This is a genomic window from Alloacidobacterium dinghuense, from assembly GCF_014274465.1.
Taxonomy (GTDB): Bacteria; Acidobacteriota; Terriglobia; order Terriglobales; family Acidobacteriaceae; genus Alloacidobacterium; species Alloacidobacterium dinghuense.
The window spans coordinates 4,089,669-4,147,339 of the sequence record NZ_CP060394.1 but is presented as its reverse complement, the minus strand read 5'-3'; the positions used below and the strand labels follow the sequence as shown (position 1 = coordinate 4,147,339).

Genomic DNA, 57,671 nt, shown 5'->3' with positions numbered 1-57,671 from the left:
AGGAACAGGTTTCGCGCATGGAGAAGCGGACGGACTTGCATATCTCAACCCTCCGGCGGCATGTCGAAGCTCTGGGTGGCGAACTCATAATCTGTGCCACATTTCCCAAGGGCGCGACGATCAAAATCACCGGCCTTGGCGAACTGTAGGCCTAGAATTTCGTACCGAATAAGAGCCCCCTTTGGGGGCTCTTTATTTTGCCTTTCTCTCCATTTCCTACTGCCCTATCACTCGCTTGAGAATGTGCCGCGCCAGCGTCACGCTGTCACTTACGATACTTAACAGGCGGCGACGGTTTATTTATGCCTGGTTCCCGCGCCAGCCGCAGAGCGACGATAATGCTTTGCAGGTGTCGCCAGCAATTCGCACAAGATGGTGCTGCGAATATATCGATGAATCAGTAACTCGCTCTGCTTCCCTCGAAGACCCAGGCGCAAACTCGATTGTCAGTCAGAGGTCTCCCAGCAACGGGTGAACAAGCGTGGGACGCGGAATCGGGGTACTAGTAAATCGCCCTCTTTGACAATCGTGCGCGCCAGAAATCCAAGCCGCTCCAGCCGCTCCAATTGAAGTACTACGGAGCCCTCGTCTTCGTCGAAGAGAGTCTGAACGTCCTCGAGCTTAAACTCCATAATCTTGCCAGCCCGACAGTTTCGTACAAACGCGGTCGCAGCTCGAAAATCGCTGATCACCTCTTGATAGCTAAGCTCGGATAGCCTTGTCATGGCCTGAGCGACTTCCTTCTCAGTGAACAATGGAATGCGCCGTCGGCTTGCGTCCTTGGCGTTTTCTTTGGCGAGGTTCAAGAACAAAATGATTTGGCGGGGCGCGATATGATTCTTGCCGTTTTTCAGACTCTCAAACAGCCACTCCTCAAACGGTTTGCCCTCGACTTCTGTCGGAAATACGATCCGAAACTGTATCTGGGCAAGAATGCTTGACTCAATTGCGGCTACGTTCAGCGATTCCATGATGGCGCGAAGGCCGACGTTCGAAAACAGTCTTTGGAGAAGCTGTTTCCTTAGCTCCTCGCGTGTCCAGTCGAGACGCACGGTCCGCGAGACAAACTTGTTTTTCTCTTGAATATCGTAAAGCTCGAAGAGATCAGTCCGAAGAAGTACGACCAATCGTATGGCCTGTCGCAACGATAGGAAGGATTCGGCGAGAAAAAGTCCCTGCACGAGCGCTTCCTGTCTGTCTCTTTGATATTTAAACGCCTCATCAATTTGATCAAAGACAATCAACAGCCGTCGATCCGTGGCTTGTAAAAGCCGATCGGTGCGATCAATGAATTCGTCAATTTTGATATCGCTTCCGAGCCATCCGCGCCCGCGGCGGCTCAGATTAGGCTCAACCGTGATGGGTCCGAGCTTTAAGGATACTTTCTCGGGCATGATGGATCGTAGGGCCGCCGTCCATCGTGACGCTCGACTCTCACCCTTAATCGAGGCGGCCCAGCCGACGCGCCGCAAAATCGTTCGCGAATCCTTGACGAATGCTTTGGTATGCTGGTCATCGCTAGTCGTTGGGACATCAACGTCGCGGGCCGCCAGAGCCGCGGAGTACAACAGCCAAACTGCCTTGAACCCATCCGCCGATGACGTAACTGAATCGTCCGGAGTCATTTGCTGCACGAATGAAGCAGGATTTTGCGATGCAGAGGTTATGGTGCCGGGCTTCGCAGCGGCAGGCGCCGACGCGGCCCCATTTAACCCTTGCAATGCGCGAAACATCGCGCTCTTTCCCGCGCCGCGGTCGCCCAGGACGATCGTTTTGGCGCCCGATGTAACAGAATTCAGGTCACGCGGCGGCATGAAATTTTTTTTCAGAAGGGCGTCTCGTTCCGCAGCTTCGTCGCCGAACTTGAACTCGTTAATGTCGATATCATTTGTGATGAGGTTGTTTTCGAGATGATATTCAGCAAGCGAGGCGTGCGCGAACATCACCTGCCTGTTGCTTGAGCTGATCAGCATCGATCCCCAGAGTTTCCCCAGAGCAGCCTGTGCCCGTTCGACGGGCAACCCTGAGATTTCGGTCAGATAATCTGTTGAAACGGGCTGGAGAAAGACCAAGAGGCTCAAGAGCAGCCGCGCATCCACCCCCGTCTGGTCAGACCCGAGGAGTTCATAGTAGAGACGGTCGAGGACGGCGCGGATCGTGTCAGTCTTTTCGAAAGTCGCAAGGTCGCCATACTTCAGGAAATAGCTCGCGAATAGGTTCAAGAGCAAAGGGTTCCCATTGGCTCTCAAAACCAGCTGCTCAAGAGCGGGCCCCGTAAGGAAGGGGTCGGGAAGCAACCGACGGATGAATTGCACCGCTTCAGCCTGAGTCAGAGGCGTCAGAGTGAAGGCGTCGAATGCTGTGCGCTTACCGAGGCGATTGACTTTAGAGGACGGGTCGGATGTCACCACCATGCTGGCCGAACTCAGACGCTCCGCTAAGCTTTCCACCGCGACGACGATGTCTCCAGCCTCGTACACTTCGTCGAGGCCATCTAGAAAGATGTATGCACGACTTTTAATGCCGGTGCGCTCTATTACTAGTTGAATGATCCGTTCAAGCAACTCCGCCGCCCGGGATAAATCTTGCAACACTGTGAATTGGTTAGCGAACTGAACCCGGATTTGATCTAACGGATCAGACTCTAGAGGCTTGTCTTGTGCCTGCGTCTGATCCAAAAAGGCACGCGCGATCTGCACGAAAAGCTGGTTGCTGGTGTCGATGTCGCGAAGTCGCACCATTACCACGAGACAATTTTCGGCGCGAAAGCTGTTAGCAAGAAATTGGAGAACCGCCGTTTTGCCGGTCCCAGGAGCTCCGATCAGAAAGGCGTGTCTCGCTCCGGGCCGCGAGAGAAAGTCGCGGAGAGCGGCAACAGTCGGTGTGACTATGAACTCTTTGGAGAAGTCGAACTCTTTGGAGAGGTCCATTGCGAATTCGAGTGTAGCTTGTTGCGGAACTTCTGGGGAGACTGTCGCAGATCAGGCGCACCAATCACTTCCATTGACGTCAGTGTTGTCACGCGCTGTGCTGTCAGAGCAGAGGTCGACCGGACAATCGGATTAGTAACGCTAAACGCAGTTGTGGCGTACACGCCACTCGATCTAGAGAGCAATTGACCTGAAATCCGTGTGGAAATCAAATTTAAGAGACAGCATTGGGGCGTCGATTGACATTGGGCCGTTTCCAGTTTTGCAATCAATTGCAATCTCTCGCGACCGCAACTCATTGTGAGGGACATCGCCCCGTCTCGAGCCTGAGTTCAGATCGTCACTTCGCCTAGCCTGACTAGACGGAGTTTCTGCTCCCTGATGCCTTGCCGAACTCGTCTTGGTTAAATCTCACTTCTTCCGAAAGGATGAAGGGGTAATCTTGCGACCAAAACGCCTGGTTGTTAACTGCAGGAGAGAAAAAAATTGCAATCAATTGCAATTCCCGATGCAAGACCTTCTTTGTAGATCGAGCCGTGCCTATCTGGTTCGAATCTGTCTTCAAGAAGTGTCAGCTCTAACTCTTCCACGACTCCGCGCTAACGCCAACCGGCACACAAATATTGAGCTTGCCTCTAAGGGAGAAGCTCTTCTCTCGTTCCTCCGAGCACAGCGGTGATCCCGATCCGCGACAGGTACGATACGTCTCCCAGAAAATGGCCCGATTGAGACCCAACAGCAGCCCTCGACTTAGGCCATCTTTGTAAGCAGCGCGACTAGCTAGATTTCTTGGGCTGCTCAATCGGAGCTGACTGAACAGCTAGTTATCTACGAATCTCGATTAGAAATAATCAACTTTCATGACTAGATGTAAGGAGGAATAAGTTCGACAAGATCAAATGCTTAGATGGCGTATTTAGCATTGATAACATCTGATAGCTTAGCTATATTATGGCGATTACATAGAACATAGACTACTATCCCGTAACGATGTCTTTTACTGATCAAGATAGTTTGGCGGTGTTTTATGCGACATACTCGATGGCTAGCAACTTAGCTTCGCCTGGTAAGGGTGAGCATAAGAAATGAGAAGGACTCTGATCTATGAATGTTGAACATCTGAAATCCCAGCCCCAGTTCGAGCCTCTCGTGAGTGCGGAGGTCGCGGGGAAATACCTTGGTTTCTCCGGTGAGAAGGTACGCCAGATGGCGCGTGAGGGTACAATCCCTTGCGTTCCATTTCCTGGCCGTAAGCGCACAGTCTGGAGGTTCCGCATCTCCGACCTACAGGAATACGTCACGAAAATCAGCAATGGAGTGAGATATGCAGAGGAACCGGTTTCAGAACGGGTACATTGAGCGCAAGAAGCGCAAGACGCTGCCCGACCTTTGGCTGCTGCGCTACAACGATGGTGCGAAGTACGCAACGCTTGAAATTGGCACGGTGGAGAAGTACCCGACTGAAGCTGCCGCTAGAAAAGCAGCACTGTCCCGGCTCTCTGAGATCAACGAGCGCGTTGAGATATTCACGTTCGGGCATCTGGCCGACCGCTACGTGCAGGACATGGATGATCGCCATAGCACAGTGGTGAGCGACATGTCGAACATACGCCGACTCCGCGAACGCTGGGGAGACGAGCGGCTCGACACCATGCTCAAAAACGCCTACGCCATCGAGAAGTGGCTGGCCGAGCTGAAGACGCTTCCAGGGCATGGGCCGATACGACCGATGGCCAGCAAGAGCCGGAACAACATCAAGTGGCTGCTGCACCGGATGTTCGATCGGGCTATGATTTGGGGCTTTCTGGAGCCGACCGAGAATATCATTGCCAAGCTGAAGGTGAAGGCCAAGCCGGGCGAGATCACCCGCGAACGCGACCTCATCGAGCCCGAGCAGTTCGAGTTCATGATGAACGACACGACGCTGCCGGTGATCCTGCGCGTGATGATCGCGGTCGCCATGTGTACCGGAGCCCGTATCAGTGAGATTCTGGCGCTCCGGTGGGAAGTGATCGACATGGAAGCCGGGTTCATCTCTATCGAAAGAGCCTCGGTGGGCAAGCATGTGGCTGGCACGAAGACCGTTTCCTCCGAAGAAGCCGTCCCGATGAACGAGAGTCTGTGGGTGATCCTACGGAGATGGAGGGATCAGTTCCCAAGCGTGAACGGCTGGGTGTTCGGCAACCCGGTGACAGGCCGCCCCTACTGGCGCGATTCGATGCAGGAGTATCTGGTGGAGCTGGGCAAGCGCATGGGGATCGCCAACCTGGGATTCCACAGCTTCCGGCACACGTACCGTAGTCTGCTGCGAGACCTGAAGACGCCGCTGAAAGTGCAGCAGTACCTGATGCGCCATTCGACCGAGCAGATGACTGAGAAGTACGGGAAGAAGAAGGGCGGCAACATTCCGCTGGTACGCCCGGCGAACGACGAGCTGGTGAAGGTGCTGGCCCTTCCAGCCGAGATTCCCACAGCCTTGAGTACCGAGAAGTCCACGAGCAAGAGCGGCTACTTCGGTGTGTATCCACAGGGGAACCACTTCGCCGCCAAAATGTCGGTCAACGGGCAGAAGGTGTACCTCGGCATCTTCGACAACGCTGAAGACGCCGCCAGGTGCTACGACGCGGAGGCGTACAAGCGGAACGGAGTGAACGCCAAGCTGAATTTCCCGGCTGAGTATGCTGACAAGATGATGCCAGCAGGAGAGATTTCCACAGAAATTTCTGAAGGTCAGGAAGAGCGAGATTCGAGCTCGTCCCCGCTTAACTCACTCTTATCTCACTCTGATGTCTTGTAATTGGTTGCGGGGGCTGGATTTGAACCAGCGACCTTTGGGTTATGAGCCCAACGAGCTACCAGGCTGCTCCACCCCGCAGTTCAATATTAACAAGCATTAAAGACGCGGGTCAAACAGCTGACTGTTGCTCTCGGCGACAGGGGCGGATATGACAGTGAAATATGTCAGCTATCCGCCGCTACTCCGCCGGCTTGGAGCTTCAAAACAGTAACTTCAAGCCAAACTGAATCTGGCGTGACGTCGTTGCCGTCGTCGTGATCACACCTGCGGTTGGCGAGGGAGTAGTCGATACGGATGAGTACACGACAGTATTCGGCGTACCGAAATTCGTGTGATTCAGAATGTTGAAAAACTCGCTGCGGAACTGCAGATTCACTCTTTCCGAGATCGCCGTATTCTTGCGCAGCGAAAGATCCAACTCCGACAGTCCCGGCCCATTCAGCGTATTCCGTCCAAGATTGCCGTAGGTTCCGGCAAAAGGTACAACGAATGCCTCCGGATTAAAGTACTGCGCCGGTCCCCCCTGGATTACGTTGCCGCGAAAATCAGGATTCACCGAAGGCCGCACAGGATTGCGACTGTCTCCATTGTTTGACGGATTGAAGCCAAGTTGCGGAGTGAAGGGAAGACCCGATTGCACATTGAAAATGGCACTCGTACTCCAACCGCTCACCAGCCTTTCGTTCCATGTGGACAGGCCTTTGAGCCACGTCTTGCCATTGCCGAAGGGCAGTTCGTAAGTGCCGTTGATTACGGCAAGATGGCGCACGTCGGTATTCGCTGGTCCGTAATCGAGTTGCGGCTCAGCTGGATACATTACAAATCCAGGCGCATTCGCTCCCACGCTGCTGTTCCATGCCGTTCCATTGTCGAGATTTTTCGAGAACGTGTAGACGCCGCGGAACTGCAGCCCATTGTTGAAGCGTCGATTCACATCGACAATCAACCCGTTGTAAGAACTCACGCCTTCAGAAATCCACGTGGTGCTGTTCGCCAATTTGGGATTCGCATATGGTGCGCCCTTCGGGTAGTAGACCGTCCCCGCCGCCAGATTTGACGGGCACGGCGACGCCGGGCAGATCGTCGGAATTGGCTCATTCACATCTTCGGAAAGAATTTGATGGTATCCGTGCGAGCCGATATACCCAAGCGTCAGCGATGTGGCAGGAGCAATCTGCTGTTCGATGTTCAACGACCACGAAAGCAGCGTCGGCGTGTACGCGTCTGGCTGAATGCCGCTTGGTGAAATCAGGGTGCCTGCTGGCGGAGGCGTGCCTGGAACAAAATTCAATTTCGACACAGCGATGTTTTTGACGCTCTGTGTTGTATTGAACGGAGCGTTCTGGTCCAGCCGGTAATCGAGGCTGTCGAGCAACGCGCGATAGATCCCGAATCCTGCATGGACCACCGTTCCGCTTTTCTGCGACGGAGTCCATGCAAGGCCGATGCGAGGCTCGGGCAGGAATTTCGCACGATTGTCGGTGAGCGCTGAATTGCCAATGTGAGGTTGCGTCTCGAGCGCACCGTTCTCATCAAAGATGAAATTCGAGGCTCTGCCTTGCGCTTCGTTCCAGCCGTCTGTCGATTCAAAGCGGAACCCAAGCCGCAATTCGAGATTGGGCCATAGGCGCAGCGTATCCTGGACAAATCCAGCAGCTTCGAGCGAGCGCCAGCCAAGCTCAGTAGGCGACGGGATAACGGTGAAGGTGGAAACAGTGCCTTGCAGAAACGCGCTTAAGCTTCCAAACGAGGCCTGTCCATTTTGATACTGTGCGAGATTGCTGTTCGACTGTAGTCTCTGCAGCCAGACTCCTGCTTCCAGTTGATTCCGCCCATGGGAGACATAAACGTGATCATCCCAGGTAAACAAATTGCGCGCAGCGGTCAAATTGCTGCCTGCGTTGGTGCCGGCAAGGCTGATCTGCGACGCACCATTCAAAGCCGTTCCGCCACCAATCACAATCGCGCCGATCGGTTTGCCTTGAACCCATCCGGGAAGATCAACCGGCGTCTGGCCGGTAAAAAAATATCCACCACGCGAGAAGCCAAATCGGAATGTGTTGAGAACGCGCGGCGAGAAAATATGCTGCTCCTGCGCGCTCAACACCTGCTCGCGCAGAGCCGTGTCCACCGTGCTGAGAGGATTGATCGTGGGCGTATCCGCGGAGCTGTCGTCGATGGTGTAGACAGCAAAAGCCGAATCTTTGGCGGAGATGTTGTCGTCGAGGCGCGTCGTCCCAAAGTCCTCGCGAATGCGCTGCAAAGGATGATTGAAGGCCTCGGCAATTCCGCCACCCAACTCCGGGCCATTTTGCAAGGGCCACAGGGCAAGCAACGGCTGCACGCTGGCCACAGCCTGCGCTCGCGCAGCGTTGTCCGGAACCAGCGTTACATTTGAGAGGCCGAGATTCTGCCGGAAGCCTTCGTAGTTCCCGAAGAGCAGAAGCTTGCTCTTCACCAAAGGGCCGCCGAGAGCTCCGCCAAACTGATTGCGCTGAAATATCGGAATGTCGCTCTGGTCAAAATAATTACGCGCATCCAGCGCGCTGTTACGCAGAAACTCGAACGCGCTGCCATGTAGTTTATTTGTGCCTGACGCAGTTACAATACTGACCTGCGCTCCAGTTCGCTTCCCATATTCTGCGCCATACGTATCAGAGACGACATTGAACTCGCGCACCGCATCCACGCCGAGTAGCTGGCCGCTCACGCCACCGGGAGTCACATTGATCTCTGACGCTCCGGTGTATTCGACGCCATTGAGCAGAAACAGATTGTCTTGTGGACGCCTCCCGGCAACAGCGAACATATTTCCCGGCGAGGAATTTGAAGTACCAATCGAACCCGACCGCTGCCCCGTATAGTTCACCACCGCCGGATTCAAGGTGATCAGTTCATCGAAGCTGCGGCCATTGAGCGGAAGCTCCTTCACTTGTCGCTCGCTCACCAGGCCGGAGATCTGCTGGGTCGTTGGATTCAGTGTCTGTGGCGCATCCGTTACCGCAACCTGTTCGTGCACCTCGCCAACGGCAAGCGAAAGATCGACGACCGCACTCTGACCGATCACAAGATTCACGCCGCTGCGAGTGGCTGTATTGAAACCTTCTTTCTCAGCCGTCACCTCATAGCGACCCACTGGAACCGACGGCGCAGCATAGTGGCCCTCGCCATCGCTTTCAACTTTGCGTACAGCGCCTGTTTCGAGGTTCCTGACCGTGATCGCCGCCTGAGGAACACTGGCTCCCGAAGCATCCCGAACCGTACCTGTGATCGATGCGCCGACAATCTGCCCATTCGCTGTCAGCGTGAAACTGACGCTCGCAAAGATCGCAACCCATATAGTGATTGCGAGGGAAAGTGCGCGTAGACGTCCGCGTCTCATAACAACTCCTTACAAATCATTCAAATCGTGCTGGATAGGGATGAACTGCGAGACGGGCGGGATCAACAACAGCGCAGAGGCAGCATCGCTGGCTGCAATGTGGGACCGGGTTGGAGAAATATTGGCCGCATCGTTTACCGGAAATTAAAAAGCCGCTCGGGAGATGCCCGGCGGCTGCGATGTAAAAGCTCTGTGAAGATAGCTAATTCACGTGCATGCACATGCCGGCGCAACAGTTGGATGCGCAACAACAATTTGCAATATGCCAAACGCGAATCATCGTGCACGTAGTCTAGGGGGAATCCTCCTCGAAGTCAACTCTCTGTTTGACATATCCGCCCATATGCGCGATTCTGAATACCACATGGCTTCCACGCTTTGTACCTTCGCCTGTCGAATCGAGTGTCGCTGTTGTTGCAGCATCAGCGCATGTCGGCGAGGGTGTAAGCGCTGTCGATAGACTACCTATCCACAAAGCTTAATCAGAAATCAACCCACGTCAGACTATTCTGAGCGTGGGTTTTCTATTTCTCGCTCAATCTCAAGAATCGACTCAAGAGATTTCCAGCCATGGCCAAAGCAGTCTACAGTTCGTCTACCTCTGATACGGCGTTGCCTACGCGCCTCACGCATCTCCAGATGCTTGAGGCCGAGAGCATCCACATCATTCGCGAAGTAGCGTCAGAATTCCAGAAGCCGGTGATGCTCTATTCCATCGGCAAAGACTCATCGGTGATGCTGCGCCTCGCGCAGAAGGCATTTCATCCTGCGCCGATTCCGTTTCCGCTTCTCCATGTCGACACGGGATACAAATTCCGCGAGATGCTTGAGTTCCGCGATGCCTATACGCGCCAGCTTGGTTTGAACCTCATCGTCTGGCGCAATGAAGATGCGTTGGAGAAGGGCGCAAACCCGGTCGCACTCGGCACGCAACGTTGCTGCGGACTCCTGAAGACACAAGCGCTGCTCGACGGCCTGCGCACGCACGGCTTTGATGCAGCATTTGGAGGAGCACGTCGCGACGAAGAACGCTCGCGCGCGAAAGAGCGCATCTTCTCCTTCCGCGACAGCGCCGGACAGTGGGACCCGAAAAATCAGCGCCCCGAACTGTGGAATCTCTACAACGGCCGCATCGGCCCCGGCGAGAGCATCCGCGTTTTCCCGCTGTCGAACTGGACGGAACTCGACATCTGGCACTATATCCATCTCGAGAACATCCCGATCGTGCCGCTCTATTTTGCAAAAGAGCGACGCATGCTCGTGCGCGGCGACAGCCTCATCCCGATCGAGCAGCCTTTCGTCAAAGGCCTGCCAGGCGAAGAGCAGTGGGTGCGCTGCCGCCTGCGCTCGCTTGGATGCAGCCCGTGCACCGGAGCGATCCGCTCCGATGCCGACACGTTGCCGAAGATCATCGCCGAGTTGATTTCATTCCGTTCATCCGAGCGCGCGAATCGCATCATCGACCACGATCAGGACGGCTCCATGGAAATCAAGAAACGCGAGGGCTACTTCTGATGTCGCATGAATTGCCAGTGATCGACGACATTCGCGAGATCGTGGAAGAGCGCTTCGACATCGAGGACTTCCTCGCAGCCGAGCAGCAAAAGGATCTGCTGCGCTTTACCACGGCAGGTAGTGTCGATGACGGCAAATCCACGCTTATCGGCCGTCTGCTCTACGATTCGCGCAGCGTCTACGAAGATCAGATCAAAGCCGTTACACGCAGCCACTCAGGCGAAGCTTCGTCGATTGACTTCGCGCAACTCACCGACGGCCTTCGCGCGGAGCGCGAGCAAGGAATCACCATCGACGTTGCGTATCGTTTTTTCGCGACGCCGAAGCGAAAGTTCATCATCGCCGACACGCCCGGCCACGAGCAGTACACGCGCAACATGGTCACCGGCGCGTCCACTGCGGAGCTGGCAATTGTCCTTGTCGACGCGCGTAAGGGCATCCTCACGCAATCACGGCGCCATGCTTTTATCGCGTCGTTGTTGGGTATTCGTCATGTTGTCGCTGCCATTAACAAGATGGATCTCGTCGACTTCTCGGAAGAAATCTTCGCGCAGCATCAACGCGACCTGCTCGCCCTGGCCGATAAACTCGACATCCCGGATCTCCTCTGCATCCCCATCAGCGCGCTCGACGGAGACAACGTCGTCACGCCCAGTGAGCGCACGCCCTGGTACTACGGTCCAACGCTCCTCGAACATCTCGAGTCTGTGCCCATCGCTGAGCACCTGCCAAAAGCGCCGTTTCGTCTCCCAGTGCAGCGCGTCATCCGCCCGCACCAGCATTTTCGCGGCTTCGCCGGGCAGATCGCATCCGGCACCATTAAGCCGGGAGACACGATCATTGCTCTGCCATCAGGACAAACCAGTCGCGTTCAGGCCATCCACACCTTCGATGGCGAACTCGAATCGGCATTCGCGCCGCAGTCCATCACTCTCACGCTCGAAGACGAGATTGACATCAGCCGCGGCGACCTCATCGCGCATCAGCCAGATGCACCCACCGCCACCGCCGATTTTGAAGCATCATTGGTCTGGCTGCATGCCGAACCATTCGCAGCCAACAAAACGTATCTTCTAAAACATGCGTCGCAAGTCGTAAAAGCACAACTAGAAACCACGCACCGGCTCGACATCGAAACGCTGGAGCCACAGCACGCACAGTCGTTCGTTTTGAACGAGATCGGCGAAGCCAGAGTTCAGACCAGCCGGCCCCTCATCGTCGACACCTACCGCGACAACCGCACGACCGGAAGCTTCATCCTCATTGATCCTGCAAATAACGCAACGGTCGGCTCCGGAATGGTCCGTCGCGCCACGCACGAGGTATCGAAGCAGCCCACATCGAATGGCGGTGTTTTGCTCACGCTGCCGCATGCGGAGCTCACCGCAGGGCTGGAAGAATCCTTGCTCGCATCCGGAGAGGACGTAGTCATCACGGGCGTACAGAAACCGGAAGTCTGGCGCGCACTTCTCCACGCTGGCTTGATCGTCCTCGTGCACGCGCCGAACACAGTGCAGATAGAAATTGTGACTCTCAATCGGCAAGACGAATTCACCAAGCGGCCGCTATCGTCACAAATCGACAACGAAACAATCCTGCGCGAGTTGAAACTGGAGAAGGGAACTGGCCACGATGACGATAAGCTCTGAACCGGTCACCGGTCTCCTATCGGAGCTGGAAGAAAAGGTTGCCGCTGCTCGCGCGCTCGTTGCGGCGCACGTGAAAGGCGCCGCGACAGAATGCGTCACCTGCAGTTTCCAGGCCGAAGACATGATCGTGCTGCACATGGTGCGCGCCATTCATCCCAGCGTGCCCGTGCTTTTCCTCGACACCGGTTACCACTTTGCCGAGACATACACGTACCGCGACCAGATGGCCGCAGCGTGGAACCTGAACTTGATCAACCTCACGCCACGCCAGACCGTGCCCGAGCAGGAAGCCCAATTCGGCATCCTGCATCAAAGCGCGCCAGATCAGTGCTGCAAACTGCGCAAAGTAGAGCCACTCTTTGCAGCGCTCGCCAAATACGAAACATGGTTCACAGGCATGCGTCGCGAGCAGGCAAAGAGCCGCGCACAGCTGGAGGCGCTCGACTACTTCACTCTGCCCGGCGGAAAGCAGTTGCTGAAGCTCAGCCCGCTGGCCGAGTGGACCACACGCGACGTCTGGTATTACGCGCAGGAGCAAGGCATTCCGCTCCTGCCGCTTTATGACAAGGGCTATTCAAGCATCGGCTGTGAGCCGTGCACAAGCTTGCCATCGGACCCGAATGATCCTCGCTCGGGACGCTGGTCGGGCCGCAAACAGGAGTGCGGCATTCACATTCAGGCGCAGTAGCAAGTCAGGATTTTTATGGAACTGGCCATCGGTTTCCTCATCGCGTTCGCCATCGCAGTCACTGGAGTTGGCGCAGGCACCATTACCGCGCCGATTCTCGTGATCTTTCTGCATGTGCCGCTGCCGCTTGCCGTTGGAACAGCCCTGGTCTATTCCGCCATCGTCAAACTCATCGTCGTTCCTATCCAGATGTGGCGCAAACAGGTGAATTACCGCGCCGTAGGATACATGCTCCTCGGTGGCCTGCCCGGCGTCATCATCGGAGTGTGGCTCTTTCGGAGCGTGGTTCAGCGAGGCCACGAGAGCATTCTTTACGCAGCGCTCGGCAGCATCATCGTCATCACATCCGGTTGGCACCTTTACAGAACCTTCCGCAAGAACAAAGCGCTCCACGCAGAACGCAATCATCCCAAATGGCTCGGCGTGCTCATGCTTCCTATCGGAGCCGAAGTAGGATTCTCATCCTCCGGCGCAGGCGCACTCGGCACCATCGCGTTGCTCGGCCTTACCACTCTGAGTGCTTCGCAAATCGTCGGAACCGATCTCGCTTTCGGCCTCTGCCTCTCACTTGTCGGCGGGGGACTGCACCTCCTCAGCCAGAATCTCGACGCTGTATTGTTGGCAAAGCTTCTCGCCGGTGGCTTCTTCGGAGCCATCGCCGGGAGCGCACTTGCGCCGAAGTTACCGAATCAAAAACTCCGTCTTGTCCTCACAGCCTGGCTGCTTATGATCGGCATGCAATTTTGCTATCAGGCCGTGCATTCCCATACAGACGCGCAGTCAAAGGAAAAGCATCTCGCCTCAACCGCAGTCGTGCAGCCAGCCCTGCTGCAGCCCTTGAAAATTACGAAACAATAGCCCGTTCATCGCTTTCTTCTGCATACTGAATTCAGAAACGGAGAAAGCCAACATTGAAGAAGCAGACCGCCTATCGCCTTCTCGCCATACTGCTGCTTTCACTCGGAATCTCCGCGGCAGCCCAGAACTTCTCCGACATTAAACCTTCTCCGCAGCAAACCGCATGGCAGGATCTGGAATTTGGTGTCATCATCCATTTCGGCACGAATACATTCCTCGATCGCGAATGGGGTGACGGCACCGCAGACCCAAAAGTCTTCAACCCCTCCAGCGTTGATACCGATCAGTGGATGAAAGCGGTGAAAGCCGCAGGAGCAAAGTACGCTGTGCTCGTGGCCAAGCACCATGACGGATTCACGCTCTGGCCCAGTGAACAGACCGACTACGGCGTAAAGAGCAGCCCGTGGATGAACGGCAAAGGCGATCTCGTGCGCATGGCATCAGACTCAGCCCGCGCCAACGGTCTCAAGTTCGGCGTTTACCTCTCGCCCTGGGACCGCCACGAGCCAAAATACAAAGACCCCAAAGCCTACGACGAGTACTACCTCAAGCAACTCGACGAACTCTCGACGAACTACGGCGACCTCGTCGAGTTCTGGCTCGACGGAGCCGGTAGCGCTGGCCGCAAATACGACTTCGAGAGCATTATCAATGAGCTGCGCACCTACCAGCCGAACACGATGGTCTTCGCCGATGTCGCGCTCTTCAAGTACGCGGACCTCCGCTGGGTAGGCACCGAAAGCGGAACCATCTCTTACGAAAACTGGAACGTCATCGACCGCACCGGCTATCTCCGCTGGCGTCCCATCGAAGCGGACACGCCTTTGCACAAGCTGCACTGGTTCTGGCACCCAAATGACGAAGGCACACTGAAGAGTGTTGCGGAATTAGTCGACGTTTACGACAACACCGTTGGCCACGGCGGACAACTCATGCTGGGCATTGCCCCCGACAACACCGGCCGCCTGCCCGAAGCCGACGTAAAACGTCTCAAGGAATTCGGCGACGCGATTCGGCGGCTCTACAGCCACAACCTGATCGTCGATGAACACGCCAAACCCGCGTCCCCCGAGGAATACGCAGCCCTCGACAATGATCCCGATACCTTCTGGTCCGCGCCCTCATGTTCGCATCATGCAACTCTGGAAGTTACCTTTTCAAAGCCCGTCACCTTCGACCGCGCCCTCACCATGGAATGGCTTAACGACGGCCAGCACATCCAGAAGTATGCCATCGAAATTTACAAAGACGGCACATGGCAGCGCATCGTCGAAGCGCAAGCCATTGGCCATAAAAAGATCGACATCTTCCCGACGGTCACCGCGCAGCGAGTGCGCCTCAACCTGCTTTCGACTACAGCCGAAGCGCATATTCGCGAGTTCCAGTTATTTATGGACGCGGGACGGAGCGGTCGCTGAGGAAACAGCCTCGTCGACCTTCTGTATGCCCACGATCGTCAACTTCTGATCCATCCCCGAATCCGTCTCTCCGGGCTGCGCACCGCCAACGAATATTTTGTAATCGCCAGCCGTAACTGCCCGCTGCCCCTGCTCATCGACAAGGCTCAGCGAACGCGCATCCAGATCGAACGCTACCTGCGCTACTTTGTGTGGCTCTATGTGAACCCGCTTGAACCCGGCGAGCCAGTGGTTCGGCGCACCCGACGCCGCTGGCGGAGTCACGTACAACTCCGCTACCTCATCACCCGCGACTGCGCTCGTATTCTCCACATCGACAGTCACATGCAACGGCGCACCCGCATTCAACTTGGGAGCCGACAACTTGAGATTCTTATAAGCAAACTTCGAATAGCTCAAGCCGAATCCAAATCCGAACAACGGCTTCTGCCGGAAGTAGCGGTACGTCCGCCCTTCCATTGTGTAGTTATCAAAAGCCGGGAGCTGATCCACGGACTGATAAAACGTCACCGCTAGCCGCCCTGCAGGGTTCGCCGTCCCTGCAAGCACATCCGCAATCGCCGTCCCTCCCGCCTGTCCCGGATACCAAGCATCCAGAATCGCCGCAGCATGCTGCTGCGCCCAGTCCACCGCCAGTGCGCTGCCATTCAGCAGAACCACTACCAGCGGTTTGTTCGTGGCGCCAAGTGCATCCAGCAGATCGCGCTGCACTGCCGGCAACGCAACATCCGTACGGTCGCCGCCCGAGAAACCAGGAATATGGACCGGCATCTCTTCACCCTCAATCTCCGGCGACAACCCGACAAACGCTACCACCACATCCGCCTGGTTCGCAGCCTGAATTGCCTGTTGCCGTAGCTGCTCAACATCCGGCTTCCACTTCAGCCGAACCCCCGCTCCGTAATCCGCACCGGTCCGTGAATACTCCATCTTGAACGCGTGAGACTTCGCATCATCAAAGTGAACAGTAAACGTCAACGGCCTTCCCGGGTCGTGAGGATCGTTGCTCGCATCGCTCGCCACCTCTTTGCCGTCGAAGGAAACACTGTAGGAATAGGTCGACGCACAGTGCGGCTCGCATCCTGCGTGATCGACGGTGAACGACACATCGCCTGGGGCCAGCGGCTGAAAATTTCCCATCCAGCGCACGCTGAATGCCTTCGCGCCCTGAACCGGAACCGGCACCACGCGATTCCAGTCAAAATCGATATGCGCGTCTACTTGAGTCGTAGCCGACCCGCTGAAATCAGCGTTGGCAAAATATTCCGCCGTTAAGCCGCCAGCATGCCCGTCCTTATCGCTGAAAACAGTGCTCGGCACAATCACCGGCAGCTCAGCCACCAGCGGAGAGCCCTGCGAGAAGAGCACCTTCTGTCCCTTGTCAGCGAACTTTGCCTGCAGTCCGGCCAGCGGAATCACCGGATGCAGCGGCACGCCGTTGTAGTTACCCTCAAGCGACGTCAGCGACTCCGCGTTCGGTCCAATCACTGCGATCGTCTTCACCGAACTCGACAGCGGCAGCGTGTTGTTATCGTTCTTCAGCAGAACCATCGCCTCATGCGCAGCCTGCAGCGCCAGCTCTGCGTGTGCCGGAGTCGCATTCTCGCTCGGCCCGATCTGCGAATACGCATTCGATCCTGGCGGATCAAAAAGCCCGAGCTTGAAACGCGCCGTGAACAGGCGCGTCACTGCCTGGTTGATTGCCGCCTCGTCGATCAATCCCTGATGCACCGCGTCCACAAGCGCGGAATATTCCGTGCCGCAACTCAGGTCATCGCCCGCCCTCACTGCGGCTGCCGAAGCATGCGCTGCATCGGGAGAAAAATGGTGCCCGTTCTCGCTAAAGAAATCACTGATCGCGCCGCAATCAGATACCACGTACCCGTTGAATTTCCAGTCCTGCCGCAGCCTCTTCACCAGCAGATCCTCATTCGCGCACGCAGGCGAGCCGTTCACGCTGTTGTAGGCGCACATAATCGAGTCTGCCCTAGCATCCACCATCGCCATGCGAAATTGTGGCAGGTATGTATCCTCCAGATCGTGCGCAGACGGATCGATATTCGCCGCGTGCCGCGTCGACTCCGGCCCGCTGTGCACCGCGTAGTGCTTGGCCGTCGCGATCGTCTTGAAGATCTTCGGATCATCGCCCTGCAGACCTTTGATAAATGCACCCCCCATCTGCCCCGTCAGATAAGGATCCTCGCCATACGTCTCCTGCCCACGTCCCCAGCGCGGATCGCGAAAGATATTGATGTTTGGCGACCAGAAATCCAGTCCGCGATAAATGCTGTGATCGCCGTCCGCCTGCGCTGCGTTAAACTTCGCCCGCGCCTCCGTCGAAATCGTCTCCGCAATCTTCCGCTCCAGATCCACGTCCCATGTCGCCGCCAGCCCAATCGCCTGCGGAAACACCGTGGCATACCCGGCGCGCGCCACGCCATGCAGAGCCTCGCTCCACCAGTCGTAATCCGGAACCTGCAACCTGGGAATCGCCGCTGCATGGTTCTGCATCTGCGAAACCTTTTCTTCGAGCGTCATCTTCGAAATCAGATCAGTGACGCGCTTCTCCAGTGGCTGAGAAGGATCAAGATAGACCGGCTTATCTGGAGTAGACTGACAGAAGCCATTTGTAGCAATGGCGAGAACAAAGACAGTGGCAACAATAGCCGCAGAAGCAACACGTGAAGATTTCTTCATAGGTTTGATCAGCTTCCCGCACCAGTGTACAGATGCCAGCGAATTAATAAACCGATTTTCTTAACCCGAAAAGTTAAACGAGGGAATTGTAGTGCGGATTTCGCTTTTCATCACCTGCTACAACGACACCCTCTTTCCCGAGACCGGCAAGAGTGTCGTCCGCCTCCTCGAACGGCTCGGCCACGAGATCGAGTTTCCACTCGAGCAGACCTGCTGCGGCCAGATGCACTACAACACCGGCTACCAGCAGGAAGCGATGCCGCTGATGCAACGCTTCGTTGAAATCTTCAAAGATGCAGAAGTCGTCTGCATCCCATCCTCATCGTGTGTAGCCATGATCCGCGATCACTATCCCAAAATGGCCGAAGCTACCGGCGATCCCGGACTCATCAAGGCAGTCGATCGACTCCTGCCCCGTGTCTATGAACTCAGCGAGCTACTCGTGAACAAACTCGGCATCGAAGACGTCAACGCCTACTACCCCCACCGCGTCACTTACCACGCCAGTTGTCACTCGCTGCGCAGCCTGCACTTGGGCGAGTTGCCACTACGCCTGTTACGAAAAGTCCGTGGCATCGATCTCGTCGAGCTGAATGAGATCGACCAGTGCTGCGGTTTCGGTGGCACCTTCGCCATCAAGAACGGCGACGTTTCCGCCGCTATGCTCTCCGAAAAGCTCCGCTGCGTCGAGAACACCCGCGCCGAAGTTTGCACTGCCGTCGACAACTCCTGCCTCATGCACATCTTCGGCGGATTGCACCGCCAGCGTACCGGAATCAAAACAGTGCACCTCGCAGAAATCCTCGCGTCTACAGAAGACCAGCCTAGCGAAGACGAGGCTCAATCATGACCATCCGCGTGGGAGAAGCCGCCGAAGCTCCATCTTTTCAGAAAGCAGCATTCAAACTACTCGACGATGCGCAGCTGCGCAAAAACGTTCGTCATGCAACTGACGTCATTAGCGGCAAGCGCGCCATTGTCGTAAAAGAGCAGCAGGATTGGCAGCAGTTGCGCGCGACGGCAAGCGCCATCAAGCAGCACACTCTTGCGCACCTTGATGAATATCTCCTGAAGTTCGAAGCCGCCTGCACCGCCGCCGGCGGCCACGTGCATTGGGCTTCCGATGCTGACGAGGCCAACCGCATCATCGTCGACCTGGTGAAGCAGTACGGAGGCAAGGAAGTCATCAAGGTTAAGACCATGACCTCCGACGAGATCGGCCTCAACAAAGCCTTCGAGGCCAACGGCATTCACCCGCATGAAACCGATCTCGCCGATATGATCGTGCAGCTCGGCCACGACAAGCCATCGCATATTGTTGCGCCAGCCCTGCACAGGAACCGCCAGCAGGTACGCGAAATCTTCATGCGCGAAATGGGCTTGTCTGAGCTGACAGATGAACCGCAAGACCTTACCAACGCAGCGCGCCAGTACCTCCGCGAAAAATTCCTGAAAGTAAAAATCGGCTTCAGCGGAGCCAACTACCTTCTGGCAGACACGGGCGGCGTCTGCGTCGTCGAATCCGAAGGCAACGGACGCATGTGCGTCACGCTACCCGATATCCTCATCACACTTGCCGGCATAGAAAAAATCATTCCCTCGTTTCGCGACCTCGAAGTTTTCCTGCAACTCTTGCCGCGTTCCGCAACCGGCGAGCGCATGAATCCGTACAACTCGCTCTGGACCGGCGTGCACAAGGGCGAAGGCCCGCAGCACTTCCACGTCGTCCTGCTCGACAATGGACGCACACGTATCCTCGCCGACCCGGAAGCGCGCCAGACGCTGCATTGCATCCGCTGTGGCGCCTGCCTCAACACCTGCCCGGTCTACCGCCAGACGGGCGGCCACGCCTATGGCTCCATCTACTCAGGCCCCATCGGCGCCATTGTTACGCCACAGCTTTTCGACATGGAGCACTCGCAATCGCTGCCCTATGCCTCATCGCTTTGCGGAGCCTGCTATGAAGTCTGCCCGGTGAAAATCAACATCCCTGAGGTCCTCATCCACCTGCGTGGCCGTATCGTACGCGAGCAGCAGAGCGGAGCCAACATCGAAGCCATCGGCATGAAAGCAATGGCTCGCGTCTTCTCCAGTGGCCGCCGCCTGGAAGCCGCACAACGTCTCGGTCGCCTCGGCCAGTGGCCGTTCGTCTCCGAAGGTTGGATCAAGCATCTGCCAGGCATGCTGGGCAACTGGACCGCCGTGCGCGATATGCGCCCATTGCCCAAACAGTCGTTCCGCAGTTGGTGGCGTGAGCACGAAAAAGAGAAAAAGGAGGGCGCCGATGGCTGAAGGCAGGGACGCATGCGAAGCCATCCTTAACCGCATCCGCACAGCGAACACCAGCGCGAGAGCGGCAGCAAGCGCAGCTGAATATCCAGCCATTGAGCGAAATTATCAGCAACGCACCACTCTTGATCGCGAAACAATCCTGAAGACATTCCTCGATCACCTGCACGAATACGACGCGCACGTCTTCGAAGCAAACCCGGACACGTTGGCCTGCGCCATCGCAGAGGTTCTGAAATCCCACGATCAGAAATCCGCCATCGTAGCCGACGATTTCCCCGAAGAAGACTTGCCCACGGGCTTCACCTGGCAGCGCGAGTCAAAAAGTACGAAGGATCAGCTGAACACCACTGGTGGCGCCATCGCCGGATGCGAAGTTGCTATCGCACACACCGGAACCATCATCCTCCGAGGAACGCGCCAGTTGACGCTCCTGCCCGACCGCTTCCTGTGTGTTGTCTACGAAAATCAAATTGTCGACACCGTCCCCGAAGCGATGGCCAGACTTGAGCCATACAAGGCTGAGCCATTAACCTTCGTCTCCGGACCATCGGCAACGGCAGACATAGAAATGACGCGCATTCGCGGCGTCCACGGCCCGCGCTTTCTCGATGTAATTGTGGTCAGAGATTAGGCGACGTGTCGGACCTTATATCCGCTCACCGCAAAATAGAGCACAAATAGGTAGCAGGCCAGTGGAACAAAGAACGCCCATTGAATATTCGCAGCATCGGAAATGCGTCCCATCAGAGCAGGGAAGACCGCGCCACCCAGAATCCCCATCACTACCAGCGATGACCCACGCTTGGTGTAGGGCCCCAGGTGCCGGATGCTGAGCGCAAAGATCGTCGGGAACATGATTGAGTGAAAGAAACCGAGCAGCACAATCCCCGCCAGCGAAGGTGTTCCACTCGTGAAGATCACGAGAAGCACCGAGACCACGCAGCCAACCGCAAAGGCGGCGAGCATATGCGCAGGTTTAATCTTCTTCATCAGTGCTGACCCCGCGAAGCGCCCGATCATGAACCCCAGCAGGTGCAGTTTAAGGTAATTCGCTGCCTCCGTGTCCAGTGTGCCCGGATGCGCATGCTGCACAAAGCGAATCACGAAACTCGCAACGCCCACCTGCGCACCCACATAAAAAAACTGCGCCGCCACGCCCTTCAACAAATGCGGAAACGCCATAATTCCTGAAAACTGCGTCGATTCTTCTTCCGCTTGTTCCTCTTGGATCACAGGCAACTTCGCCGAATAAATGATCAGCGCCATCACCAGAAAAATGCTGACGATGATCATGTACGGCAGGCGCACGACATCTGCTTCTGACCCCGGCGCCGCAGCATGCGCTCGCGAAAGAATAAAAGCCGACCCGAAAATCGGCGTCACCACCGCGCCCACCGCATTGAATGACTGCGCGACATTCAATCGCTGCTCTGAAGTGCCCGGCGGTCCAAGAAACGTCACATAGGGATTCGCCGAGACTTCCAGAAACGACTGCCCGCAAGCCATCACAAACAGTCCGAGCAGAAAGACCGCATAGACGCGAATCGAAGCTGCCGGAATAAACAGAAAGGCCCCGCAAGCGCAGATCAGCAGCCCGCACACAATGCCGCGCTGATAGCCGATCTTCTCCATCAACCTTCCGGCAGGCCACGCGGCTAGGAAATATCCGCCAAAGAAAGCTACCTGCACAAACGAAGACTCAAAGTCCGTCAGGTGAAATGCGCCTTTCAGATGCGGAATGAGAATGTCATTCAGGTTGACGCCAACAGCCCACAGAAAAAACAGGCTGGTAATGAGCATCAGCGGAACGATGTAGCGCCGCTCCGTAAGTGGGCCGCCCGTTTGCGGAATCGATGTCGTTGAGATGCGCGATACTGCCATAGATGCAGCTACTCTCCGGCGACCACGGGGTTCACCAGCGTTCCCAGTCCGCTGACCTCGATCGTAATCGTCTCGCCCGCCTTCAGCCAACGCTGCGGACTGCGACCCAGGCCCACGCCCGCAGGCGTGCCGGTACTGATAATATCCCCTGCCTGCAGCGGAGTAATCGAAGAAATATATGCAATCAAATCAGGCAGCTTGAAAATCAGCTCGCGCGTATTCGAGTGCTGCAGCACCTCGCCGTCAATCGAGAGATTCACATCCAGCGCATGCGGATCGGCAATCTCATCCTTGGTCACAATCGCAGGTCCAAGCGGCGCGAACGTATTAAAGCTCTTGCCCAGCGTCCACTGGGTAGTGGCAAGCTGAATATCGCGTGCGCTGACATCATTCAAAATCGTGTAGCCAAAAACATAGTCCTGCCAGTCATCACGAGCGATGCGATTGCCGCCCTTGCCGATCACGCACGCAAACTCCGCTTCGTAATCTGGCTGCGATGAGATCTTCGGCAGCTCAATCTCTGCCTTCGGTCCGATCAATGCCGACGGCAGCTTCATGAAAATTGTTGGCACCTTCGGAATCTCCATCTTCGATTCCACCGCATGATCGCGATAGTTCAGGCCGACACAAAAAATCCGCGGCGCGTCCGGTAACGGAGCCAGCAGTTGCACAGTATCTAACGGAACGCGCACATCGGAGACAAGCGACCGCGCGGCGCTCAGTGCTTCTTCACCGCCATGAATGACCGAGAGCACACCGCGAAAGCGCGAAGAAATATCCACGACCGAGCCATCCAGCAATATCCCGGCCCGCGTAGTGCCGTCTCCAGCAGAAAACGTAACGAACTTCATTCATTTCTCCAAAAGCGTCCATCCGGATAGCTGTAATCATGCAGCGTATCCTCATAAATCTCGGCGCTGTAGCCGGGCTTCTCCGGAAGCACATAGTGCGCATTGCGAATCTTCACCGGGTCGACAAAATGTTCATGCAGATGGTCGACAAACTCCGTGACGCGGTCCTCCAATGTGGTCGATACACGCAGAAAATCAAAGGCCGACAAATGCTGTACATACTCGCAAAGGCCAACGCCGCCCGCATGCGGACAAACAGGAAGATCGAACTTCGCTGCCATCAGAATCACGGCGAGATTCTCATTCACGCCCGCAAGGCGGCAGCTGTCAATCTGGCAAACATCAATCGCCTCGGCCTGCATCAGCTGCTTGAACATTACGCGGTTGTGGCAATGCTCGCCCGTCGCTATGCGCACCTTCGGGACTTCACGCCGAATCCGCGCATGTCCCAGAATGTCGTCCGGATTCGTCGGCTCTTCCATCCACCAGGGATCGACTTCAGCAAGTTGCCTCGTTCGCTCAATTGCCTCGCCAATATCCCATTTCTGATTGGCGTCCATCATCAGCTTGTTGCCGCATCCGATCGTATTCCGCAGCAGCCGCGCGCGCCGCAAGTCATCATCCGGCTTTCCGCCGACTTTCAACTTGAAATGGGTCCATCCCTCGGCCAGCCCTTCGCTCGCGAGGCGCACAATCTTCTCGTCGTCGTACCCGAACCACCCCGCCGAAGTCGTATACGCTGGATACCCCGTCTCCTGCAATTGCTTCAGCCGCGTATCCATGCACGCTTTACGCGCGCGCAAAATCTCCAGGGCCTCTTCGCGGGTCAACGCATCGGTGATATAGCGAAAATCGATCGCGCGGACAATCTCCTCCGCGCTCATATCAGCCAGCAATTTCCAAAGCGGTTTTTCTTGCACACGCGCGTACAGATCCCACACCGCATTGATCAGCGCGCCCGTCGCCAGATGAATCACGCCCTTCTCCGGGCCGAGCCAGCGAAACTGGCTGTCCGAAGTCAGCAGCCGATAAAACTCGCCGAGATCATCCGTAATCGAAGACAGTGTCCGCCCGACCGCAAAGCGCGAAAGATACTTGAGCGCCTCAACGCACAGCTCCGTGCCGCGCCCCAGCGTAAACGTCAGTCCATATCCATGTGGACCGTGATCTGTCTCAAGAATGCAGTAAGCCGCCGAATAGTCCGGATCGACATTCACCGCATCCGACCCGATATGCTCCCGCGAGGTAGGAAAGCGCAGATCGACTACGCGCGCGTGGGTGATCTTTAGATCGCTCAATCGGAATCACTCTCCTTTCGCCTGCTCAAGCGGCGGTCCATCCGCCGTCAATCGCAAGCAATGAACCCGTCATGAATTCCGCTTCCTCCGAAGACACATAGCGAATCAGCGACGCAATCTCTTCCGGCTTGCCCACGCGTCCAATGGGCTGCCGCGCATTTAGCTCAGCACGAATCTTTTCCTTCTCATGCGCGTGATATTTATCGAGATACCCCTCCACAAACGGCGTCTGCACCGTCCCCGGGCAAATGCAGTTCACCCGCAGCTCCTTCGGATATTCCACCGCCAGTTGCCGCGACATCGCCAGCACCGCGCCCTTCGTGGTGCAATACGCAAAGCGCTGCTTGATACCGACCTGCCCCGCGACTGAGCCAATGTTCACAATCGAGCCACGTACTTTCAGCAGCAAAGGCAGAAACGTGCGTGTGACCAGATATACAGACTTCACATTGACCGTCATCAATCGATCAAAATCATCGGGCTCGACATGCGCGATATCGCCGACATGCGCGATGCCCGCGTTATTCACTAGGATATCCAGCCGCTCTATCGTCGCCGCCACAGCCTCAATCGACTCGACATTCGTCACATCCATACGCACCGCCTTCGCATGCGGCAGCGTAGAAGCCAATCTCTCGGCGGCTTCCCGATTGATATCCGCAACGATCACCGATGCACCCGCGCGCGCCAGTTCCTTGCAAGTCGCCTCGCCAATACCGCTCGCGCCGCCCGTCACCAGCGCTACTTTCCCGTCCAGCCGAAATGCATCACCACTACTCATCGAAAAGCAATCCTCTGCGCGTCAATCCGCGCCTGTCCCTTCGCCAGAATCGCAGCCGAAGGCGCATCCGTCTTCAGCGCCTCCATGGCAACATCATTCAGAATCTCCGCAAACGCCGGCAGATTCCTGCTGCGCGGCAGCTTACGCGCGCCCAGAGAAATCTCTTCTATCTTCGCGTACGCCGGAATCTGCTTCTGCACATTGTCACTTCTCCACGTCGAGAGCCGCACGCCAACGGTGCCATGCTTCACAATGCCCAGGTCCATTTCCGGTTGCGTCAGAAAGTGAATAAAGTCATACGCCGCCTGTTTATTCTTCGATCCCGTCCCGATCCCCAGAGTCCAGAATACGGAAAGGGAAGCCGGCGGCTTGCCTTCGTCGGAAGGAATCGGCGCAATCGCAATCTTGCCGCGCAGCGGCGAACCGGGCCGGTCACAGCGCGCCGCAAAGCCGAACCAGTTCACCATCATCGCAATCGCGCCGGATAACACCACATCCCCAGAGCGCGTCGAATCAAAATCCTCTGCCCCCGGATAGCACATCGAAGCATCGCGAATCGTGTTGCGATAAAAATCGAGCGAAGCCGCAGCTTCCGGCGTATTCAGAACCGCCTTGCCGTCCTCGTCTTCAAACTCGCCGCCGCGACTCCAGAGCTGCAGCGCAAAATCGTAAAGGGTATTATGCCCATCCGGAAAAGCCGCGAATAGGGTCCCGTAAAGATTCTCAGCAGGCCGCGTAAAAAAACGCGCAATGTCAGAAAACTGTTTCCACGTCCGCGGCGGCTTTAATTCGTAACCGTATTGATTACGAAATCTCTCCTGCTCACCGGCATCCTCAAACAGGTCTTTTCGATAGATCAGACACTCCGGCCCATCATGCCACGGCAGAGTGTAAAGCCTGTCTCCAAACAGCAGCGGATCAACAATCGACCGCGCCCACCCCTGCGGCCAATCTGCAACGGGCCTTTGCTTCATATAAGGAGTCAGCTCTTCAACCGTGTCCTCTTCCACTGCCTCGGCAAGCCAGTCGGTGCTGATATAGCCAATGTCCCACATACCGTTGCGCAGCCCGTTTTTCTCAAACATCTCGCCATGCAGCTTGTGCAGGTCCAGCGGAACTGCCTCGAACCCCACCCCCGGATGTTGCTTTCGATAAATCTCGATCTCTTCGGCAAGCGCATTCTCGAAATCGGAGAATTCTCGAACCGCGATGCGCAGAAGTGTGCTCGACATAATCAATGACTCATCAGCGGAACCCCGTCCCGCTCATTCGAAATATATGCAGCCTCAACCGTGCGCATCGTGTCGATGGCATCCTCCACGCTCGTCGGCAGCGTATCTGTGTCGCCTGTCACATAAGCCTGCAGCGAGCCCATCGAACCGATAAACGCATCCGGGAACCAGTTGCCCACAGTCGGCAGCGTCTGCCAATCCTCATCAGTCTTCGCGATGCTCAGCGTGTCCGGACGCCCTCGCGGGTAATCCAGGTTCACGCCCATCACCGCGTGCAGCGCGCCTTCCGTACCTTCCCACTGCACATAGCTGTGCTGCGAGTTCTTGAATTTGTGCCCGTGGTTGGTCGCAATATACACGCGCTTCCAGTCGCCGTAATCCAGCGTGATCAGGCTCTTCGTCGCTGCCAGATTCGCCGTCTTCGGATGCCGCACCGTCTTCGCCAGCACGCGCTCCGGGTTGCCGAACCACGACCGCACCAGGTCGATGTAGTGAATGCTGTGATACAGAATCTCGAGCCGCGGCGCTGTCGCCAGAAAGCCCCACAGCTCCCAGGGCATAAACACATTCACCCTGACTTCCAGGTCGTGCAGCTCGCCCAGCAGCCCGGCATCGGTGATCCGTCGCGCTGCCAGCATCACCGGCGCATAGCGCAACTGGAAATTCACCGCTGCCGTCATGCCTTTCTTGCGGCAAAGCGCCAGAATCTGTTCTGCCTCCGCCAGCGTGTTTCCCATCGGCTTCTGAATCAGCGCAGCCGACCCGTCCGGAAGCAGCGGCAGCACATCCAGAATCGCCCCCGCAGGGACTGCAACATCAAAGATGCTATCTTTCGGCGATTTCGCAATTGCCTCATCCAAAGACGACGTGGCCAGGGGAACGGAATGCTTCGCTGCCAGCGTCGCCGCCCGTGCCGAATTCGCATCCACCAGCGCCGCCACCGGAAAGCCAGCCTTCTGATATGCGGGAAGATGCGCGTCATGCACGATCCCGCCCGTCCCGACCACAATAATCGAACGAGGTTGACGCGGCAGCGGCGGCTTTGCCTCGCGCAAAGCCTGCTCAACACGAGATTGGAAATCCATGCTCACAAAAGAAAAGAAATCAAATCAAACTTCTATATGTAAAACTATTTATTTGTCAATAAAAGTATCGTACTGCGAAATCCGAACGCATCCAAATCCATCACTCGCCGGCAGGCGAAATCTTGAAGCTGTACGCGTAGTCTCCTGGAGCCTGCCCCGGTACATCCAAATGCAGCCCATCGCTCTCCTGCGTAAAATGCACGGTCTCGCTCGATCCCAGGAGCGCCACCGACCCGACCTTCACCCCGCTGCCGCTGCCCAGCGACTGAATCACCAGCTTCCCATCCGAGGGCCAGCCCAGCGCAATCGCATACAGCGTCTTGCCCTTGGTCGTGAAGCGAATATCCTGCGCCGTATAAGGCTTCGTCTCCGAATCGTTAAATGATCCGGCCACCACCTTCGTTGGCCCCTCGCCATATGTGGTCCAAGGACGCGTTCCATAGATCGCCTCGCCATTCACCTTCAGCCACGCGCCCGTGTGTTTCAAAATCGACTGCGCCTCGTCCGGAATCGTTCCATCCGACTTCGGTCCGATGTTCAACAGCAGATTCCCGTTCTTGCTGACAATATCAATCAGCTGCCAGACAATGCTCTCCGGCGTTTTATAGGTATCGCCCTTGATATATCCCCACGACTGTTGACTTACAGACGTATCGGTCTGCCAGTGCTGCTCGCGAATCTTGTCCAACTGCCCGCGCTCAATGTCGAGCACCGTCGTCCCATCCGGAAACGCATTGTTCTTGCGGAAGAGCACCACCTGCTGCCCGGCCTTCGCCGCCTGGTTGTAGTAGAACGCGGCAAAACGCTGCAGATACGGTTGGAAGGTATCCTGCTCCACCCACCAGTCGAAATACATCAGCTCCGGATGGTATCGCTCCACAATCTCGCCGCTGCGCGCGAGCCAGTCATTCAGATACGCCGTATCAGGATGCCCCGTCTGATCCTTGTCCGGATCAGGCCCTACATGCGCCGGCCCGTACAACGATGCATACTTCGGGTCCTGAACATCGGAAGGAAACTGCCGCCCGCCATTCATAAACCAGTAGTGCTCCGCCCGGTGCGACGACGCACCGAAGTGAATTCCTTCCGCCAGAATTGCAGTCCGCAGCTCGCCGATTATGTCCCGCTTCGGCCCCATCTTTGCCGCGCACCAGTCGCTCAGGTCGGACGAGTACATCTGGAAGCCGTCATGGTGCTCCGCCACCGGAATCACGTACTTCGCGCCCGACTCCTTGAACAGCGCCGCCCACGCCTTCGCGTCAAAATCCTGCGCCTTGAATTCCGGAATAAAGTCCTTGTACCCAAACTTCGTCTGCGGCCCGTAGGTCTCTACCTGGTGCTTGAAGTCCGGCGTGCCCTGCCGATACGAGTTGCGCGGATACCACTCACTGCCAAACGCCGGTACCGAATAGACGCCCCAGTGAATAAAGATCCCGAACTTCGCATCCTGATACCAATCCGGAATCTTGTATTCCTTCAGCGAACCCCAGTTCGGCTGAAACGGCCCCTCATGCGCGTCCTTGTCTACAGTAGCCAGCACCGCCGCGCGCTGCTTGTCATACTTCGCTACCGATTTCTGCCAGACGATATCGTCCGCATTCGGCTGCTGCGCCACCGCCCCCAGACCGCAACTTGCTACGAGCCCCCAGACCACAACCCTCAATCCGCGCTTCGCTTTCAATTTCGCTCTCCTGCTCAGAACTGACTTTTAGACCATCCTTTTATACGCTAAAAAACGTTTTGACGGGCAATACTAAATGGTTCTACAGTCTTCCGTCATAAGCGGTTTACAATCACTGCAATCCCCGAGAAAAACAATACGCGGGCACACACTTTGAAGACAGCAAAAAGACGCTACCCAACTCCGGCCCTCGAAAAAGGCCTCGACATCCTTGAGCTTTTCGCGCACGAGCCCTCCGGCCTCACCAAAAGCGAAGTCGCCCGCCGCCTCAACCGCACTGTCTCTGAAATCTTCCGCATGCTCCTCTGCCTAGAAGAGCGCGGCTACATCACCCGCTCCGACGAAGATGACCACTTCCGCCTGAGCCTAAGAATCTTCCGCATGGCGCTCGAATACCCGCCGACCAAGCGCCTCGTCTCCGAAGCGCTGCCCGTCATGCAGGAACTGGTGCATCAGCTCAACCAGTCCGTCCATCTAGGGGTTCTTGAAGGGGGCCACGTCGTCATCATCGCGCAGGCCGACTCGCCCGTAAGCCCCGGCTTCTACGTCAAAGCCGGCTCCATCGTCGACCTCATGCACGCCGCCACCGGCCACGTCATCCTCGCGCACATCCCCGCCGAGCAGCGCAACCGCGCTGTCGAAATGTGGCAGCACCAGACCGGCAACCGCGTCCCCAAAGATTTAGAGGAGCATTTAGAGAAAATACGCGAGCAGGGATACGAGGAGCGCGACAGCTACCAGATGCGCGGCGTCATCAACATCACCTATCCGGTACTAGACGAGACTAGCACCGCCGTAGCCGCGCTGACCGTGCCATTCCTGGCCCGCCTCGAAGACCCGACTACGCCCAAGACCGTCCGCACCGCCCTGCGCGACGCCAGCCTCAAGCTAACCGAAGCCGTCGGCGGCCTCCACCACCCCACGCACCAAGCGGAAAAGAAACCAGCCAAGAGGCCGCGCATCCCTCAACCCGAAGCCTGAGTTTCAACTGTCCGATTAGCTGTCATCCTGACCTGAGGGACGAAGGGGAAGGACCTTCTTTTACTGAGCAGGGGCACGAAAAGGGGTGCCCCATCCTATCGCGCATTTTTGCGATAGGGTGGGGGAGATCACAACCCTAGCCAAGCGTCATTCTGAACGCGCCATCCACGCGAAGAATCTATGCGATGCTAGACGTTGACTGCACTGCGAACCATTCGGTACGGTCGTTACTCATCCCGCAACGCAACCACCGGCTCCACAGAAGAAGCGCGCCTCGCCGGAAAGAAAGCCGCGACCAATCCAGCCCCAATCAGCGCCAGAGTCAGGCCGAGAATCCGTCCCGCATCCTTGTCCACGTGCATCTCCACCACCGAGCTGATGTACTTCCGTGCAAAAGCCGTCAAAATCAGCCCGATCACCACACCGCCACCGAGCATCCATCCCACGCGCCGATAGATCCCGGAAAGAATCCGCCCGCGCGAAGCCCCCAACGCCATCCTCACGCCGATATCCCGCGTAGAAAGCTCCACTTCGTGGCTGATCAATCCATACAGTCCGACAATGGCAAGCAGAACCGCCAGCGCGGCAAACGTGCCGAAGAGCCAGTTCTCCAGCCGCTCAAAAATCAGCGTGTCGGCAATCACGCTTTGCATCGTCTCCGGAGTGCGGAAGGGCAGTGTGGGATCGACATCGTGAAAAACCTTTCGCAGGCTCGGCCCAATGCTCTCCGGCGCAACCGAGGTCCGCACCACCAGCGTAACGTTGTTCAAGACGGCCTGCTCCCATCCCGGAGGAACCTGCGACGCCATGTAGTCCATCTCCGCCAGTGGAGGCTCATAAATGTTCTGCCGGATGTCTTTCACTACCCCCACAATTGTGTTGTGATCATCCTGATCGATCTGCATCCCGATCGGGTCGCGCCCCACCGGAATGAACTTCTTCACAAACGCCTCATTGACGACAATGATCGGCTTCGAGCCTCGCGTATCGATCGTCGGATCGAGGAGCCGGCCGCGCACCAGCCTGTCTTTGAAGACGTCGTAATAACCCGGCGTCATGATGCGGTCCTCGGCCAGCGTCACCGCGTTCGCCGGAGCCGGCGGCGTACCGATCACATGAATCTCCGAGTTCCACCCCCAATTCTGAATCGGCAGTACCTGAATGATTCCCGCCGCTTCAACGCCGGGAATCGCCCGCACCTTTTCCAGCATCGGCGTATAGAAGTCCGCCATCATATCGCGCCCGTCATAGCGTCCCGGCGACAGATCGACCTCCGCCGTCAGGATATGGTCCGGCGAAAATCCGAGATCGGTGTTCCGCAGGCTGCCCAGCAGATGCGTCAGTAGCCCGGAAACCACCAGCAGCGCCAGCGCCAGCGCCACCTGCGTCACTACAAACGCTGCCCGCAGACGGTGCTGTCCGCGCGAAGTCCCTACGCTCCCGCCTGCCCGGAGCGCCATGCTCGGAGCTGTCCCCGAAAGCCGCAGTGCCGGAATCAGCGCCGCCAGAATCGTGACCAGGACAGCTACAAATAGCGCCGCCAGCAGAACCGGAACATTCAGTGTCACCTCGGCCCCGCGCGAGAGCGCAGAAATCAGCAGCATGCGAATCACCCGAAGCAGTCCGGCCGCCAGCACCACGCCGCCCAGCGCCCCGCAAACCGCAAATACCAGCGCCTCGGTCAGAATCTGCCGCACAATCCTCGCCCGGGCCGCGCCCACGGCCGAACGCAGGGCCATCTCGCGCTCGCGCTTCACGCCGCGAGCCAGCATCAGCCCCGCCACATTCACGCAGCCAATCAGCAGCAGCGCCATCACCGCATACAGCAGCAGCTTCAGTGAACTGTCGGACTTGCCTAGAACAAACGTCTCCAGGTCAGTCAGCTTTACCTTTCTGCCCTTCGTGTCTGGATACTGCCGTCCAAGATCGTCAAAGACTTGCGACAAGTCCGCTTGCGCCTGGCTTAGCGAAACGCCCGCTCTCAGGCGTCCCACCGTTGGCATCCAGTGGCTCCCGCGGCCCTCTCTTTGTTGCTTCACCATGTGCAGCGGCGTGTAAATCGCGTTCACCTTACCGATCGGGAACCGGAACCCCGCGGGCATCACGCCGATTACCGTGTATGCATTCCCATCCAGCTTCACCTTCTCGCCAATGACGTCGTTCCGTCCGCCAAAAAGCTGCTGCCAGGTCTCGTAGCTCAGCACCACGACGTCGTTCTTCCCGTCTTCATCTTCGCCCGGCGCAAACGTGCGTCCGAGGATGGGGTTGACCCCAAACACATCGAAGAAATTGTCCGTTCCCTTAACGACGTGCAGCGCGATCGGTCCGGTCGGCCCCTCAAAATTCACCGATCCATAGCCGGAGTAACCCGCCAAAGCTGAAAATCCATGGCTCATCCGCCGCCAATCCTGATACTCCGGATACGCCGCCGGCTGCGTATAACCCTCCGGCGAGCGCGTCTCCAGCGCCACAATTCGATCCGTATCCTGATACGGCAAAGGGCGGATAAGCATCGCATACAGCACGCTGAAGACCGCAGCCGTAATCCCGATACTCAGCGCCAGGGTAGCGATCACTGTCGCTCCAAACCCCGGCGTCTTCCTCAACTGCCGCAGCGCATAGCGAAGGTCCTGCAGGAAAGATTGCATGGAAAGCCCCTTGTCCGAAAACGGGCAAATTATATGCCAATCATCACGAAAATGATCGGTCGCAGAATGAATAAGATGTCGGCTAGGGAAATAGGAATTCCCTAGCGGCATGCCCGTTTTTGCAACAGCCGCGTTCACAATTGGACACGAAAGGGCCAGCGCTAGACAGTCTAGGTAATCACCGCAACCGATTACGAAATAGCACTGCGCCAAAACCAATTTGGGATATCCGATTCGCCCAACCGGCGATAGAGTTCAATCATTGAGTAGCACTTGGGGGAGGGCTACTGAATTGTGGCGCCAGTGAACAAACTGTTCACTGGCGTTTCGCATTTTGGGGGAGAGGGGGAGCCTTCTCAAACTACGGACGGATTCCGTTGTTCTCCAGCACACAAGGCGGATCATCCTCGGCTTGTACGGCTGAAGCATTCGCAACGATTTTGAACGGGAATCCCCCGTCCGCTTTCACGCTGGCCTGATCGATTTCATGCTTCGCAGCAAACACCGGAACCGATTCCACCAGCACAACCAACATACATATCGCTGTTGCAATCTTTAACAAGCGTCCGTCTCCTTTTCCTTACTTGGAGAAATCGGAAGCCGCCAACGAAAGGCGACAAGAGTTCTAAGAAAGTTTTTGTGGACAAATGGAAGCGCTTTTAGCGCCGCTGAAATTGGCATCTGTATTTCAGGCCGGTTCGTCACGCTGAGCGCGCAACTCATCCCAAACCAAGTTGCACATAGCTGCGACAGCACTACACTCAGCTTCACCTCATGGAACTCGCCTGCCAACGATGAAAGCAGCACGACCGCAAGCCCGTATGCTCCTGCCCATCCTGCTCATCTGCACATTTGCTCTTGCGCAAGATACGTCGCCGAACTCCTCACTGTTCCGCAACGACCTCGCGCACTCCGGCATCTACGCCTCCTCTGGCGCGCCAAAGCTCAACAACATCAAGTGGACATTCCATACGCACGACGAAGTCATCTCATCGCCCGCCATCGTCAACGGCGTCGTCTACATCGGCAGCAACGACGGCAACCTATACGCCATCGATCAACAGACAGGATCGCAAAAGTGGAAGTTCCAGACCGGAGCCCGCGTTCCATCATCACCCGCCGTCGCCAACGGCCTCGTCTACTTCGGCAGTTATGACGGCAACTTCTACGCTATCGACACCACCACCGGCAAGCCGCAATGGAAATTTCGCAACGCAGGCGAGCGCCGCTATGCCGCGACTCACCTGCACGGCTCCGTCCCCGAAGGGGAAACCATGCCCGATCCCTTCGACGTATACCTCTCCTCGCCATCGATCTGGAACAACACTGTTTACTTCGGCAGCGGCGACGGCAACATCTACGCGCTCGACGCCGCAACTGGCGTACTCAAATGGAAATTCAAAACCGGAGACGTAGTGCACGCCTCGCCCGCTATCTCCGATGGCAAACTCTACATCGGCAGTTGGGACAGTTACTTCTACGCCCTCGATGCAGCTACGGGGAAAGAACTCTGGCGCTTCAAAACCGGCGAAGACCCCGACATCCACAACCAGGTCGGTATCCAGTCCTCAGCCACAGTAGACAACGGCGTCGTCTACTTCGGCTGCCGCGATTCAAAGTTCTACGCGCTCGACGCCGCCACCGGCCAGAAGCGCTGGAGCTTCGATAACAAAGGCTCGTGGGTCATCTCTTCGCCCGTCGTGAAGGACGGCAAAGTCTACTTCGCCACATCCGATACGGCACTCCTCGAAATCCTCGACGCGCAAACCGGAGCACCCGTCGAAACTCTGAAGTTTCACTGGCCCATCTTCGCGTCGCCATCGATCGCAGGCAACACGCTCTATCTAGCCGGACAAGATGGCAAACTCATCGCCATCGACCTCACCAGCAGAAAGCCCATCTCCACCTTCCAGTCAGAAGCCTCGCGCCAGAACCTCCCAAACTACTCCAAGCCCGATGGCAATCCCAACTACGAAGCCGCCTTCACATCGAACTTCTACGACGACATGCTCGCAGGCATCAGCAAACTCCACAGCGTAGGGACGATTCTTTCCTCGCCTGTCATCTCCGGAAATGTCGTCTACATCGGAACAGCCGACGGCAACCTCTACGCCATCGACTAAGCAAGCGCTCCGCCGTAAAACGACGACTTCTCCGTGAGTCGCGCAGTCTCTGTTTGCAATCTGCCGCCTTTCTGTCCCGCCCGTTGTATGATTCTCGCGTTCCCTCAGCCTTTGCAAGCAGTGCGCAGGAGAACCATGCGATCTCTATTGCTCAAACCCCGGCTTGTCTGCCTCATCTTCCTGATGTTTGTCCCATCCTCCATCGCAGAAGACCGCTCCTACGGCCGCTCCATGGTCGTTACGCCCTACGGAATGGTAGCCACGAGCTACGTTCAAGCCTCGCAGGCCGGTGCCCGCATCCTCGAACAGGGCGGCTCGGCCATTGACGCCGGAATCGCCGCTAATGCCGTCCTCGGCGTAGCTGAGCCTATGATGAACGGCATCGGCGGCGACCTCTTCGCCATCTACTGGGAAGCCAAAACCGGCAAGCTCTACGGACTCAACGCCAGCGGCTGGGCGCCCAAAGCCCTCACCATCGACCATCTCCGCGCCAAAGGAATCACCGAAATGCCGCAGGCGGGAATTGACTCCGTCACGATACCCGGCGTCGTCGACGGATGGACCAAGCTTCACGACCGCTTCGGCAAGCTCCCCTGGGCCACGCTCTTCCAGCCTGCCATCGCTTATGCAAAGCAGGGTTACCCCTTGCCTGAGGCTCTGCAGTCCTACTGGGAAGAAGCCACGCCGCGCCTGGCAGGCGATGCTGAGAGCCGCCGGGTCTTCTTGCCGAATGGCAAGTCCCCTGAACTAGGTCAGATCTTCAGCAATCCCGACCTTGCTCAAGCCCTCACCCTCATCGCCGACAAAGGCGAATCCGCCTTCTACAAAGGAGGCATCGCGCAAGCGATCCTCAAAACCTCAGCCAGTCACGGCGGCGCCATGACCGCCGATGATCTCAGCGAATTCTCCGCCCAGTGGGTCGATCCCGTTTCCACCACCTATCGCGACTGGAAGGTCTACGAGCTCCCACCGAACGGCGACGGTATCGCCGCGCTCGAAATGCTCAACATCATGGAGCAGTCGCAGCCGGCCCCCGACGGCCCGCTCAGCACCGCCGAACTGCACACCCGCATCGAGGCCATGAAGCTCGCCTACGCCGACGTCAAAGCGTATGACGGCGACCCCAGATTCAGCACCATCCCCGTATCTGAGCTGCTCTCGAAAGCCTTCGCCGCGAAACGCGCCCCCCTCATCGATCCCGGTAAAGCCAACTGCACCGTCGCCCCCGGTGCGCTCTCTGCTAGCGACACTACCTACCTCACCATCGTCGATCGCGAGGGCAACATCCTCTCGCTCATCCAAAGCAACTACTCAGCTTTCGGCTCCGGAGTCACGGTCGAGGACATGGGCTTCGTCCTGCAGAATCGCGGCGGTCTCTTCTCGTTCGACACCAAATCCCCGAACGCTCTCGCCGGTCACAAGCGCCCCTTTCACACCATCATCCCCGGCTTCATGGAGCGCGGAAGAGAGCATATCGGCTTCGGAATCATGGGCGGCATGAATCAGCCTTTGGCTCACGCCCAGTTCGTCTCCAATGTCGTCGATTACCACATGAACGTTCAGGCGGCGATGGAAGAAGCCCGCTTCACCGTCAGCGGCAAACTCGGCTGCAGCATCCTCATCGAATCCCGCGTCCCGCCCGAGACCCTTCAGCAACTCACAGCCATGGGCCATGTCCTCAATGTGCGCAAGCAGTATTCAACAACCATGGGACGCGGTCAGGCCATCCTCTACGACAGCGCCAGCGGCATCAAGTACGGCGCCTCCGATCCGCGAGCCGACGGCGCCGCCATCCCCGAGGCTCCGCCCAGGCCCTGATCGCAGCCGGGAGGCAATTCATCTGGTTACAACTCGATGGCGGTTGGGGTTGCGTCCGACGAGTCGTCCGAGAAACCGGGCTTCATAAACCAGATGGCCATCTTTTCCACAGCCGAACTTGTCAAGTCTCTGAACACATGCAACCTCAGTTAAATGAATGAAACCGAACGACTTCTACGACGAACCCAGCTGGCGTACTATTTCGCGAAAATTGCTATCATAGAAATAGAAGAACTTTTCACGATCAACGCCCGCTCCTGAAGCGGGCGTTTCACTTTTCAGGTAAGGGATCCCTCGCTAAGTGATTGAAAACACTAGAATCGACCTAAGCCGAATGAAATCAGCGGGTTAGCGAGGGATGATCCCCGCGCAAGTCATTGAAAATAAAGGAGGGTACCAGTAACAAAGGGGGAGGGGTAGCTACCGCGGAGGCAGGTACTTCCAAAGCTCGCCCGGTTCAGGACGAACCCGGAAATCGGCATGCGCCTCGGCAAAGAGGATCGTACCGTCCTGCGCAAGCACATAGGTAGCAGGCAGAGGCAGCATCCAGCTCTCATCCCCGTTCATGAATGGAATATTCACCAGAATGCTGCGGAAGTATTTCTGGTGGAACGGAGGAACCTTGTACGCAATCCCGAAATGCTGCGCCACGTCGCAATGCGAGTCATGCAGCAACGGGAAGGGAATCCCGTGCTGTCCAGCGGTAAAGTCGCTCTGTCGTGCCATCTGCGGAGAAATCCCAACCAGCAACGCACCGTGTTCCCGGACCACGGGATAAAGATCGCGCCAGGCTTCCAACTCCGTCATGCAGTAAGGACACCAGCGCCCGCGGAAGAAGTTGATTACCAGCGGCCCAAGCGCCAGCAGATCAGACGAGCGCACCAGCCGCCCCGAAGCATCCGGCAGGGCAAACTCCGGAGCCTTCGCTCCAACCGGAAGAATCCGCTCCTCGATCCCACTCGCAAAAAGATCTTCTACAGCATGCTCGCTGATGGCCAGCCGCTCCGGCTGAACAAGGTTGCGCGTGTTGGTGGTAATCTCGTCGAGCTGATCCTGTAAACGGTGATCGAGGTCAATCATAAGTGCCAAAAAAATCGAACTTAAACCCGCGAAAATGGCCATATTTTGCCGCTAATCTTGGCCAAGGCTGGGTAGAAGCACCGGCCTTCAGGCCGGTGAATTAGGGAACGTTAAGAAAGGGCTTTAGCCCCGGTTTCAACTACCGTCCGCGCATTCCGCCCAACATCCCCATCGCGCGGCGCTGCAACATTCCACCTTTACCGACGTTCTTGAACATCTTTCGCATCTGCGCGTATTGCCGCAGAAGCTGATTCACTTCCTGCACAGTTGTTCCAGAACCATTCGCAATCCGCTTCCGCCGACTGCCCGAGATGATCTCGTGATTGTTCCGTTCCTTCTGCGTCATCGAGTTGATGATCGCTTCGACGCGAACAAACTGCTTCTCATCCACCTGATCGGCCATCTGCTGCATGCCAGCCAAAGGTCCGACCGAAGGAAGCATCTTCATAATGCTCTGCAGCGACCCGAGCTTGCGGATCTGCCGCAGTTGGTCGCGAAAGTCTTCCAGCGAGAATCCATCGCCTGAGAGTGCCTTGCGCGCAAACTCCTCAGACTTCTTGCGATCCAGCTTCTCTTCTGCCTTCTCGATGAGCGTCATGATGTCGCCCATGCCGAGAATGCGGCTCACAATGCGGTCCGGATGGAACGGCTCAAACGCATCCGGCTTCTCGCCCATGCCGATGAACTTCACCGGCTGTCCGGTCACATGCCGAATCGACAGCGCCGCGCCGCCGCGAGCATCGCCATCCATCTTGGTCAGAATGATACCCGTCAAAGCCAGCCGCTTATGGAACTCGTCTGCGGATTTAACGGCGTCCTGCCCCGTCATCGAGTCGGCGATGAACAGAATCTCCTGTGGCGAGAGCAGCTTCTTGAGCGACTCCATCTCGCCCATCAGATCCTCATCGATATGCAGACGACCTGCGGTGTCGACAATCAGCGTGTCGCAACCCGAAATAACTGCCTCACGCCGCGCCTCTTTCGCCAACCGCTCCACCAGCGGAGTTCCGGCAACCTCGCCCTTTGTATCGCCTTCATAGAGATTGGCCTTGATCGACTTGGCCACAACCTTCAGCTGCTCACGCGCCGCAGGGCGATACACGTCAACGGAAACAAGCATCGGCCGATGTCCGCCCTTTTGCAGCCACGCCGCCAGCTTGCCAGAAGTCGTTGTTTTACCGGAACCCTGCAAGCCAGCCATAAGAATGACCGTCGGTGGCTTCGAGGCAAACTGAAACCGCGCCGTATCCTTGCCCAGCAGAGCGATCAGCTCATCGCGCACGATCTTGATGACCTGCTCGGTCGGAGACAGCGCTGTCATCACTTCCTGCCCGACAGCTTTGGCCCGGATGTGCTCGATCAGGTCCTTGACGACGTTGAGGTTGACGTCGGCCTCGAGCAGCCCAACGCGGATCTCGCGCAGGGCCTCGCCGATATTCTCCTCGGAGATGGTGCCCTGCCCGCGAAGGTTCTTAAACGCGCGCTGCAGTTTTTCTGAAAGATTTTCAAACATAGCTTCTCGTCTAGTTTACCAGCGGCTCTGCCCTGCATCTCCCCGCTTGTCTGCTGAATCTACTGCTACGAGAATCAACAGGAGCGAGCTATGGATTTGGGCTTAAAGCACAAGAGAGCGTTAGTTACGGGTTCCACCGCGGGAATCGGCTTCGCCATCGCGAAGCAGCTGGCGCGGGAGGGAGCGTTCGTCTACGTCAATGGCCGCACCGAAGAGCGCGTGAACCGAGCCGTAAGCGAGATTGAGGGCAAAGTCGACGGAATCGCCGCCGATCTCACCACCAAGGAAGGCTCAGAGAGGCTCTTCGCCAGGGTCAAAGACCTCGACATCGTGGTAAATAATCTCGGAATCTTTGAGGCAAAGCCTTTCCTCGACATCGAGGATGCGGAATGGACGCGTTTCTTCGAGGCCAATGTGCTCTCCGGAGTCCGCATTACGCGCCATTACCTGCCCGGAATGCTCCAGAAGAAGTGGGGACGGATCATCTTCATCTCCAGCGAATCTGCACTGCAGATTCCCGCTGAAATGGTGCACTATGGGATGACAAAGACCGCCCAACTCGCGGTCGCTCGCGGCATCGCCGAGTCTTTCCCCGCCAGCGGCGTTACCGTCAACTCAGTTCTCGCAGGGCCAACGGAAAGCGAGGGAGTCTCAACCTTCGTGGAAGGTCTGGCGAGCCAGCAGGGCAAGACCAAAGAAGACGTAGCCCGCGACTTTTTTGAGCACGTGCGCCCAACCAGCCTGCTGAAGCGCTTTGAAACAATCGATGAGATTGCCGCGATGGTCGTGTTTCTCTGCAGTGAAGCGGCGTCCGGAACGACAGGGTCTGCCATTCGCGTCGATGGCGGCGTTGTCAAGTCAATCGTCTAAGGCAATTTCGCTTGAAGTAGCACGAATCGTAACAGCAAGTGCCGCTATGTGACCTGAACGGTCTCGAAACCTAAACCGAGCAGCAAGGTCGTGACAGTCGCAGCGGCGTTCTTGCGGGCAGTATTCAGTATTCCGTCATCGACTGCCGCCTGCTGCAGGTCCTGCTGAGCACGGGCACGCACTTCACTTTCAAGATTCGGATCAGCCCCGACAAGCAGGCCTGTCTCGCGTGAGTAGACCCGGGTTTTCGAGTTGTCGATTGTGGTGGTGAAGACCTCGGGCTCCGGTAGATGCACGCGCACGGCTCGGCCATCGATTTGAATATCGCTGGGTTTGAACTTGCTGAGATCAATTCCGGCAATCGTCTGGCCATGCACTACGAGCAAAAGCTTGTCGCCAGCCAGAAAACTCGGCAGGTACGCATTTTCGCGCGAGCCTTCGACGACCTTGTCCATCGTGTAAACGACCGCCTCCAGCCGTTGCAGCTGCTGGATTTTCTCGATGACAGTAGGAAGGGAGGAGTCAAGCGATAGACTGCGTCCCGTGACCTTGGCCGCAATCTCGTTCCATAAGCCATTCGTTGCATGCCGCACAAACCACACGAGGGCAGCCGCGCCAAGAATCAGTCCGAGGAAGAGAGCAAGCAGAACCTTACCTGCGCTCGATTTTCTCGGTGTTTCCACAGGATCCAGAATGGGTACGATGCTCATGGGAGCTTTAGATGGCGCTGTTCCAGAATGTGGGCTTCAAATCAGCAAATAATTTCTGATCTGCTTAACCGCGCAAAACTCGTTCCCCAGCCAATTGAACCTCGTCCTCGCCAACCCTGTTCGCATAGCTGGCCTTGATGAACGCGCTGAAGAGCGGATGTGGCTCAAGCGGCTTCGACTTGAATTCTGGATGGAACTGGCAGCCAAGAAAGTAGGGATGGTCCGGAATCTCGACAATCTCTACATAGGTTGCATCCGGAGTCGTTCCCGTAATCCGCAGCCCGCCGCCTGTCAGCAGAGCCTCATACTCGCGGTTGAACTCATAGCGGTGGCGATGGCGCTCACTGATCTCCGTCGCCCCGTACGCTCTTGAAGCCAGAGAATCTGGCTGCAGGACGCAGGTCCAGGCGCCGAGACGCATCGTGCCGCCCATTTCTTCCACGCCAGTCAACTCGCGTAATTTATAGATCACGCGATGCGGCGTTGCCGGGTCAAACTCGCTGGAATTCGCCCCGTGCAAGCCGCAGACATTCCGGGCGAATTCAATGCAGGCCGTCTGCATGCCAAGACAAATGCCAAAGTACGGTACTTTGTTCTCGCGTGCGTAGCGGATTGCATTGAGCATGCCCTCAATGCCGCGCTTGCCAAAGCCACCGGGTACGAGAATCCCATCAAAGTCCTTCAGTTGTTCTTCGTAGTTGGGGACCTCAAGCCCTTCAGCCTCAATCCAAGTCACGCGCAGCTTCAGGTTGTGCGCCAGCGACCCGTGCACAAGCGCTTCCTTCAGCGACTTATAGCTGTCCTCGTACTCGACATACTTGCCGACAATTGCAATCGAGACCTCATCCCGCGGGTTGTAGCAGCGATTTACTAAGTTCATCCAACGGCTCAGATCCGGCTCGCGTGTTTCGAGATGCAGATACTTGAGCGCCAAAGCATCTACGCCTTCCTGCGCAAAGCACAATGGCACCTCATAAATCGATTCCACATCCTTGGCCGTAATCACAGCCTTCTCTTCCAGATTGCAGAAGAGAGCAATCTTGCTCTTAATCTCGCGGTTTAGCGAGCGGTCGCTGCGACAAAGCAGAATATCCGGCTGGATTCCAATCGAGAGCATTTCCTTGACCGAATGCTGCGTTGGCTTGGTCTTCAGTTCCTGCGCCGCGCTGATCCAGGGGACAAGCGTCACATGCACAAACACCGTGTTCTCACGGCCCAACTCCTGTCGCATCTGGCGGATGGCCTCAAGGAATGGCAGCGATTCGATGTCACCTACGGTCCCGCCAATTTCTACGAGGGCCACATCGCAGTCTGCCGCGACCTTGCGCATCGCGTTCTTGATTTCGTTGGTGACGTGGGGGATAACCTGAACGGTCTTGCCAAGATAGTCGCCGCGGCGTTCCTTGGTGATGATTTGTTCGTAGATGCGGCCAGTGGTGAGGTTGTTATCGCGGGTGAGTTTGGCGTGGGTGAAGCGTTCGTAGTGGCCAAGGTCGAGATCGGTTTCCGCGCCGTCATCGGTGACGAAGACCTCGCCGTGCTGAAAGGGCGACATCGTCCCCGGATCGACATTGAGGTAAGGGTCAAACTTCATCAGGTTGACCTTCAATCCTCGCGCTTCCAGCAGGCAGCCGATCGATGCAGCGGCTAAACCCTTTCCTAAGCTGGACACAACTCCGCCGGTCACAAAGATGTACTTTGCGGACATCGCTGCTTCACCTTTTTCCTGTGGTTTTGATTGGCGTACCAGGTAGGCACAATTGATTTTACCCGGACTTTAATAAGAAAGATAGAGGCCGAAGGAATCGCCACGAACCAAAGCTTTAAATACTTGGACTTGCATCCTACCCGGTCTAAAGATCGATAAAACCCTAAGTCATTTTGTGAGATATAACAGGGACACAAGTGACGCCGCTCACCGCAATTTCGTCTAAAAGACGCACTATGAAAGGTCTGGCTTCCATCCTGCTCGCATTTCTGGTGCTTTGCGCACTGCCTGCTCTCTCCCAGAATGCGAACAAGCGGCTCATCCTGAAGGATGGTTCTTACCAGGTCGTGTCGCAATATCAGATTGTAGGCGACCGCGTCCGTTACAAAAGTGCCGAACGTGGCGGCGAATGGGAAGAGATTCCCAAAGATCTGATCGATTGGCCGGCGACTGACAAGTGGAACAAAGAGCACGAGCCAGGCGCGCTGGCGGCTGCCGAAGCGGCCCGCGAGAAAGCCGAACAGGGCGACGCAGCCGAAATTGACAAGGAAGAACGTGCGGAGCGCGCCGCAGAATTGGCGCGAATGCCATTTGTCTCCAAGGGGTTGCGGCTGCCGGACGAGAGTGGTGTCTGGGTTCTGGATACCTTCCAGGGCACGCCTGAATTGGTCAAACTGCAACAAAGCAATGGTGACCTCAACAAGGCGCTCGGTCACAACGTCTTGAAGGCCGCCGTCAATCCCATGGGCGGTTCAAAGCAGCTCATCCAGATCGACGGAGCCCGCTCGAAATTTCAGCTGCATGTGAACCAGCCTGAGATCTACGTCAGTCTCGATGTCAACGACGGAAACGAGGCTCCAGAAGAAGCCCTGAAAGTCGACACGCACGGTGCAAGTTCAAAAGAAAAGGACAAGAACAACTACAGTTCCCCGACCAGTCACTATGTGATCGTGCGCGTGCAGGGACGGCGCAATCTGCGCGTCGTCGCGGCGATGAACATCAGCATGCTGGGCAAGATCTCCCATTCAGAAAACATCGTCGAAACCACGACACAGATTCTGCCCGGTAGTCGCTGGATGAAGGTCGTGCCCAAGGAACCACTAAGTTTCGGAGAATATGCGCTTATGGAAGTGCTTTCGCAACAGGAAGTGAACCTGGATGTGTGGGATTTTGGCGTCGACCCCACCTCACCGGAGAACAAAAATAGCCTCACTCCAATCCAGCCAGCGCGATAGCCTGTATCTAGCCTCAAACTCGTGCATCGAATAGACTAGGAAACAGCAAGAATGGTCGTGTCCCTGCCCACTTTCGACCTTAATCAGACCCAGGCGAATGACGATTCGCGACTTACAGACAAGCACGGTCGCGCCATTACTGATCTGCGCGTATCCGTGACAGATCGCTGCAACTACAAGTGTGTTTATTGCCGGACAGGCAACGACGGTGCCCAATATGCTGAGCTTCCCATCGCCGACTACCTGCGCATCGTGCGCATCTTTGTAGATCTTGGAATCGAAAAAGTGAGGCTTACCGGCGGTGAGCCGCTGCTGCGCAAGGGCTTGCCGGACCTCATCCGCGAACTTGCCAAATTAAAGACAGTTGATGGCGAGTCCCTCGATCTGGCTCTGACGACGAACGGGCATTTGCTGGCTGATATGGCGCAGACGCTCAAGGATGCCGGCCTCACACGTGTCACCGTCAGCATGGACGCGGTTGATCCAGACATCTTTGCACGCATCACGCGCGTGCCTGGCAGCTTTGACAGAGTACGCGCCGGGATCCGCGCGGCACAGCGTGTTGGCCTTGGCCCGGTGAAAGTAAACTGCGTTCTCCTGCGCGGCTTCAACGAGGACCAGATCGCCCCCTTCGCAAGATTCGCACGCGATGAAGATGTGATCGTCCGCTTTATTGAATTCATGCCGCTTGAAGAGGATCGCCTCTGGACACCAGAATCTGTTATCCCAGTGCGGGAATTGTTGAATCGTCTCAGCACGTTCCGCCCCGTTGTTCCTTTGCGAGCAAATACACTCAGTGAAACAGCGCAGCGCTATACCTTCGATGATGGCATCGGCGAGATCGGCATCATCGCCCCTGTCTCTCAGGCATTCTGTGGCCACTGCAGCCGAATCCGCCTCACCTCAGACGGCAAAATCCGTACCTGCCTGTTCTCACAGTTTGATCACGACCTCTACGGGCGCATGCTCCGCGGTGCAACGGACGACGAGGTTGCCACTTTTATCCGCTCCACAGTAGAGCGGAAAGAGGCGCGCCACCATATCGGCGAGCCGGATTTCCTCAAGCCATCGCGCAGCATGGTGCACATCGGCGGCTGATCACTTTCTTTGCCCGATCAGTGCATCGGTTATGTAATTCGCTTTGCCATCCGCCGCACCTGGATGGATTGACCGCCTGGTAGAGGAACGTCGAAGGTCTCAAGCGCCTCGTATCCATGCGCAACATACAAGGGAACTCCAGGCAACGTGGAAGCCATCTCCATACTATGGAATCCAGCTTTGCGTGCCTCTTCCTCGCAGCGTTCAAGAAGGGCACGCCCAACCCCTTTACGGGCATACTTCGGGTGGGTAAAAAAGGCACGGATACGTGCCGGCTCGCGTGCAGGATCAAGCATTACATCGTTTCGCGAATGATCGTAGTGGCTGGCTCCATAGAGCGTGCCGCGCTTGCTCCAACCTCCGCATCCAGCCACCTGTCCGCCGATCTCAGCGACGTAATACGTGCCGTCATCGATAAGCTGCTGATCCACTCCAAAGACGGAGTGCACGGCAGCTTCAATCTGCTCCGGCGTATACCAGCCCGCCTGCAACTCGCGCACGGAATGCTCGATCAGTTCGCGGAGCGCCGGAACATCATCAGGAGTTGCGATGCGAAGAAAGATGGAGCTCATGATTCTCTGCTCGTTACGCAATCTGCAAAGTCTTGGCCAGGTCGAAGAATGAGTAGAAGTTGGGAAACCATCCCGAATCCGTAACAAGGCCTTTAGGCCCGGATTCGTCGCTTACATTGAATCATAATTCGGGCCACCTCCGCCTTCCGGAGGTACCCAGTTGATGATCTGATAGGGATCCATGATGTCGCACGTCTTGCAGTGCACGCAGTTGGCAAAGTTGATATGCAACTGCTTGCCCGAAGGCGTTTCGCTCGACTCAACCATCTCATACACCGCAGCCGGACAGAAATACTGGCACGGATTGCCAAATTCTTTGCCACAGCGGCTGTTACAAATATCCAGATTCTTGACGACAAGATGCACCGGTTGATCGTCATCGTGTCGCGTGCCAGAGTGGTAGACGTCCGTGAGGCGATCAAACGTCAACTTGCCATCGCCTTTCGCATTGCCAAGAAAATGCTCGCGCCCATCGCCATACGGACTCAACGCATCCGCATGTTTCATGCGCAGATAGCCTGCTTCATTCTTATAGTCAGGTCCTAGGTTGCCGCCGCGCATGAGCTGTTGAATCCCGGCTTTCACCAGCCCGTCATAGAGCCCATGCTCAAACGCCTGATGAAAATTCCTGACCGGATAGAGCTCGTCATAGATCCAGCTTCTATCGACCGAAGTCTTGTATTCGCTCAGCGTATCGGCAGAGCTGTCGTCCGAAAGCAGAGCATCAAACGCCGTCTCGGCCGCCAGCATCCCGCTCTTGATCGCCAGATGAATCCCCTTGAGCCGCTGCGAATTCAGGAAGCTCGCCGAGTCGCCCAGAATCATCCAGCCATTGCCATAGATGCGCGGCATCGTCAGCCATCCACCATAGGGCAACGTCTTCGCTCCATAGCGAATCATCTTGCCGCCCTCAAGAAGCCTCCGCGCTAACGGATGCTCCTTGAAATCCTGAAACACATGGTGCGGATCGGTCCGCGGATCCTCGTAATCCAGCCCTGTCACATATCCGATCGAAAGCTGCGTATCGCTGATGCCGTAAATCCAAGCCCCGCCATATTCCTTCGTCGTCAGCGGATAACCGAGCGTGTAAATCACCTCACCCTTGGCCACACGCCCAGCGGGAATCTCCCAAAGCTCCTTGATCCCGACCCCATACGTCTGCGCGTGGTAAAAATCTTCAAGCCCGAGCCGCTCGATCAGCTGTTTGGCGCAGTTCCCACGCGTGCCCTCCGCCAGAATCGTAATCTTCGCCCGCAGATCGTATCCCGGCTCAAAATTCGACTTCTGCTGCCCCTGCTTATCGACACCCTTATCATCGGTACGGACTCCTGCCACGCGCGCAATCTCGGCATCGCGACTGTCATCGTCAAAAAGCAGCTCAGAGCCCGCGAAGCCCGTAAAGACCGTAATGCCAGCCTCTTCGACCTTCTGCCCGAGCCACTTCACAAACTTGTTAATCGAGATGACGTAATTGCCATGGTCCCGCAGCGGCTGCGGAACCATCGGAAACTTTCGCGCGTTGCCCTTGCTCAGGAAATAAACCGACTCCTTCGTGACCTCGGCATCGAGCGGCGCTTCCGACTCGAATCCCGGCAGCAGCTCCCGCATCGAGCGTGGATCAAGCAACGCACCGGATAAACAATGCTGCCCCACCTCGCGCGCCTTTTCGAGAACGTAGACGTTGTCCTTCGAAAGCTGCGAGTCCGGATGATGCGCATTGTGCTCATCAATCAACTGCGAAAGCCGCAGCGCACAAGCCATCCCCGCCGGCCCCCCGCCGATGATGACAACATCGGCCTCCATCTGTGGGCGTTCAATATCTTCAATCGGTTTACGAAAAGTGATCATGGTCGACCGACCATCTTACAGGATTAAACGTGCATATTATTTGGATCGGCCAAGCATCGAGCGCGATTCTCACAAGTACCAACTAAACAGAAGCAAAACAGCGCAAACAGAGTAGCCGCCAACAAGCATCCAAGCAATTGGCCTTGCGATTCTCGTGAATGATTTGATCCGCTCTGAAGGTGCATCGACACTAGATCGAGAAATGATCAACAAACAGGATGCACATATTAGTTTCAGCCCCCAAAACAGAACTGCTTTCCACTGAAAAGCCAGTTCTGTTTTGAGTAGACTCGACAACGGTGGATGATAGGTCGAATTCCCGCTGAAGAGCGTCTGCGCTTGAAAAGCTAAATAGATAAGCCAGCTAATGATGGCATTACCAGCCAACCAGTAACCAGCACCGCGTTGCCAAACTATAGCTAAAACAAGGGCGGGTAGGTCAAGCAAACATCCAAAAAGGAGAAATACACGAAGCCAGATGCCGATATTTGTAGGCGCGGTAAAAGTTAGCCCAACGTACAGAACAAACTCGACCAGAAGAAGTGGACAGCCAGCAAGAACAATGAGAAGGACGAATTTGAGTAGTGATCTTGATCTTTTTTCAACCGTGAGTTCGTTCATAACAGAATTAGTCGATAGTTGCTTACGCATTTGCCTTCTTAATCTCCTCCGTCAGCGCAGGCACCACATCAAACAGATTCCCAACCACGCCCACATCCGCAATCTCAAAGATCGGAGCCTCAGGGTCCTTGTTCACCGCAACAATCGTGCGCGAGCCTTTCATGCCAACTATGTGCTGAATCGCCCCGCTGATCCCCAGCGCCACATAGAGCTTCGGAGCCACCGTCTGCCCGGATGAGCCAATCTGCCGCTCCAGCGGAAGCCAGCCGTTATCGCAGATCGGACGCGAAGCCGCAACCTCGCCGCCCAACGCTTTCGCCAGCTCTTCGGCGAGCGCAAGATTCTTCTGCTCCTTGATCCCGCGCCCGACCGCGACAATGACCTCCGACTGCGAAAGATCGACCGCCTGCTTCGCCTCCTGAAACACCTCATGTGGAGTCACGCGCGCCGCGCCATCTGCAACCGCAGAAGTTACATTTTCAACCGGCGCAGATCCGGCCTCAGCCTGATCTCCACGAAACGCTCCAATCTGGAACGTAGCCAGCCACGGTCCATCCGAACCAAACGAAACGTCGGCCGCAAATTTCCCCTGAAACATCTGCCGCGTGAACAGCAGCTTGCCGTTCTCGTACTTGTAGCCAATCGCGTCTGAGATCAGGGTCTGGCCAAGCGCCAGCGCCAACCGGGGCGCAAAATCACGCACCTGGTAGGTATGCGGAAAGAGCACCAGCTTCGGCTGCTTGTCGGCGATGAAGTGCTTCAACGCGAAAACATACGCGTCAGAAGTGTAAGCAGCGAGCACGGGAGCTTCCAGCGCATACACCCGAGCCACAGCCTTCGCAGCCAGCTCCTGCGCGAGCGATCCAACACCGCTCCCGGCAAGGACAACCTCGACCGCCCAGCCCGTCTCTTTCGAGATAGCCTGCGCAGCCGCAATTGTTTCAAAGGAGACGCGGTTCAGCTTGCCTTCGCGCTGCTCCGCAATCACAAGAATAGTGTCTGCCATACACACCTCAGGGGAGCCGAAGCTCCCCTCTGGTATTAATCAAGTTTGTCATCCTGAGCGAATGCGCCAGAGGCGCGAAGTCGAAGGACCCGCGGGTCTCCTCAACTAAAGACTCGAAAACTCCGGACGCCCGCGCTTCAGATACGTCCCATAAAGCCCGAAGACCACCGCCAGAATCCCAGTGAGGATGTTGTAGTACAGCATTGGATGCATCGCGCCCGGTGAATACTGCGCATCCTGCCCCGACCACAATGTAAGCAACACGGCGAAGAAGGCAAACTGTCCGCCAATTACCTGATACGTCAGTCCCCACTGACGGCGCTTGTCCAGAGCTTCCACTTGATCGGGCGTCAGGTTGCGTTCCTCTTCGGGAATGTTCATGTTCGGCATAGTGTTCTGATCTCCTGAAACGATCTATGACAATGATTAAATCACGCGGGCGGTATTTTTGAGATACTCGGTAATCTTTCGTGCCACTTCCGTCGGCGGGCCCTCGACCATTTCGGTCTTTTTCTGCTTCACGGGAACGTAGAGCCGCTCTATCTGCTGCAGGTTCTTGCTTAGCTTCGGCTCTACGTCAGCCCAGGCGATCTTGCGCAACGGCTTGTTTTTTGCCTGCTTGATCCCGATCAAACTCGCATAGCGCAGCTTGTTGATCCCGCTCTGGATCGTCAGCACCGCCGGCGTTTGCATATCGATGAACTGGTAATGCCCAGCCTCCAACTCCCGCTTCAAATGCAACCCTGAGTCCGTCTTCTCAATCCCGATAATGATCGTCGCGTGCGGCAGTCCCAGAATCTCCGCCAGCAGTACGCCCGTTTGAGCCGCGCCAAAATCATCCGACTGGAGCCCGGTCACGATCAGGTCGAAATTCTCCTCAGCCACAGCCGCCGCAATCGCGCGCGCCGTATTCGTCGAATCGAGCTGAACAAACTTGTCGTCTTCCAGATGAATCGCCCGGTCCGCGCCCTTGGCCAGCGCCTCGCGCAACACCTGCTGCGCCCGCGCCGGACCAGCCGTGATCACGACCACCTCGCCGCCATGCTTTTCCTTCTGCCGCAGCGCCTCTTCCAGCGCATAGGCATCCGGCTCATTGACTTCGTAGGAAACCTCCTCCCGAATCCACGTCCCGGACTCGTTCAGTTTCAGCGGAGCATCCTTCTGCGGAACCTGCTTGATACAAACCAGAATCTTCATAGGTGAACGCGTCAGTATATCGGATTTACCGTGAGTCGGTCCTTGGGCATCTAATTCCAGATTGGAAAATGCTGTCATCCTGAGCGCAGCGAAGGATCTGCTTTGCAGGATGTATGTGCCAGAGTGCGCTTCTGCTATTCTCCTGCCATCATGCGGATCAAAATTGGGTCTTGTGCAATGCTGCTTATGCCCCTCCTTGCGCCGACAGCCCCCGCCCACACACAACAGCTCTCAGAGCCCGAGCACGCCATAGTGAGCTACATCCAGGCCAACGAGCAAGCCTCGAACGACCTCCTCAAAAAGCTGGTAGAAATCAACAGCGGCACTCGCAACCTCGAAGGCGTCCGCGCCATAGGCAAAATCATCACCGAGCAGCTCGACGATCTGGGCTTCCAAACCAAATGGATCCCCATGGACGAGGTCAAGCGCGCCGGCAACCTGATCGCAGAGCACCCGTGCCCCGCGCCCGGAAAGTGCGGCAAACGCATGCTCCTCATCGGCCATATGGACACGGTCTTCGAGAAAGACAGTCCCTTCCAGCACTACACGGTGAGTGGCACCGGCAACGGCAACATCGCCACGGGCCCCGGCACCAACGACATGAAGGGCGGACTCGTCATCATGCTGTACGCCCTCAAAGCCATGCAGGCCGCTGGAGTGCTCAAGCAGACTGACATCACCATCGTCCTCAGCGGCGATGAAGAGGCTCACGGTGAACCTGCCACGATCTCCCGCCGCGACATGATCGCCGCCGCCAAACACAGCGACGTGGCGTTGGAGTTCGAGGGCACTCCGCGCGTCAATGGCGTCTTCTATGGCAGCGTCAGCCGCCGCAGCTCCATCACCTGGCGTATCAAAGCCACCGGCGAAACCGGGCACTCGTCGGGAATCTTCTCGGAGAGCAAAGGCGACGGAGCCATCTATGAAGTTGCCCGCATCCTCGACGCCTTCCGCACGCAGCTCCCCGAAAAATACCTCACCTACAACGTCGGCCTCATCCTCGGCGGAACCAGCGTCAGCGTCGATTCCGAAGGCATCTCAGGCAGCGCCACTGGCAAGGACAACATCATCGCGCCCACGGCGTACGTCAGCGGCGACATCCGCACCATCTCGAACGAGCAGTCTGATCGCGTTGAAGCGAAGATGAAAGCCATCGTCGCCCAGCACCTGCCCAAAACCAACGCGACCATCGAATTCGGCGAAGGCTACCCCGCCATGGCGCCTACTGAAGAAAGTCGTGCGCTGCTTCGCATGCTCAACGAAGCCAACAAGAGCCTCGATTTCCCCGAAATGCCCGAACTCGATCCAATGAAGCGTGGCGCAGGCGATATCGCCTTCGTGGCCGACACGCTGCCCGGTCTAGCCGGCATCGGAGCCACCGGAGAAGGCGCGCATGCCCCCGGCGAAACGGTTGACTTGTCCGCGCAGCCCATCAATACCGAGCGCGCTGCCCTGCTCATGTACCGCCTCAGCAAAGTCGATGCAAACGCCGACCTGAAGTCGCTCTACCCCGCAACGTCCCCGCAATAAACGCGAGATAAAATCAAGCCCATGCCAGACAATACGCAATTCTCCGAAGCGGTCCTCGATCGAGCCAAAAAAATCAAGCTCTTTCTCATGGACGTGGACGGCACCCTCACCAACGGCGGTGTCTGCCTCATCTCACCTCCCGGCGGCGGCGAGATTCTCGAGATGAAAGTCTTCAACGCCAAAGACGGCGCAGGGTTGACGCTCGCTCACATCATGGGCCTCAAAACCGGCTTCATCACAGGACGCAAGTCGCCCGCCGTGCAGCAGCGTGCCCACGAGGTTCATGTGGACTACGTCTATCTCGGCCAGGCGACCAAGAAGGCCGCATTCGAAGAGTGCATGCAGAAGGCTGGAGTCACAGAAGAAGAAACCGCCTACATGGGCGACGACCTCCCCGACCTCCCGCTCGCAGTACGCGCAGGACTCGCAGTAGCTGTCGCCGATGCAGCCGTAGAGCTGAAAGCTGCCTGCCACTTCATCACCACAGCCCGCGGGGGAGAGGGCGCGGCACGAGAAGTAATCGAACTCATCCTGAAGTCCCAGGGCCGATGGGAAGAAGCGGTTCCGAAAGCGCTGGCCTAGCGCGATGAGCCGACGGTTGTTTCCGGCACAAGGCGAACAGGTCCAAGGATCCCGGAAGGCAGTGGCTCCAGATGCTCCATATCCTGCGGGCTAAATTTCTGTCCGTACCGCAGATTCAGCAACCGATAATCCGGCAGAGAGCGTCCCGCAAGTGTATTGATCGCCGTATTCGCGACGTCAATCTCCAAATGATTTTTCCCGGGGTGCAGGAGCGCCGTCACGTCAACGCGATAAGGCGGTCGCCACACTGATCCGGCTTTCTGCCCGTTGACGGAAACCATCGCCACCTCGCGAATCGGCCCCTCCAACAGCGCGTGCATGCCGGGCTTGCGTGGATCATCTGCTGGCAATGTCGTACCCTCGCCAAAATCCAGAAAATAATGCCGGTCCGAAGTCAGCGCCGTGACCGAAAGATCAAAATCCTTCGAATACACAGCATGTCCCGAGAAGTAGCGAGTAGTTTCAGCCTCCGTCCACGACCGGAGCGAAGCCATGCTCACATGACGATGTAACTCCGGAAAATCAACCTGCCAGCCGTGGTTCAAATCGATCGTGTCACCGCCGACCGCTGCACCAACCCAACGCTCAGGCAACGAAATAGAGCCATCATGAAAAACGAGCACCCGCGACTCATACGGAGCCAGATTTAAATCCGCGTCAGCCCGATAAGCCTTACCTGAGAAAGCATCCCATTCCTCTGCCCCCGTCCATCGCGAAGCAAAGTGAGCCTTCATCGAAACCGCATGATTGCCGGTATTCGCAACGAAATAGACATCGGCGACCGGCAATTTCCGCCGGATGAACCCAACCTCCGGGGCAGGCGCGTCAAGCTGCATATCGGGTGCAACCGCCTTCTTCAGCAACCCTCCGGCCCCAGCATCATGAGCCGCGAAAAACCAGCCCGCCTCATGCGACAGCCTCCGCGAAAGCGCCTCCACTTTCGAAGTATCATTCGCGTCCTGCAACCCCGGAGCGCGCTGCGGCAGGCGCCCCACCGCAACCACCTTCCCGCCCCCTCGTACATACGCGGCAATCTTCTGGAGCGTTGCAAGCGATATCCGGTCCACATGCGGCAGCACTAGCACCGGATACCGAATCCCCAACTTGTCTATTGCTACGGAGTCGACGTAATCAAGGTTGTATCCAGCATCCAGAATGCTAGCCGACAGTTCCGGCGTGATGTAACCAGCCATGTACTCTGTCACCCCAACATGCCCCGGAGTAAAGTCGGCCTGCGCATCATCCGTCGGCACGTACACCGCAACTTGATTCGCCGGTTCACCCTGCCGCAACAAGAAACTCAACCGTTGAAGATACCCAGCAATCTCCGGCATCACCGGCCACCACGGATTGTGCTCATTGAAAACCGCCGCCGCGTAGAATGCGTACCCCGGCTCGCCCGCGTAGGCAGGCGAGTAGGGCCACCCATGCCCCACAAACTGATTCACGCCCTCAAGAAAAAACCGGTCCGCCTCCGCCTTCATGTCCAGCGGCACCGCGCGAAATGCCGGCGAGTGCAGCCACGTCCAACTCTCTGCCGAAGTCACAGGACGCCCATACAAATGACTTGCCGACGTAGCCCACCGTGTATAGGAAAAACTACGCCACTGCGGACCTTCGCCCTCAGGCAGATCCACCAGCGCATTGCTCGACAACGTAACCGCCGGCTCACCATACGTCTGTGAGCGAAACAGCGTGTGATGCGCGTGCGCCCACTCCGTCAGCGGCTCCAGATAGTTCTCGTCTACAAGCTCGCCGAGCGTTTCGCCCCAGTCATGCCGCACACTCTTTGTCAGCTCGTCGCTTCCAGCAAACAGCTCTGGCAGATGTGGCGTCAGATCGTATCCGCGCCGCTTCTCAAATTCGCTCAGGAATTTCGGCGTCCAGTCCGAGTCATAGACTTCCAAACTGTCGCTGAAGACAGACGAAGGCGGCTCGCCGCCAAGGGCTTGCAGCAGCTTCTCGCCTGCGTAATGAAGGTGATTCTCAATCGCCGCTCGGTCAAAGTGATCGAGCACAAATCCCTCAGCCCCAACCGCCGCCCGCTTCACCTGCTGCCCCGTTCTGCTGCTGATAAAGTACAGAACCACCCGCTCCGCATCGCCCGTAGGCACGAACAAGGCACCCTCGCCAGCCGAAGGCAACGCCAACCGTTTTGCCGACTCCGGATCGTAGCTCGCCGCCGTACCCGCAACTACAAAAGCCGCCAGCAGCGCCTCGCCATTTTCGAGAGCAGCAACGCCACGCGGTCCGCGCCCGCAGGCAGCGGCGCGGTAGCCAGCCGCAGCTTCCCGGCAGCCTGCGTCACAGGAACATGCGGTCCGCCATAAGGCCACCCGCTTCCCAGCGTGATGCTTACGCGCATCCCAAGCTCGCGTGCCGTCTTGTTGGCGAAACTTACAGACTGCAGAAAATCATCGGAGAGATACGGCGTATTGCGGATCCCTTTCGCCGGATCATCCAGCGTGAGCGCATATACCGGCTGAATCTCAATCCCGCCAATACCACCGGCTTTCATCGTGCGCAGCTCGCGCTCGAGCTCGCCATCTTCCACCGCAGGCCCGAACCACCACCACCGCATCATGATGCGCGCATCGTTCGGCGGATGGACAAAGTTCTGCCACAGAGAAGCAAGGGAATCAGACTGCGCGTGGCAACACGAAACACACAGGATAGCGATTAGCAGCAGCACGCACTTCCAGCGGCGATTCGTCAAAGCGCGCTCCGGCTTTTAATCAAGCAGACTGAAGAAACGCAACCGACTGCACGCCCGCCACCTCGAACCGCTTACGGCAGCGAATATTCTTGCACGCCACCATATCGTCTTTTCGGACCATATAGGACTGCGCCTTGGCAAAGCGCGCGCGGTCGCGCTCGTCTGCATGTCGAGGCAGCCCGTTGCGCTTGCGCCTTACCAGCCACGCAAGCTGATACTCGTCTGCCTTGCCGCAATGCGGACAGGTAAGCATATGGCTGCGCTGTTCATTCTGCTCATTGAAAAAGTCGCGTTCTTCCATAGCAAAACACCTCCACATCGACCACGAAAGTATTTCATACTGGTCGGACGTCAGGAAATCATTTACTCCACCAGCAACAACGGGACACTATGGTAAAAAAGAAGCCAAAGAAGTTCTCCGCGGTCAAAGCCGTCAAGGCCAATGCGCGCGAGCGCGTCGGCCAGCCAAAGGCAGAGCGCGTCATCGAAGACGCACCACGCGAAGAGCGCCGCAAAACGAAATACAAACCTACACTTGGAGAAATTCTCAGCAGCGAGGATTAAGCATGGCAAAGGCAATAGGTTTAGGTGGTGTCTTCGTACGAGCCCGCGATCCAAAGGCGCTCTACGCGTGGTACGAAGCGCATCTCGGGCTCAAACCCAACGGGGGCTGCTTCATCTTTCCAGCAAAGGAGCAGCAGGCTTACACCGTCGTTTCCTTCTTCACTCGGGACGACGCCTACTGGCCCACGCAGCAACCCGCCATGCTCAATTTTCAAGTCGACGATCTTGATGCCGTGCTCGACGCGCTCATCGCTGCCGGAATCAGTGTCGATGCAAAACGCGAAGACACCGAGTACGGCCGCTTCGGCTGGTTCAATGATCCAGAAGGCAACCGTGCAGAGCTGTGGCAGCCTCCTGCCTAAGAAAGCGCAAACGAAAGAATTCGTTAGGTAAAAGAGAAAGGCACGCGTATGCTGAGGAAATAGGGCAGTTCGCCCTTCTTCCTTCATCTGGCTGCCCCTGTTTCCGAGCGGCCGCTTGACCCGAGGCAAACGCTCTTCGCGAAATGAGGCAATATGCGCTCTCAGCTGGTCTACTCAGCGGCCGTAAAGGTCGAGAACCGTTTTCTGCTGGCTACAATCACCATTCGCGCAGTAAGGCGCCTGCACATTATTTCCACTCGCACGGAAGATACCGCAAATAGAGTGCTTACAGATCTGGCTGCCGGAAACTTTCTCGAAGTGAAGACGCCAGAACTGAAGCCGTTGCCGCTCATTGAGGCACTCTCCATCACGCCCGCGGCCTGATAGTTCGAAGAGCACACAGCTTAAGGAAATCTTCAGCTTATGCATGATACGCTGACCATTGGTGTATGTTTCCGAGGCTGATCGCATTTCTCCTATATCTTTTCTGTGTATGCCGAGTCCTGGCGCAAGCCGCGCCTAGTGATGAATGCACGATTCACTCCGTTAAACCCTGCATCGTTCACGTCGCGCAGGACGAGATGGGAATCGTCACCAGTCCGTTCCGCATCAGCGGAAAAGATCTGTTCTGGATCGCGCCCTTCGGCGTTGCAACCGGATTTGCCATCGACTACGACGCTCACCTCATGCGCGATCTCGGTGTGAATCCAAGCCGCGAGGACAAGTTCAAAAAGTTCTCGGACTACACGACCTATGGCGCCTCCGCTGCTCCAGTGGTCGGATACCTGGTTGGTATGGCGAAGCATGACGACTATCTTCAGGAATCCTCCGTCCTCGCCGGAGAAGCCACTCTCGACGCCATTATCCTGAATGAGGGCTTGAAGTATGCCATCAACCGCCAGCGTCCCTATCAAGGCGATGGAACCGGAAGATTCTGGCCCCACGGCCCCTCAACCTGGCCAGACGGCCAATCGATGCCATCGAACCATTGCATGATCATGTGGTCCTTTGCGCGCGTGATCGCTGGTCAATACAACGCGCCTGGCACCAAGATAGCCGTCTATTCGTTGGCGACTGCTGTATCCGTATCGCGCGTTCTGTCCCGGGAACACTTTCCCTCAGACGTCATCGTAGGCAGCACTTTTGGATATTTGATCGGCGACTACGTTTTCCGCCATCGATCAAGGCAGGCCGGCCTATTCTCGATATCGGCTGTAAATACAGTCAACGGCAAAGGCGTGCAAGTGGATATCAATTTAGGCCGCCATTAGTGCCATGTCATGTCGCAGACTGCTGCCAACGCCAGCAATGCGACGGGCGGTGTCAGAATGTCTCGCGTGATGCCTGCTCAAATCTTCAATATTCCAGCGCAATTGATGGCAGCCCAACCACTGACCCCACCTATAACTACTGGTATAAGGTGACACAATGCACCAGTGTGTTGGTTCTTTTGTGGACCGGGAGAGGCTCTCCCAAAGTTGATCGATGATATCGTCCGCATCAGGTCTTGAACGATTTAAGTCTGATCGGCTTCTCTCGGTTCCGTGGTTCGAATGCTGTTTAGGATGCTGCTGGGGCTGGAGCTGGGGCTCCTCTTCCGCCATTTCAAGAAGCGTTATCCGAGTCTCCATGTCCGGAGTTTGGTGCATCAGTTCCCTCATTTTTGCGGGACTTTTGTAGGCATTGGTTCTCCAACTCGTGCAGCTCTTTTGAATATTCATCATCTTTTGATCGCTGCGGATGACTCGCCACATACAGAGGTTGGATTTGTGTCAACAATCCACTAAGCTTGCACCATTCGTTTTCAAATCTGCTGATTTCGCTTCCTGCATTGCACTCGCAACAGCTCCTGAA

48 protein-coding genes and 1 tRNA gene (1 of these 49 only partly in view) are annotated in these 57,671 nt (G+C 56.8%); 23 read left to right on the top strand and 26 right to left on the bottom strand.

The genetic code is table 11. The features are described 5' to 3' along the window. Window positions 1-149, top strand: the final stretch of a protein-coding gene (locus tag H7849_RS17110; RefSeq protein WP_186740967.1) for a helix-turn-helix domain-containing protein. It extends 163 nt beyond the left edge of the window; only the last 149 of its 312 coding nucleotides appear in the window; its start codon lies off the left edge, out of view; it ends in the stop codon at window positions 147-149. 297 nt (window positions 150-446) lie between these two features. Here the strand turns inward: H7849_RS17110 and H7849_RS17105 are convergent, their stop codons facing one another. Next, window positions 447-2,930 carry a P-loop ATPase, Sll1717 family gene (locus H7849_RS17105; RefSeq protein ID WP_186740965.1) on the bottom strand — a complete coding sequence of 828 codons (2,484 nt, stop codon included), beginning with the start codon at window positions 2,928-2,930 and terminating at the stop codon, window positions 447-449. A 1,104-nt stretch (window positions 2,931-4,034) separates the two neighbouring features. Here H7849_RS17105 and H7849_RS27560 point away from each other — a divergent pair. Together H7849_RS27560 and H7849_RS17095 are read left to right on the top strand one after the other, a co-directional pair. Continuing rightward, on the top strand, window positions 4,035-4,289 hold the full coding sequence (locus H7849_RS27560) for a helix-turn-helix domain-containing protein (RefSeq protein ID WP_186740964.1): 255 nt from the start codon (window positions 4,035-4,037) through the stop codon (window positions 4,287-4,289). Next, entirely contained in the window at window positions 4,255-5,727 is a 1,473-nt protein-coding gene (locus H7849_RS17095; RefSeq protein WP_186740962.1) for a tyrosine-type recombinase/integrase, read from the top strand. The genes H7849_RS27560 and H7849_RS17095 overlap by 35 nt, the downstream gene beginning before the upstream one ends. A 1-nt stretch (window position 5,728) precedes the next feature. Here H7849_RS17095 and H7849_RS17090 read toward each other — a convergent pair. Further along, a tRNA-Met gene (locus H7849_RS17090) sits at window positions 5,729-5,805 on the bottom strand. A 121-nt stretch (window positions 5,806-5,926) separates the two neighbouring features. After that, window positions 5,927-9,109 (bottom strand): TonB-dependent receptor, encoded by a 3,183-nt coding sequence (locus H7849_RS17085; protein ID WP_186740960.1) that lies wholly within the window; start codon window positions 9,107-9,109, stop codon window positions 5,927-5,929. A 570-nt stretch (window positions 9,110-9,679) separates the two neighbouring features. Between H7849_RS17085 and cysD the strand changes: the two genes are divergently transcribed. Genes cysD through H7849_RS17060 form a run of 5 tightly spaced genes read left to right on the top strand, consistent with a single transcriptional unit; the run spans window position 9,680 to window position 15,237 of the window. Then, a complete protein-coding gene (gene cysD / locus H7849_RS17080) occupies window positions 9,680-10,624 on the top strand; it encodes a sulfate adenylyltransferase subunit CysD (protein ID WP_186740958.1) in 945 nt (314 codons plus the stop codon). Then, window positions 10,624-12,273: a sulfate adenylyltransferase subunit CysN gene (cysN, locus tag H7849_RS17075; protein WP_186740956.1), complete on the top strand. Its 1,650-nt coding sequence runs from the start codon at window positions 10,624-10,626 to the stop codon at window positions 12,271-12,273. The genes cysD and cysN overlap by 1 nt, the downstream gene beginning before the upstream one ends. Next, the gene (locus tag H7849_RS17070; RefSeq protein WP_186740954.1) at window positions 12,257-12,961 is read left to right on the top strand and encodes a phosphoadenylyl-sulfate reductase; all 705 of its coding nucleotides are present in this window, start codon (window positions 12,257-12,259) and stop codon (window positions 12,959-12,961) included. The genes cysN and H7849_RS17070 overlap by 17 nt, the downstream gene beginning before the upstream one ends. Window positions 12,962-12,976: 15 nt before the next feature. Further along, window positions 12,977-13,819: a sulfite exporter TauE/SafE family protein gene (locus tag H7849_RS17065; protein ID WP_186740952.1), complete on the top strand. Its 843-nt coding sequence runs from the start codon at window positions 12,977-12,979 to the stop codon at window positions 13,817-13,819. Window positions 13,820-13,872: 53 nt separating this feature from the next. Beyond that, window positions 13,873-15,237, top strand: a complete 1,365-nt coding sequence (locus H7849_RS17060; protein WP_186740950.1) for an alpha-L-fucosidase — start codon at window positions 13,873-13,875, stop codon at window positions 15,235-15,237. On the opposite strand, the gene H7849_RS17055 is transcribed toward H7849_RS17060, so the two are convergent. Then, window positions 15,205-17,934 (bottom strand): glycoside hydrolase family 3 C-terminal domain-containing protein, encoded by a 2,730-nt coding sequence (locus H7849_RS17055; RefSeq protein ID WP_251106328.1) that lies wholly within the window; start codon window positions 17,932-17,934, stop codon window positions 15,205-15,207. The genes H7849_RS17060 and H7849_RS17055 overlap by 33 nt on opposite strands. A 91-nt stretch (window positions 17,935-18,025) precedes the next feature. On the opposite strand from H7849_RS17055, the gene H7849_RS17050 reads away from it, so the two are divergent. The 3 genes from H7849_RS17050 to H7849_RS17040 are packed head-to-tail and all read left to right on the top strand — an operon-like array spanning window position 18,026 to window position 20,857. After that, window positions 18,026-18,784 (top strand): (Fe-S)-binding protein, encoded by a 759-nt coding sequence (locus H7849_RS17050; protein WP_186740949.1) that lies wholly within the window; start codon window positions 18,026-18,028, stop codon window positions 18,782-18,784. Next, window positions 18,781-20,226, top strand: coding sequence for a LutB/LldF family L-lactate oxidation iron-sulfur protein (locus tag H7849_RS17045; RefSeq protein ID WP_186740947.1), 1,446 nt, complete (start codon window positions 18,781-18,783; stop codon window positions 20,224-20,226). Before H7849_RS17050 ends, H7849_RS17045 begins: the two co-directional genes overlap by 4 nt. Beyond that, window positions 20,219-20,857, top strand: coding sequence for a LutC/YkgG family protein (locus H7849_RS17040; RefSeq protein WP_186740945.1), 639 nt, complete (start codon window positions 20,219-20,221; stop codon window positions 20,855-20,857). The genes H7849_RS17045 and H7849_RS17040 overlap by 8 nt, the downstream gene beginning before the upstream one ends. On the opposite strand, the gene fucP is transcribed toward H7849_RS17040, so the two are convergent. From fucP to H7849_RS17005, 7 genes are all read right to left on the bottom strand, one after another. Then, on the bottom strand, window positions 20,854-22,107 hold the full coding sequence (fucP, locus tag H7849_RS17035) for an L-fucose:H+ symporter permease (RefSeq protein WP_186740943.1): 1,254 nt from the start codon (window positions 22,105-22,107) through the stop codon (window positions 20,854-20,856). The genes H7849_RS17040 and fucP overlap by 4 nt on opposite strands. Before the next feature lie 8 nt (window positions 22,108-22,115). Further along, a complete protein-coding gene (locus H7849_RS17030; RefSeq protein WP_186740941.1) occupies window positions 22,116-22,958 on the bottom strand; it encodes a fumarylacetoacetate hydrolase family protein in 843 nt (280 codons plus the stop codon). Further along, window positions 22,955-24,256, bottom strand: a complete 1,302-nt coding sequence (locus H7849_RS17025) for an enolase C-terminal domain-like protein (protein WP_186740939.1) — start codon at window positions 24,254-24,256, stop codon at window positions 22,955-22,957. Before H7849_RS17025 ends, H7849_RS17030 begins: the two co-directional genes overlap by 4 nt. Window positions 24,257-24,281: 25 nt before the next feature. Further along, a complete protein-coding gene (locus H7849_RS17020; RefSeq protein WP_186740937.1) occupies window positions 24,282-25,037 on the bottom strand; it encodes an SDR family NAD(P)-dependent oxidoreductase in 756 nt (251 codons plus the stop codon). Then, window positions 25,034-26,269, bottom strand: coding sequence for an ABC transporter substrate-binding protein (locus H7849_RS17015; RefSeq protein ID WP_186740935.1), 1,236 nt, complete (start codon window positions 26,267-26,269; stop codon window positions 25,034-25,036). The genes H7849_RS17020 and H7849_RS17015 overlap by 4 nt, the downstream gene beginning before the upstream one ends. A 2-nt stretch (window positions 26,270-26,271) precedes the next feature. Next, window positions 26,272-27,354 (bottom strand): Gfo/Idh/MocA family protein, encoded by a 1,083-nt coding sequence (locus tag H7849_RS17010; protein ID WP_186740933.1) that lies wholly within the window; start codon window positions 27,352-27,354, stop codon window positions 26,272-26,274. 100 nt (window positions 27,355-27,454) lie between these two features. Next, entirely contained in the window at window positions 27,455-29,035 is a 1,581-nt protein-coding gene (locus H7849_RS17005) for an alpha-L-fucosidase (protein WP_251106327.1), read from the bottom strand. A gap of 153 nt (window positions 29,036-29,188) precedes the next feature. On the opposite strand from H7849_RS17005, the gene H7849_RS17000 reads away from it, so the two are divergent. After that, the gene (locus H7849_RS17000; protein ID WP_186740931.1) at window positions 29,189-30,016 is read left to right on the top strand and encodes an IclR family transcriptional regulator; all 828 of its coding nucleotides are present in this window, start codon (window positions 29,189-29,191) and stop codon (window positions 30,014-30,016) included. A gap of 227 nt (window positions 30,017-30,243) precedes the next feature. Here H7849_RS17000 and H7849_RS16995 read toward each other — a convergent pair whose 3' ends face one another. Continuing rightward, window positions 30,244-32,664, bottom strand: a complete 2,421-nt coding sequence (locus tag H7849_RS16995; protein WP_186740930.1) for an ABC transporter permease — start codon at window positions 32,662-32,664, stop codon at window positions 30,244-30,246. A gap of 361 nt (window positions 32,665-33,025) precedes the next feature. Next, entirely contained in the window at window positions 33,026-33,226 is a 201-nt protein-coding gene (locus H7849_RS16990; protein ID WP_186740928.1) for a hypothetical protein, read from the bottom strand. A gap of 232 nt (window positions 33,227-33,458) precedes the next feature. Between H7849_RS16990 and H7849_RS16985 the strand changes: the two genes are divergently transcribed. Together H7849_RS16985 and ggt are read left to right on the top strand one after the other, a co-directional pair. Continuing rightward, on the top strand, window positions 33,459-34,787 hold the full coding sequence (locus H7849_RS16985; protein WP_186740926.1) for an outer membrane protein assembly factor BamB family protein: 1,329 nt from the start codon (window positions 33,459-33,461) through the stop codon (window positions 34,785-34,787). 135 nt (window positions 34,788-34,922) lie between these two features. After that, on the top strand, window positions 34,923-36,605 hold the full coding sequence (gene ggt, locus H7849_RS16980; protein ID WP_186740925.1) for a gamma-glutamyltransferase: 1,683 nt from the start codon (window positions 34,923-34,925) through the stop codon (window positions 36,603-36,605). Window positions 36,606-37,025: 420 nt separating this feature from the next. Here the strand turns inward: ggt and H7849_RS16975 are convergent, their stop codons facing one another. Together H7849_RS16975 and ffh are read right to left on the bottom strand one after the other, a co-directional pair. Further along, window positions 37,026-37,685: a peroxiredoxin family protein gene (locus tag H7849_RS16975; RefSeq protein ID WP_186747619.1), complete on the bottom strand. Its 660-nt coding sequence runs from the start codon at window positions 37,683-37,685 to the stop codon at window positions 37,026-37,028. A gap of 139 nt (window positions 37,686-37,824) precedes the next feature. Beyond that, window positions 37,825-39,198 (bottom strand): signal recognition particle protein, encoded by a 1,374-nt coding sequence (ffh, locus tag H7849_RS16970; protein WP_186740923.1) that lies wholly within the window; start codon window positions 39,196-39,198, stop codon window positions 37,825-37,827. A gap of 90 nt (window positions 39,199-39,288) precedes the next feature. On the opposite strand from ffh, the gene H7849_RS16965 reads away from it, so the two are divergent. Further along, window positions 39,289-40,068: an SDR family NAD(P)-dependent oxidoreductase gene (locus tag H7849_RS16965; RefSeq protein ID WP_186740921.1), complete on the top strand. Its 780-nt coding sequence runs from the start codon at window positions 39,289-39,291 to the stop codon at window positions 40,066-40,068. Window positions 40,069-40,112: 44 nt separating this feature from the next. Here the strand turns inward: H7849_RS16965 and H7849_RS16960 are convergent, their stop codons facing one another. Beyond that, window positions 40,113-40,778: a DUF4230 domain-containing protein gene (locus tag H7849_RS16960; RefSeq protein WP_186740918.1), complete on the bottom strand. Its 666-nt coding sequence runs from the start codon at window positions 40,776-40,778 to the stop codon at window positions 40,113-40,115. Between the two features lie 64 nt (window positions 40,779-40,842). Next, the gene (gene pyrG, locus H7849_RS16955) at window positions 40,843-42,486 is read right to left on the bottom strand and encodes a CTP synthase (protein WP_186740917.1); all 1,644 of its coding nucleotides are present in this window, start codon (window positions 42,484-42,486) and stop codon (window positions 40,843-40,845) included. 236 nt (window positions 42,487-42,722) lie between these two features. Between pyrG and H7849_RS16950 the strand changes: the two genes are divergently transcribed. Both H7849_RS16950 and moaA read left to right on the top strand, forming a co-directional pair. Continuing rightward, the gene (locus H7849_RS16950; protein ID WP_186740915.1) at window positions 42,723-43,721 is read left to right on the top strand and encodes a hypothetical protein; all 999 of its coding nucleotides are present in this window, start codon (window positions 42,723-42,725) and stop codon (window positions 43,719-43,721) included. Window positions 43,722-43,772: 51 nt separating this feature from the next. Next, window positions 43,773-44,819 carry a GTP 3',8-cyclase MoaA gene (gene moaA / locus H7849_RS16945; protein ID WP_186740913.1) on the top strand — a complete coding sequence of 349 codons (1,047 nt, stop codon included), beginning with the start codon at window positions 43,773-43,775 and terminating at the stop codon, window positions 44,817-44,819. Window positions 44,820-44,848: 29 nt separating this feature from the next. Here the strand turns inward: moaA and H7849_RS16940 are convergent, their stop codons facing one another. The 6 genes from H7849_RS16940 to H7849_RS16915 form a co-directional block, all read right to left on the bottom strand. Then, a complete protein-coding gene (locus H7849_RS16940; RefSeq protein ID WP_186740911.1) occupies window positions 44,849-45,391 on the bottom strand; it encodes a GNAT family N-acetyltransferase in 543 nt (180 codons plus the stop codon). Window positions 45,392-45,502: 111 nt separating this feature from the next. Beyond that, on the bottom strand, window positions 45,503-47,239 hold the full coding sequence (locus H7849_RS16935) for an electron transfer flavoprotein-ubiquinone oxidoreductase (protein ID WP_186740909.1): 1,737 nt from the start codon (window positions 47,237-47,239) through the stop codon (window positions 45,503-45,505). A 69-nt stretch (window positions 47,240-47,308) separates the two neighbouring features. Next, complete coding sequence (locus tag H7849_RS16930; protein ID WP_186740907.1) at window positions 47,309-47,890, bottom strand: hypothetical protein; 582 nt, start codon at window positions 47,888-47,890, stop codon at window positions 47,309-47,311. Next, window positions 47,883-48,866, bottom strand: coding sequence for an electron transfer flavoprotein subunit alpha/FixB family protein (locus H7849_RS16925; protein ID WP_186740905.1), 984 nt, complete (start codon window positions 48,864-48,866; stop codon window positions 47,883-47,885). Before H7849_RS16925 ends, H7849_RS16930 begins: the two co-directional genes overlap by 8 nt. Before the next feature lie 105 nt (window positions 48,867-48,971). Continuing rightward, window positions 48,972-49,256 carry a hypothetical protein gene (locus H7849_RS16920; RefSeq protein ID WP_186740903.1) on the bottom strand — a complete coding sequence of 95 codons (285 nt, stop codon included), beginning with the start codon at window positions 49,254-49,256 and terminating at the stop codon, window positions 48,972-48,974. A gap of 36 nt (window positions 49,257-49,292) precedes the next feature. After that, window positions 49,293-50,063 (bottom strand): electron transfer flavoprotein subunit beta/FixA family protein, encoded by a 771-nt coding sequence (locus H7849_RS16915; RefSeq protein ID WP_186740901.1) that lies wholly within the window; start codon window positions 50,061-50,063, stop codon window positions 49,293-49,295. A gap of 177 nt (window positions 50,064-50,240) precedes the next feature. Between H7849_RS16915 and H7849_RS16910 the strand changes: the two genes are divergently transcribed. Continuing rightward, entirely contained in the window at window positions 50,241-51,593 is a 1,353-nt protein-coding gene (locus H7849_RS16910; protein ID WP_222439675.1) for a M20/M25/M40 family metallo-hydrolase, read from the top strand. A gap of 21 nt (window positions 51,594-51,614) precedes the next feature. Beyond that, window positions 51,615-52,175, top strand: a complete 561-nt coding sequence (locus H7849_RS16905) for a KdsC family phosphatase (RefSeq protein ID WP_186740899.1) — start codon at window positions 51,615-51,617, stop codon at window positions 52,173-52,175. Here H7849_RS16905 and H7849_RS16900 read toward each other — a convergent pair. The 3 genes from H7849_RS16900 to H7849_RS16895 all read right to left on the bottom strand — a co-directional run bounded on the left by H7849_RS16900 (window position 52,172) and on the right by H7849_RS16895 (window position 55,192). Then, on the bottom strand, window positions 52,172-54,226 hold the full coding sequence (locus H7849_RS16900) for a glycosyl hydrolase (RefSeq protein WP_251106822.1): 2,055 nt from the start codon (window positions 54,224-54,226) through the stop codon (window positions 52,172-52,174). The two genes, H7849_RS16905 and H7849_RS16900, sit on opposite strands and share 4 nt — an antisense overlap. A 143-nt stretch (window positions 54,227-54,369) precedes the next feature. Then, on the bottom strand, window positions 54,370-54,891 hold the full coding sequence (locus H7849_RS26925) for a glycosyl hydrolase (RefSeq protein ID WP_251106326.1): 522 nt from the start codon (window positions 54,889-54,891) through the stop codon (window positions 54,370-54,372). A gap of 19 nt (window positions 54,892-54,910) precedes the next feature. Next, complete coding sequence (locus tag H7849_RS16895) at window positions 54,911-55,192, bottom strand: hypothetical protein (protein WP_186740897.1); 282 nt, start codon at window positions 55,190-55,192, stop codon at window positions 54,911-54,913. 89 nt (window positions 55,193-55,281) lie between these two features. Between H7849_RS16895 and H7849_RS16890 the strand changes: the two genes are divergently transcribed. The 4 genes from H7849_RS16890 to H7849_RS16875 all read left to right on the top strand — a co-directional run bounded on the left by H7849_RS16890 (window position 55,282) and on the right by H7849_RS16875 (window position 57,088). Continuing rightward, the gene (locus H7849_RS16890; RefSeq protein ID WP_186740896.1) at window positions 55,282-55,455 is read left to right on the top strand and encodes a hypothetical protein; all 174 of its coding nucleotides are present in this window, start codon (window positions 55,282-55,284) and stop codon (window positions 55,453-55,455) included. A gap of 2 nt (window positions 55,456-55,457) precedes the next feature. Then, window positions 55,458-55,817, top strand: a complete 360-nt coding sequence (locus tag H7849_RS16885; protein ID WP_186740894.1) for a VOC family protein — start codon at window positions 55,458-55,460, stop codon at window positions 55,815-55,817. Between the two features lie 153 nt (window positions 55,818-55,970). Then, entirely contained in the window at window positions 55,971-56,201 is a 231-nt protein-coding gene (locus tag H7849_RS16880; RefSeq protein ID WP_186740892.1) for a hypothetical protein, read from the top strand. 197 nt (window positions 56,202-56,398) lie between these two features. Beyond that, entirely contained in the window at window positions 56,399-57,088 is a 690-nt protein-coding gene (locus H7849_RS16875; protein ID WP_186740890.1) for a phosphatase PAP2 family protein, read from the top strand. The last annotated feature ends 583 nt before the right edge of the window (window positions 57,089-57,671 follow it).

Excerpts from the sequence above, each read along its gene's own strand:
- H7849_RS27560 (WP_186740964.1), top strand. The coding sequence starts at position 4,035 with ATGAATGTTGAACATCTGAAATCCCAGCCCCAGTTCGAGCCTCTCGTG.
- H7849_RS16975 (WP_186747619.1), bottom strand. The coding sequence starts at position 37,685 with ATGATTGACCTCGATCACCGTTTACAGGATCAGCTCGACGAGATTACC.
- H7849_RS16960 (WP_186740918.1), bottom strand. The coding sequence starts at position 40,778 with ATGAGCATCGTACCCATTCTGGATCCTGTGGAAACACCGAGAAAATCG.
- H7849_RS16935 (WP_186740909.1), bottom strand. The coding sequence starts at position 47,239 with ATGATCACTTTTCGTAAACCGATTGAAGATATTGAACGCCCACAGATG.
- ggt (WP_186740925.1), top strand. The coding sequence starts at position 34,923 with ATGCGATCTCTATTGCTCAAACCCCGGCTTGTCTGCCTCATCTTCCTG.
- H7849_RS16930 (WP_186740907.1), bottom strand. The coding sequence starts at position 47,890 with ATGCGTAAGCAACTATCGACTAATTCTGTTATGAACGAACTCACGGTT.
- H7849_RS17040 (WP_186740945.1), top strand. The coding sequence starts at position 20,219 with ATGGCTGAAGGCAGGGACGCATGCGAAGCCATCCTTAACCGCATCCGC.
- H7849_RS16905 (WP_186740899.1), top strand. The coding sequence starts at position 51,615 with ATGCCAGACAATACGCAATTCTCCGAAGCGGTCCTCGATCGAGCCAAA.
- H7849_RS16940 (WP_186740911.1), bottom strand. The coding sequence starts at position 45,391 with ATGAGCTCCATCTTTCTTCGCATCGCAACTCCTGATGATGTTCCGGCG.
- H7849_RS17030 (WP_186740941.1), bottom strand. The coding sequence starts at position 22,958 with ATGAAGTTCGTTACGTTTTCTGCTGGAGACGGCACTACGCGGGCCGGG.
- H7849_RS16950 (WP_186740915.1), top strand. The coding sequence starts at position 42,723 with ATGAAAGGTCTGGCTTCCATCCTGCTCGCATTTCTGGTGCTTTGCGCA.
- H7849_RS16880 (WP_186740892.1), top strand. The coding sequence starts at position 55,971 with ATGCGCTCTCAGCTGGTCTACTCAGCGGCCGTAAAGGTCGAGAACCGT.
- H7849_RS16985 (WP_186740926.1), top strand. The coding sequence starts at position 33,459 with ATGAAAGCAGCACGACCGCAAGCCCGTATGCTCCTGCCCATCCTGCTC.
- H7849_RS16875 (WP_186740890.1), top strand. The coding sequence starts at position 56,399 with ATGGGAATCGTCACCAGTCCGTTCCGCATCAGCGGAAAAGATCTGTTC.
- H7849_RS16890 (WP_186740896.1), top strand. The coding sequence starts at position 55,282 with ATGGTAAAAAAGAAGCCAAAGAAGTTCTCCGCGGTCAAAGCCGTCAAG.
- H7849_RS17055 (WP_251106328.1), bottom strand. The coding sequence starts at position 17,934 with ATGAAGAAATCTTCACGTGTTGCTTCTGCGGCTATTGTTGCCACTGTC.
- H7849_RS17045 (WP_186740947.1), top strand. The coding sequence starts at position 18,781 with ATGACCATCCGCGTGGGAGAAGCCGCCGAAGCTCCATCTTTTCAGAAA.
- H7849_RS16965 (WP_186740921.1), top strand. The coding sequence starts at position 39,289 with ATGGATTTGGGCTTAAAGCACAAGAGAGCGTTAGTTACGGGTTCCACC.
- H7849_RS16925 (WP_186740905.1), bottom strand. The coding sequence starts at position 48,866 with ATGGCAGACACTATTCTTGTGATTGCGGAGCAGCGCGAAGGCAAGCTG.
- pyrG (WP_186740917.1), bottom strand. The coding sequence starts at position 42,486 with ATGTCCGCAAAGTACATCTTTGTGACCGGCGGAGTTGTGTCCAGCTTA.
- H7849_RS17015 (WP_186740935.1), bottom strand. The coding sequence starts at position 26,269 with ATGTCGAGCACACTTCTGCGCATCGCGGTTCGAGAATTCTCCGATTTC.
- H7849_RS16885 (WP_186740894.1), top strand. The coding sequence starts at position 55,458 with ATGGCAAAGGCAATAGGTTTAGGTGGTGTCTTCGTACGAGCCCGCGAT.
- H7849_RS17065 (WP_186740952.1), top strand. The coding sequence starts at position 12,977 with ATGGAACTGGCCATCGGTTTCCTCATCGCGTTCGCCATCGCAGTCACT.
- H7849_RS17095 (WP_186740962.1), top strand. The coding sequence starts at position 4,255 with ATGCAGAGGAACCGGTTTCAGAACGGGTACATTGAGCGCAAGAAGCGC.
- cysD (WP_186740958.1), top strand. The coding sequence starts at position 9,680 with ATGGCCAAAGCAGTCTACAGTTCGTCTACCTCTGATACGGCGTTGCCT.
- cysN (WP_186740956.1), top strand. The coding sequence starts at position 10,624 with ATGTCGCATGAATTGCCAGTGATCGACGACATTCGCGAGATCGTGGAA.
- H7849_RS16920 (WP_186740903.1), bottom strand. The coding sequence starts at position 49,256 with ATGCCGAACATGAACATTCCCGAAGAGGAACGCAACCTGACGCCCGAT.
- H7849_RS17070 (WP_186740954.1), top strand. The coding sequence starts at position 12,257 with ATGACGATAAGCTCTGAACCGGTCACCGGTCTCCTATCGGAGCTGGAA.
- H7849_RS16995 (WP_186740930.1), bottom strand. The coding sequence starts at position 32,664 with ATGCAATCTTTCCTGCAGGACCTTCGCTATGCGCTGCGGCAGTTGAGG.
- H7849_RS17105 (WP_186740965.1), bottom strand. The coding sequence starts at position 2,930 with ATGGACCTCTCCAAAGAGTTCGACTTCTCCAAAGAGTTCATAGTCACA.
- H7849_RS16915 (WP_186740901.1), bottom strand. The coding sequence starts at position 50,063 with ATGAAGATTCTGGTTTGTATCAAGCAGGTTCCGCAGAAGGATGCTCCG.
- H7849_RS16895 (WP_186740897.1), bottom strand. The coding sequence starts at position 55,192 with ATGGAAGAACGCGACTTTTTCAATGAGCAGAATGAACAGCGCAGCCAT.
- H7849_RS17020 (WP_186740937.1), bottom strand. The coding sequence starts at position 25,037 with ATGAGTAGTGGTGATGCATTTCGGCTGGACGGGAAAGTAGCGCTGGTG.
- H7849_RS16910 (WP_222439675.1), top strand. The coding sequence starts at position 50,241 with ATGCTGCTTATGCCCCTCCTTGCGCCGACAGCCCCCGCCCACACACAA.
- fucP (WP_186740943.1), bottom strand. The coding sequence starts at position 22,107 with ATGGCAGTATCGCGCATCTCAACGACATCGATTCCGCAAACGGGCGGC.
- ffh (WP_186740923.1), bottom strand. The coding sequence starts at position 39,198 with ATGTTTGAAAATCTTTCAGAAAAACTGCAGCGCGCGTTTAAGAACCTT.
- moaA (WP_186740913.1), top strand. The coding sequence starts at position 43,773 with ATGGTCGTGTCCCTGCCCACTTTCGACCTTAATCAGACCCAGGCGAAT.
- H7849_RS17010 (WP_186740933.1), bottom strand. The coding sequence starts at position 27,354 with ATGGATTTCCAATCTCGTGTTGAGCAGGCTTTGCGCGAGGCAAAGCCG.
- H7849_RS17085 (WP_186740960.1), bottom strand. The coding sequence starts at position 9,109 with ATGAGACGCGGACGTCTACGCGCACTTTCCCTCGCAATCACTATATGG.